The organism is Rhizobium sp. NLR8a (genome assembly GCF_019685235.1).
GTDB lineage: Bacteria > Pseudomonadota > Alphaproteobacteria > Rhizobiales > Rhizobiaceae > Rhizobium.
On the sequence record NZ_JABDWI010000007.1, the window covers coordinates 334636 to 383868 of the forward strand.

The 49233-nt window shown below is 62.2% G+C and carries 51 protein-coding genes and 1 pseudogene (1 of these 52 only partly in view); 24 read left to right on the forward strand and 28 right to left on the reverse strand.

What is annotated here, in order from left to right; translation table 11 throughout:
- Both HJC04_RS15950 and HJC04_RS15955 read right to left on the reverse strand, forming a co-directional pair.
- On the reverse strand, positions 1–256 hold the 5' portion of the coding sequence (locus HJC04_RS15950; protein WP_003539626.1) for a P-II family nitrogen regulator. Its footprint begins 83 nt before the window's first position; the window shows 256 of its 339 coding nt (coding positions 1–256); its start codon is at positions 254–256; its stop codon lies beyond the left edge, outside the window.
- A complete protein-coding gene (locus HJC04_RS15955; RefSeq protein ID WP_221146629.1) occupies positions 231–608 on the reverse strand; it encodes a hypothetical protein in 378 nt (125 codons plus the stop codon). The genes HJC04_RS15950 and HJC04_RS15955 overlap by 26 nt, the downstream gene beginning before the upstream one ends.
- Between HJC04_RS15955 and HJC04_RS15960 the strand changes: the two genes are divergently transcribed.
- On the forward strand, positions 601–2073 hold the full coding sequence (locus HJC04_RS15960) for an NAD(P)H-hydrate dehydratase (protein ID WP_221146606.1): 1473 nt from the start codon (positions 601–603) through the stop codon (positions 2071–2073). The two genes, HJC04_RS15955 and HJC04_RS15960, sit on opposite strands and share 8 nt — an antisense overlap.
- A 21-nt stretch (positions 2074–2094) precedes the next feature.
- Here the strand turns inward: HJC04_RS15960 and HJC04_RS15965 are convergent, their stop codons facing one another.
- From HJC04_RS15965 to uvrA, 3 genes and pseudogenes are all read right to left on the reverse strand, one after another.
- Positions 2095–2901, reverse strand: a complete 807-nt coding sequence (locus HJC04_RS15965; protein ID WP_210631372.1) for a DUF72 domain-containing protein — start codon at positions 2899–2901, stop codon at positions 2095–2097.
- A 23-nt stretch (positions 2902–2924) separates the two neighbouring features.
- Positions 2925–3041 (reverse strand): annotated as a pseudogene (locus HJC04_RS31760) (GNAT family N-acetyltransferase); the annotation flags it as partial.
- 30 nt (positions 3042–3071) lie between these two features.
- A complete protein-coding gene (gene uvrA / locus HJC04_RS15970; RefSeq protein ID WP_221146607.1) occupies positions 3072–5993 on the reverse strand; it encodes an excinuclease ABC subunit UvrA in 2922 nt (973 codons plus the stop codon).
- Between the two features lie 282 nt (positions 5994–6275).
- On the opposite strand from uvrA, the gene HJC04_RS15975 reads away from it, so the two are divergent.
- The gene (locus HJC04_RS15975) at positions 6276–6791 is read left to right on the forward strand and encodes a single-stranded DNA-binding protein (protein WP_210631370.1); all 516 of its coding nucleotides are present in this window, start codon (positions 6276–6278) and stop codon (positions 6789–6791) included.
- Between the two features lie 103 nt (positions 6792–6894).
- Here HJC04_RS15975 and HJC04_RS15980 read toward each other — a convergent pair whose 3' ends face one another.
- Positions 6895–7542 carry a MarC family protein gene (locus HJC04_RS15980; RefSeq protein WP_210631369.1) on the reverse strand — a complete coding sequence of 216 codons (648 nt, stop codon included), beginning with the start codon at positions 7540–7542 and terminating at the stop codon, positions 6895–6897.
- Between the two features lie 236 nt (positions 7543–7778).
- On the opposite strand from HJC04_RS15980, the gene gyrA reads away from it, so the two are divergent.
- On the forward strand, positions 7779–10568 hold the full coding sequence (gene gyrA / locus HJC04_RS15985) for a DNA gyrase subunit A (RefSeq protein WP_221146608.1): 2790 nt from the start codon (positions 7779–7781) through the stop codon (positions 10566–10568).
- A 175-nt stretch (positions 10569–10743) separates the two neighbouring features.
- On the opposite strand, the gene HJC04_RS31765 is transcribed toward gyrA, so the two are convergent.
- From HJC04_RS31765 to HJC04_RS15995, 3 genes are all read right to left on the reverse strand, one after another.
- Positions 10744–10878, reverse strand: coding sequence for a hypothetical protein (locus tag HJC04_RS31765; RefSeq protein ID WP_010056528.1), 135 nt, complete (start codon positions 10876–10878; stop codon positions 10744–10746).
- A gap of 36 nt (positions 10879–10914) precedes the next feature.
- On the reverse strand, positions 10915–11070 hold the full coding sequence (locus HJC04_RS15990) for a hypothetical protein (RefSeq protein ID WP_210631367.1): 156 nt from the start codon (positions 11068–11070) through the stop codon (positions 10915–10917).
- A 143-nt stretch (positions 11071–11213) separates the two neighbouring features.
- Positions 11214–11513 (reverse strand): hypothetical protein, encoded by a 300-nt coding sequence (locus HJC04_RS15995; RefSeq protein ID WP_210631366.1) that lies wholly within the window; start codon positions 11511–11513, stop codon positions 11214–11216.
- 90 nt (positions 11514–11603) lie between these two features.
- On the opposite strand from HJC04_RS15995, the gene coaD reads away from it, so the two are divergent.
- The 5 genes from coaD to tgt all read left to right on the forward strand — a co-directional run bounded on the left by coaD (position 11604) and on the right by tgt (position 15537).
- A complete protein-coding gene (coaD, locus tag HJC04_RS16000) occupies positions 11604–12098 on the forward strand; it encodes a pantetheine-phosphate adenylyltransferase (RefSeq protein WP_210631365.1) in 495 nt (164 codons plus the stop codon).
- Between the two features lie 42 nt (positions 12099–12140).
- Positions 12141–12713 carry a peptidylprolyl isomerase gene (locus HJC04_RS16005; RefSeq protein ID WP_210631364.1) on the forward strand — a complete coding sequence of 191 codons (573 nt, stop codon included), beginning with the start codon at positions 12141–12143 and terminating at the stop codon, positions 12711–12713.
- A 28-nt stretch (positions 12714–12741) separates the two neighbouring features.
- Positions 12742–13251, forward strand: a complete 510-nt coding sequence (locus tag HJC04_RS16010; protein WP_010029525.1) for a peptidylprolyl isomerase — start codon at positions 12742–12744, stop codon at positions 13249–13251.
- Positions 13252–13323: 72 nt separating this feature from the next.
- Positions 13324–14406, forward strand: coding sequence for a tRNA preQ1(34) S-adenosylmethionine ribosyltransferase-isomerase QueA (queA, locus tag HJC04_RS16015; RefSeq protein WP_221146609.1), 1083 nt, complete (start codon positions 13324–13326; stop codon positions 14404–14406).
- The gene (gene tgt, locus HJC04_RS16020; protein ID WP_221146610.1) at positions 14407–15537 is read left to right on the forward strand and encodes a tRNA guanosine(34) transglycosylase Tgt; all 1131 of its coding nucleotides are present in this window, start codon (positions 14407–14409) and stop codon (positions 15535–15537) included. It abuts the gene before it with no gap.
- 2 nt (positions 15538–15539) lie between these two features.
- Here tgt and HJC04_RS16025 read toward each other — a convergent pair whose 3' ends face one another.
- The 6 genes from HJC04_RS16025 to HJC04_RS16050 form a co-directional block, all read right to left on the reverse strand.
- Entirely contained in the window at positions 15540–16610 is a 1071-nt protein-coding gene (locus tag HJC04_RS16025) for an acyltransferase (protein ID WP_210631361.1), read from the reverse strand.
- A 106-nt stretch (positions 16611–16716) separates the two neighbouring features.
- Positions 16717–17145, reverse strand: coding sequence for a DUF4864 domain-containing protein (locus HJC04_RS16030; RefSeq protein ID WP_210631360.1), 429 nt, complete (start codon positions 17143–17145; stop codon positions 16717–16719).
- Positions 17146–17237: 92 nt separating this feature from the next.
- Positions 17238–18503 carry a beta-ketoacyl-ACP synthase II gene (gene fabF, locus HJC04_RS16035; protein WP_221146611.1) on the reverse strand — a complete coding sequence of 422 codons (1266 nt, stop codon included), beginning with the start codon at positions 18501–18503 and terminating at the stop codon, positions 17238–17240.
- A 13-nt stretch (positions 18504–18516) separates the two neighbouring features.
- Positions 18517–19023: a helix-turn-helix domain-containing protein gene (locus HJC04_RS16040; RefSeq protein WP_210631358.1), complete on the reverse strand. Its 507-nt coding sequence runs from the start codon at positions 19021–19023 to the stop codon at positions 18517–18519.
- Positions 19024–19082: 59 nt separating this feature from the next.
- Positions 19083–19376: a hypothetical protein gene (locus HJC04_RS16045; protein WP_210631357.1), complete on the reverse strand. Its 294-nt coding sequence runs from the start codon at positions 19374–19376 to the stop codon at positions 19083–19085.
- Between the two features lie 93 nt (positions 19377–19469).
- On the reverse strand, positions 19470–19658 hold the full coding sequence (locus HJC04_RS16050) for a hypothetical protein (RefSeq protein WP_221146612.1): 189 nt from the start codon (positions 19656–19658) through the stop codon (positions 19470–19472).
- A 207-nt stretch (positions 19659–19865) separates the two neighbouring features.
- Between HJC04_RS16050 and HJC04_RS16055 the strand changes: the two genes are divergently transcribed.
- From HJC04_RS16055 to HJC04_RS16080, 6 genes are all read left to right on the forward strand, one after another.
- Entirely contained in the window at positions 19866–20261 is a 396-nt protein-coding gene (locus tag HJC04_RS16055) for a hypothetical protein (protein WP_210631355.1), read from the forward strand.
- Between the two features lie 192 nt (positions 20262–20453).
- A complete protein-coding gene (locus HJC04_RS16060; RefSeq protein ID WP_221146613.1) occupies positions 20454–21284 on the forward strand; it encodes a metallophosphoesterase in 831 nt (276 codons plus the stop codon).
- Positions 21281–22462: an ABC transporter ATP-binding protein gene (locus HJC04_RS16065; RefSeq protein ID WP_210631353.1), complete on the forward strand. Its 1182-nt coding sequence runs from the start codon at positions 21281–21283 to the stop codon at positions 22460–22462. Before HJC04_RS16060 ends, HJC04_RS16065 begins: the two co-directional genes overlap by 4 nt.
- On the forward strand, positions 22455–23378 hold the full coding sequence (locus HJC04_RS16070; protein WP_210631352.1) for a carbohydrate ABC transporter permease: 924 nt from the start codon (positions 22455–22457) through the stop codon (positions 23376–23378). The genes HJC04_RS16065 and HJC04_RS16070 overlap by 8 nt, the downstream gene beginning before the upstream one ends.
- Positions 23375–24208: a carbohydrate ABC transporter permease gene (locus HJC04_RS16075; protein WP_221146614.1), complete on the forward strand. Its 834-nt coding sequence runs from the start codon at positions 23375–23377 to the stop codon at positions 24206–24208. The genes HJC04_RS16070 and HJC04_RS16075 overlap by 4 nt, the downstream gene beginning before the upstream one ends.
- A 25-nt stretch (positions 24209–24233) precedes the next feature.
- The gene (locus tag HJC04_RS16080; protein ID WP_221146615.1) at positions 24234–25499 is read left to right on the forward strand and encodes an ABC transporter substrate-binding protein; all 1266 of its coding nucleotides are present in this window, start codon (positions 24234–24236) and stop codon (positions 25497–25499) included.
- Between the two features lie 72 nt (positions 25500–25571).
- Here HJC04_RS16080 and HJC04_RS16085 read toward each other — a convergent pair whose 3' ends face one another.
- Positions 25572–26540: a substrate-binding domain-containing protein gene (locus HJC04_RS16085; RefSeq protein ID WP_221146616.1), complete on the reverse strand. Its 969-nt coding sequence runs from the start codon at positions 26538–26540 to the stop codon at positions 25572–25574.
- Positions 26541–26612: 72 nt separating this feature from the next.
- Positions 26613–27815, reverse strand: coding sequence for an MFS transporter (locus HJC04_RS16090; RefSeq protein ID WP_221146617.1), 1203 nt, complete (start codon positions 27813–27815; stop codon positions 26613–26615).
- Between the two features lie 139 nt (positions 27816–27954).
- Between HJC04_RS16090 and HJC04_RS16095 the strand changes: the two genes are divergently transcribed.
- From HJC04_RS16095 to HJC04_RS16135, 9 genes are all read left to right on the forward strand, one after another.
- A complete protein-coding gene (locus HJC04_RS16095) occupies positions 27955–29460 on the forward strand; it encodes a winged helix-turn-helix domain-containing tetratricopeptide repeat protein (RefSeq protein ID WP_221146618.1) in 1506 nt (501 codons plus the stop codon).
- A 156-nt stretch (positions 29461–29616) separates the two neighbouring features.
- A complete protein-coding gene (locus HJC04_RS16100; protein ID WP_221146619.1) occupies positions 29617–29922 on the forward strand; it encodes a hypothetical protein in 306 nt (101 codons plus the stop codon).
- Positions 29923–29942: 20 nt separating this feature from the next.
- On the forward strand, positions 29943–30326 hold the full coding sequence (locus tag HJC04_RS16105) for a hypothetical protein (protein ID WP_221146620.1): 384 nt from the start codon (positions 29943–29945) through the stop codon (positions 30324–30326).
- A 105-nt stretch (positions 30327–30431) separates the two neighbouring features.
- On the forward strand, positions 30432–31913 hold the full coding sequence (locus HJC04_RS16110; RefSeq protein ID WP_210631345.1) for a multicopper oxidase family protein: 1482 nt from the start codon (positions 30432–30434) through the stop codon (positions 31911–31913).
- 55 nt (positions 31914–31968) lie between these two features.
- Entirely contained in the window at positions 31969–32238 is a 270-nt protein-coding gene (locus HJC04_RS16115) for a DUF2933 domain-containing protein (protein ID WP_210631344.1), read from the forward strand.
- Positions 32231–32908, forward strand: a complete 678-nt coding sequence (locus HJC04_RS16120; RefSeq protein ID WP_210631343.1) for an isoprenylcysteine carboxylmethyltransferase family protein — start codon at positions 32231–32233, stop codon at positions 32906–32908. Before HJC04_RS16115 ends, HJC04_RS16120 begins: the two co-directional genes overlap by 8 nt.
- Positions 32901–35129, forward strand: a complete 2229-nt coding sequence (locus HJC04_RS16125; RefSeq protein ID WP_221146621.1) for a copper-translocating P-type ATPase — start codon at positions 32901–32903, stop codon at positions 35127–35129. Before HJC04_RS16120 ends, HJC04_RS16125 begins: the two co-directional genes overlap by 8 nt.
- Before the next feature lie 92 nt (positions 35130–35221).
- Positions 35222–35713 (forward strand): EF-hand domain-containing protein, encoded by a 492-nt coding sequence (locus tag HJC04_RS16130; protein WP_405047655.1) that lies wholly within the window; start codon positions 35222–35224, stop codon positions 35711–35713.
- 80 nt (positions 35714–35793) lie between these two features.
- Positions 35794–36162: a hypothetical protein gene (locus HJC04_RS16135; protein WP_210631341.1), complete on the forward strand. Its 369-nt coding sequence runs from the start codon at positions 35794–35796 to the stop codon at positions 36160–36162.
- A 34-nt stretch (positions 36163–36196) separates the two neighbouring features.
- On the opposite strand, the gene HJC04_RS16140 is transcribed toward HJC04_RS16135, so the two are convergent.
- The 8 genes from HJC04_RS16140 to HJC04_RS16175 all read right to left on the reverse strand — a co-directional run bounded on the left by HJC04_RS16140 (position 36197) and on the right by HJC04_RS16175 (position 41683).
- The gene (locus HJC04_RS16140; protein ID WP_210631340.1) at positions 36197–36658 is read right to left on the reverse strand and encodes a DUF411 domain-containing protein; all 462 of its coding nucleotides are present in this window, start codon (positions 36656–36658) and stop codon (positions 36197–36199) included.
- 56 nt (positions 36659–36714) lie between these two features.
- A complete protein-coding gene (locus HJC04_RS16145; RefSeq protein ID WP_210631339.1) occupies positions 36715–37002 on the reverse strand; it encodes a copper-binding protein in 288 nt (95 codons plus the stop codon).
- Positions 37003–37022: 20 nt separating this feature from the next.
- On the reverse strand, positions 37023–37502 hold the full coding sequence (locus HJC04_RS16150; protein WP_210631338.1) for a plastocyanin/azurin family copper-binding protein: 480 nt from the start codon (positions 37500–37502) through the stop codon (positions 37023–37025).
- 33 nt (positions 37503–37535) lie between these two features.
- Positions 37536–38882 (reverse strand): multicopper oxidase family protein, encoded by a 1347-nt coding sequence (locus HJC04_RS16155; protein ID WP_210631337.1) that lies wholly within the window; start codon positions 38880–38882, stop codon positions 37536–37538.
- Positions 38883–38896: 14 nt separating this feature from the next.
- Positions 38897–40360, reverse strand: coding sequence for a TolC family protein (locus HJC04_RS16160; protein ID WP_221146622.1), 1464 nt, complete (start codon positions 40358–40360; stop codon positions 38897–38899).
- Positions 40357–40584 carry a hypothetical protein gene (locus HJC04_RS16165; RefSeq protein WP_210631335.1) on the reverse strand — a complete coding sequence of 76 codons (228 nt, stop codon included), beginning with the start codon at positions 40582–40584 and terminating at the stop codon, positions 40357–40359. Before HJC04_RS16165 ends, HJC04_RS16160 begins: the two co-directional genes overlap by 4 nt.
- A gap of 91 nt (positions 40585–40675) precedes the next feature.
- Positions 40676–41074, reverse strand: coding sequence for a hypothetical protein (locus tag HJC04_RS31770; RefSeq protein ID WP_247241736.1), 399 nt, complete (start codon positions 41072–41074; stop codon positions 40676–40678).
- A 57-nt stretch (positions 41075–41131) separates the two neighbouring features.
- Positions 41132–41683, reverse strand: a complete 552-nt coding sequence (locus tag HJC04_RS16175) for a cytochrome b (protein ID WP_221146623.1) — start codon at positions 41681–41683, stop codon at positions 41132–41134.
- Between the two features lie 160 nt (positions 41684–41843).
- On the opposite strand from HJC04_RS16175, the gene HJC04_RS16180 reads away from it, so the two are divergent.
- Positions 41844–42398, forward strand: coding sequence for a cytochrome c (locus HJC04_RS16180; RefSeq protein ID WP_221146624.1), 555 nt, complete (start codon positions 41844–41846; stop codon positions 42396–42398).
- Positions 42399–42410: 12 nt separating this feature from the next.
- Here the strand turns inward: HJC04_RS16180 and HJC04_RS16185 are convergent, their stop codons facing one another.
- From HJC04_RS16185 to HJC04_RS16195, 3 genes are all read right to left on the reverse strand, one after another.
- The gene (locus tag HJC04_RS16185) at positions 42411–43091 is read right to left on the reverse strand and encodes a peroxiredoxin-like family protein (protein WP_210631331.1); all 681 of its coding nucleotides are present in this window, start codon (positions 43089–43091) and stop codon (positions 42411–42413) included.
- 67 nt (positions 43092–43158) lie between these two features.
- Positions 43159–46404: an adenylate/guanylate cyclase domain-containing protein gene (locus HJC04_RS16190; protein ID WP_210631628.1), complete on the reverse strand. Its 3246-nt coding sequence runs from the start codon at positions 46402–46404 to the stop codon at positions 43159–43161.
- A gap of 125 nt (positions 46405–46529) precedes the next feature.
- Complete coding sequence (locus HJC04_RS16195) at positions 46530–48785, reverse strand: bifunctional diguanylate cyclase/phosphodiesterase (protein WP_221102537.1); 2256 nt, start codon at positions 48783–48785, stop codon at positions 46530–46532.
- Positions 48786–49233: the final 448 nt, after the last annotated feature.

The window sequence follows — 49233 nt, forward strand, 5'->3', positions numbered from 1 at the left end:
TGCGACCGGTTTGAGCCGCCTTGCGGATCGCGTCGATGACCGCCTCGGCGTTCTCATCGGCTAGCACCACCTCGACTTTCACCTTCGGCAGGAAGTCGACGACGTATTCGGCGCCGCGGTAGAGTTCCGTGTGGCCCTTCTGACGACCGAAGCCCTTGGCTTCCGTGACTGTGATACCCTGCAGGCCGACTTCCTGAAGGGCTTCCTTCACTTCGTCCAGCTTGAAGGGCTTAATGATCGCTTCGATCTTTTTCATGAGAAAATGTCTCTCCGCTTCTCCTGTTATGGCAGGGATGTTCCCGCTCGCGGATATGATGCAGATATCGTGCCAGTTTGAAATCCGTCTTATCGAAAAAAGACGTCGATTTTGCCGAAACCGGCGCGTCTGCGGGGAATTTGATGTCGATTTGGTGAACGGAAAGGTGGAAAAACATCAGCCATCGAAGAAAATTCGTCGCAATATCGAAAAACCCGGCTTTTCCTTCAGTTGCGAAAGCAGGTTGCGAGTCGATTAAATGATAGGCAAATGCATAAATTTCGATCTCCTTCGCGCCAATGCAGACGGTTGTTTTTTGTGCGCTTTTTGAATTGAATAGGCGGATGAGCAACCATCTCCCCCACCTTCTGGTAACGCCTGCCGAAATGAGCGCCATCGATGTGGCCGCGGCTGCTTCGGGAATCGATTCCTTCGGCCTGATGGAAAGAGCAGGGGCTGCCGCCGCGGCCGCCGCGCTCAGGCTTCATCCCGGGGCGTTGCGTTTCGTAGTGCTCTGCGGTCCCGGCAACAATGGGGGTGATGCCTATGTTGCGGCAAGGCATCTGCGAGAGAGCGGAGCGACCGTGGCGCTTTTCCATCTCGGCGATCCCGCAAAGCTGAAGGCTGACGCTGCCCGCGCTCGGGCCGGCAGCGCGTTGAAGGGGCAGGAGCTCGGCCTATACCGGCCGGAAGCCGGCGATGTCGTCATCGACGGTTTGTTCGGAGCAGGGCTCGGGCGCGCGGTGCCGGCCGATGTGGTTGACTTGATCAAGCGCGTCGCCGAGGCCGGTATCGCGGTGCTCGCCATCGATCTGCCCTCCGGCGTGGATGGCCGCACCGGCAAGGTGCTGGGTGCTGCCTTCCAGGCTCGCAACACCATCACCTTCATGACCCGCAAGCCCGGCCATCTTCTGATGCCGGGCAGGGAGCTTTGCGGCGAGTTGGAGGTCTTCGACATCGGCATTCCCGCCCGGATCATCCGGGCTGAGGCGGGCGGCGCTATCGCCGAGAACACACCTGACGCCTGGAAGGGCGTGCTGCCGGCCGAGCAGCTGGAAACCCACAAATACAAGCGCGGTCATATGGTCGTTTTTTCGGGCGAGGCCGACAAGACCGGGGCTGCGCGCATGTCGGCGGTCTCCGGCCTGAAGGCCGGCGCCGGCCTGGTAACGATCGCCGCACCCGGTGCAGCGATAGCCGCCAATGCCGCGCATCTCACAGCCGTCATGCTGCATGCAGTCGACGACGAGGCAGGTCTGGCAGAGTGGCTGTCCGACAAGCGGCTGCAGACCTTCGTCCTCGGCCCCGGCTTCGGTGTCGGCGCGAAAGCCCGCGGCTTCGTCACCGCGCTTGCCGATCGCCGGCTGGTGCTCGATGCCGACGGCATCTCTTCCTTCAAGGACGATCCGCAACAGCTTTTCGACCTGTTCCGCGGCGAGCCGCGTCTGGTGCTGACGCCGCACGAGGGCGAATTTTCGCGGCTTTTTCCGGATATCTGCGGCGACGAAACACTGGGGAAGGTGGACAAGGCGGTGGCGGCTGCCCGCCGCGCCAATGCCGCGATCGTCTATAAGGGCGCCGATACCGTCATCGCCTCGCCGGATGGGCGCGCGCTCATCAACACCAATGCGCCTGTCTGGCTTGCCACCGCAGGTTCCGGCGATGTGCTTGCCGGCATCATCGGCGGACTGCTTGCCCAGGGCCTGCCGACTTTCGAGGCTGCGGCAGCCGGCGTGTGGCTGCACGGAGAGGCTGGCCAGCGCGCCGGCAAGGGGCTGACGGCGGAAGAGCTCGCGGTCGAGGTCTTGCCGCTTTAGCTCGGGCTAAGTCCCAACCGCCTATTTCGCCAGCAACTGCTGCAGGGCGATCGCCCCGTGCGGCGCATTGACCTTGCCCTCGTGGATCATGAAGGCAAAGACGTCGCGCGGCTCCGCCTTCACCTGGCGCTTCCCGTCGATCAGCGGCAGATCGTCCGGGACCTTGCCCTCGGCCCAGGTCTCGAGCCGCTTTGCCCAGGCCTTCAGATCCTTATCGGGGTAGCAGGTCGGGATATCGTCCGATCCCTTCTGCAGCCTGGCATAGACGAAATCGGCCGTCACATCGGCGATCATCGGATATTCGAAATGTTCGGCACAAACCGGCGCCACGCCGTATTTGGCAAGAAGAGCAACGAACTCCGTCACCTTGAAGGAATCATGCCGCACTTCGACCACGTGACGGAGCGCTAGCCCATCCTGTTTCGCCGGCAGCAGCTTCAGGAAAGCCTCGAAATCGTCCGGATCGAATTTCTTCGTCGGCGCGAATTGCCAGAGCAGCGGCCCGAGGTGATCGCCGAGCTCGCTGATTCCGGATGTGAGGAACCGCTCCATCGATTCACCGGCTTCCGCGAGCACCCGCCGATTGGTGACGAAGCGAGTGGCCTTCAGCGAAAAGATGAAACCCTCTGGCACGTCAGCCGCCCATTTGGCAAAGACCGCCGGTTTCTGTGTGCTGTAATAGGTGCCGTTGACCTCGATGACCTTCAACTGACGGCTGGCATAATGCAGCTCGTCCTTCTGTTTCAGGTCGGCGGGAAAGAAATGTCCGCGCCAGGGCTCGAAGGTCCAGCCGCCGATGCCGGTGCGGATAGTGCCGGATTTCGTCATGTCGTCCTCCCAGTTCGCAGCGGTCAGGCCGCATGAATCTCTTTCGTCATGTCGATCAGCGTCCATCCTGGCCGATAAGGGTTCGGTCGGCGACCCGTTTTCCGGAACCCGAAGACACTATAAAGCGCGATAGTCCGTTTGGAGATCGTCGGGCGACGCCAACCTCATCGTCATTCCGCCGCGACCGCCTTCTTCGCCGGCCGCCGCTCCAGCAATTCCTTCAGGAACTGGCCGGTATAGGAGCGCTTTTCCCTCACGATCGCTTCCGGTGTGCCGGTCGCGACGATCTCGCCGCCGCCATCGCCGCCCTCGGGGCCGAAATCGAGCACCCAGTCTGCTGTCTTGATGACTTCGAGATTGTGCTCGATCACCACGACGGAGTTGCCCTGGTTGACGAGCTCGTGCAGCATTTCCAGGAGCTTGGCGACGTCATGGAAATGCAGGCCGGTCGTTGGCTCGTCGAGAATATAGAGCGTGCGTCCGGTCGAGCGTTTCGACAGCTCCTTGGCGAGCTTGACGCGCTGCGCTTCGCCGCCAGAGAGCGTATTGGCCTGTTGGCCGACCTTGATGTAACCGAGGCCGACATCCTTCAGCGATTGCAGCTTGTCGCGCACGGCAGGTACCGCCGCAAAGAAATCGACGCCTTCCTCTACCGTCATGTCGAGCACGTCGGCGATCGACTTCTGCTTGAAGGTGACGTCGAGCGTCTCTCTGTTATAGCGCTTGCCGTGGCAGACGTCGCAGGTGACATAGACATCGGGCAGGAAGTGCATCTCGATCTTGATGACGCCGTCGCCCTGGCAAGCTTCGCAGCGGCCGCCCTTGACGTTGAAGGAGAAGCGGCCCGGCTGGTAGCCGCGCGCCTTGGCTTCCGGCAGGCCGGCGAACCAGTCGCGGATCGGCGTGAAGGCGCCGGTATAGGTCGCCGGATTCGAGCGCGGTGTGCGGCCGATCGGCGACTGGTCGATGTCGATCACCTTGTCGATATGCTCGAAACCGTCGATGCGGTCGTGGTCGGCCGGAATTTCGCGCGCGCCCATGATGCGGCGCGCCGCTGATTTATACAGCGTCTCGATCAGGAAGGTGGACTTGCCGCCGCCGGAAACGCCGGTCACCGCCGTAAAGACGCCGAGCGGGATCGAGGCGGTGACGTTCTTCAGATTGTTGCCGCGCGCGCCGACGACCTTGATCTCGCGACCCTTCTTCGGCTTGCGGCGCTCGTCCGGAACCGGAACGCCGAGTTCGCCCGAGAGATATTTGCCGGTCAGCGACTTCGGATTGTCCATGATATCCCGCGGCGTGCCATGGGCGATGACCTGCCCCCCATGGATACCAGCCGCGGGACCGATGTCGACGACGTCATCGGCCGTCAGGATGGCATCCTCGTCATGCTCGACGACGATCACGGTATTGCCGATATCGCGCAGGTGCTTCAGCGTGTCGAGCAATCGGGCATTGTCGCGCTGATGCAGGCCAATCGACGGCTCGTCGAGCACGTAAAGTACGCCCGTCAAGCCCGAGCCGATCTGCGAGGCGAGGCGGATGCGCTGGCTCTCGCCGCCCGACAGCGTGCCTGAATTGCGCGACAGGCTGAGATATTCCAGGCCGACATCGTTGAGGAATCGCAGCCGGTCGCGGATCTCCTTGAGGATCCGCACGGCAATCTCGTTCTGCTTGGCGTTGAAGGTCGCCGGTAGCGTTTCGAACCAGTCGCGGGCGACGCGGATCGACATCTCGGTCACTTCGCCGATATGCAGCCTGTTGATCTTCACCGCCAGCGCTTCCGGCTTCAGGCGATAGCCGTTGCAGGCCGGGCAGGGGGCGGCCGACATGAAGCGCTCGATATCCTCGCGCGCCCAGGCGGAATCCGTCTCCTTCCAGCGGCGCTCGAGATTGGTGATGATGCCCTCGAAGTTCTTGTGCGTCGTATAGGAACGGGCGCCGTCGGCGTAATGGAATTCGATCTTGTCGTCGGTGCCGTTGAGGATCACATCCTTGGCCTCGTCGGAAAGATCGTTCCAGCGGGTGCCGAGCTTGAAGCCGTAATGTTTGCCGAGCGCCTCCAGCGTCTGGTTGTAATAGGGCGAGGTCGACTTGGCCCAGGGGGCGATCGCCCCGTCGCGCAAGGTGCGCTCCGGTTCGGGCACGATCAGGTCCGGGTCGATCTTCTGCTGCGCGCCGAGACCATCGCAGGTCGGGCAGGCGCCGAAGGGGTTGTTGAACGAGAAGAGGCGGGGCTCGATTTCCGGAATGGTAAAGCCCGAGACCGGGCAGGCGAACTTCTCCGAAAACAACACGCGCTCATGCGTTTCGTTCAGCGACTTGTTGGCCGAGCCGCCGGCCGACGTTTCCTCCGGCGGCAGCGGCTTGTCGGCGAATTCGGCGACTGCCAGCCCGTCGGCGAGCTTCAGGCAGGTCTCCAGGCTGTCGGCCAGGCGCGCCGACACATCGGGGCGCATGACGATGCGGTCGACGACCACGTCGATGTCGTGCTTGTATTTCTTGTCGAGAACAGGCGCCTCGGCGATTTCGTAGAACTGGCCGTCGATCTTGACGCGCTGGAAGCCCTTCTTCATCAGCTCCGCCAGTTCCTTCTTGTATTCGCCCTTGCGGCCGCGCACGAGCGGCGCGAGAATATAAAGACGGGTGCCTTCGCCAAAAGCGAGGATGCGGTCGACCATCTGGCTGACGGTCTGGCTCTCGATCGGCAGGCCGGTCGCCGGCGAATAGGGAACGCCGACGCGGGCAAAGAGCAGGCGCATATAGTCATAGATCTCGGTGACGGTGCCGACCGTCGAGCGCGGGTTACGCGACGTGGTCTTCTGCTCGATCGAGATGGCAGGCGACAGCCCGTCGATCTGGTCGACATCGGGCTTCTGCATCATTTCGAGGAACTGCCGGGCATAGGCCGACAGGCTTTCGACATAGCGCCGCTGGCCCTCGGCGTAAATAGTGTCGAAGGCGAGCGAGGATTTGCCCGAGCCCGACAGACCGGTCATGACGATCAGCTTGTTGCGCGGCAGATCGAGATCGATGCTCTTCAGATTATGCTCGCGCGCGCCGCGGATGGAGATCGTCTTCAGTTCGCTCATCGTCTCTGCTTTGGTTTTCTGGATAACAGCCCTTATTTAGTGATGCCGGCGGGCGAGTCGAGGCTGAATATCCGGGAAGCTTCAAGGTTTTCGATTCTGTTGACAGGATCATACGGATAAACTAGAACAAATAAAGAACAAAATTCCTGATGAATGCATGCGGCTTTCTGATGGATAAACATGTGGATGAACGACCGTTTACGCGCATTGGCGGTCCGCGATGGTTTAAGGTGCGCTGATCGATTAACGCCGCCGGGCAGGGCGGCAGGCAGGGTGAGAAGCATGGCTGGTAGCGTGAACAAGGTAATTCTGGTTGGAAACGTGGGTGCAGATCCCGAAATCCGCCGCACTCAGGATGGCCGGCCGATCGCCAATCTCCGTATCGCGACCTCGGAGACCTGGCGCGACCGCAATTCCGGCGAACGCCGCGAAAAGACCGAATGGCACACTGTCGTCGTTTTCAACGAAGGCCTCTGCAAGGTCGTCGAGCAATATGTGAAGAAGGGCGCCAAGCTCTATATCGAAGGCCAGCTGCAGACCCGCAAATGGCAGGACCAGCAGGGCCAGGACCGTTATTCGACGGAAGTGGTGCTGCAGGGCTTCAATTCGACGCTGACCATGCTGGATGGACGCGGCGAGGGCGGCGGTGCGAGCTCCGGCTTCGGCGGCGGCCGCGGCGGCAGCAGCAACAATGATTACGGCGACGATTACGGAGCCCCGGCGTCGTCCTCATCGTCGAACCGCGGCGGTGGCGGAGGCAACTTCTCGCGCGATCTCGACGACGACATCCCGTTCTGATCGATCGCGGTTCCTGACTTTATAAGCAGCTGAGAGCATGGTGTCCTGAGCGGCACCATGCTCTCTCTGCTTTCCGACTGCAATTGCTTCAGTCGGCGCCTTGTCAGTGCGGCGTCGCGCTGATCAGATTGAGCGCCGATTTTGCCCCGTCGACGACGAATTGCGCCGCAAGCGCGGCGAGGATGACGCCGAGCAGCCGTGTCAGGATTGCCCGGCCGGTGACGCCAAGGAAACGGTCGAGCCGTTCGGCGACGAGCAGCATGACGAAGGTCAGCAGCAGATTGGCGGCAAGGACGCCGATCAGCTGCAACTTTCCGATCGAGGTCGCGAGCGTCCCGGCAAGCAGGATCGTCGCCGAGATCGCCCCAGGGCCGGCGATCAGCGGCAAGGCGAGGGGAAAGACGGCGACATTTTCGATATGATCCTTGGTGATCGCCACCTCGGTCGCCTTCTCCTTGCGGTCCTGCCGCTTCTCGAAGACCATTTCGAAGGCAATCCAGAAGAGCAGCAGCCCGCCGGCGATGCGGAAGGCGCCGATCGAGATGCCGAGCACGCCGAGCACGCCGGCGCCGAACAGCGCAAAGACCGCGAGGATGATGAAGGCGATCGTCGAACCGCGCAGCGCCACCTGCGTGCGCTGGGCTCTGCTCATGCCGGTTGTCAACCCCAAGAACAGCGGCGCCAGCCCTGGGGGATCGATGGTAACGAGAAGCGTCGTGAAGGCGTTGATCAATTGGTCGGCGCTTGCCATCGTCTCTCCCAAAGCCCATATGGGTGTGTGATTTACTGCGATTGTGAAGCTGGGATTTGGATTTGGCAAATGTGCCGCGGCGGCCTCGGCGGATTTGTCCGGTCCGGCCGCACAACTCCGGTGCTTTACCCTTTTTCGGCCGCAAAAGCCTGTTCAAAACGCGCTCAGAAATTGGCGCGGGAACAGGCTTTCCGCTATAAATCTTCAAGTGATTCTAGAAGAGATCGTGATCTGTTTTGACTGAGCAAACACCCCCCGGCGGCGGGAAGCTCCCGCCAGGCATCGAGCCCATCTCCATCATGGAGGAAATGCAGCGGTCGTATCTCGATTACGCCATGAGCGTCATCGTCAGCCGCGCGTTGCCCGACGTGCGCGACGGCCTGAAGCCCGTGCACCGGCGCATCCTCTACGGCATGTCCGAGCTCGGCATCGACTGGAACAAGAAATACGTCAAATGCGCCCGCGTTACCGGCGACGTGATGGGTAAATACCATCCGCACGGCAACGCTGCGATCTATGATGCGCTCGCCCGCATGGCGCAGCCCTGGTCGCTCAGGCTGCCGCTGATCGACGGTCAGGGCAATTTCGGCTCCGTCGACGGCGATCCGCCGGCGGCCGAACGATACACCGAGTGCCGCCTGGAAAAGGCTGCTCATTCGCTGCTCGACGATCTCGACAAGGAAACCGTCGATTTCCGCGACAACTATGACGGCACGCTCTCTGAGCCGGTCGTGGTTCCCGCCAAGTTCCCGAACCTGCTCGTCAACGGCGCCGGCGGCATCGCCGTCGGCATGGCCACCAATATTCCGCCGCACAACCTCTCCGAAGTGATCGACGGCTGCATCGCGCTGATCAACGATCCGGCGATCGAGCTGCCGGAACTGATGCAGATCATTCCCGGCCCTGACTTCCCCACGGGCGCCAAGATCCTCGGCCGTGCCGGTATCCGCTCGGCCTACGAGACCGGCCGTGGCTCCGTCATCATGCGTGGCGTCGCCACCATCGAGCCGATGCGCGGCGACCGCGAGCAGATCATCATCACCGAAATTCCCTACCAGGTGAACAAGGCGACGATGATCGAGAAGATGGCCGAGTTGGTGCGTGAAAAGCGCATCGAGGGCATCTCCGACCTGCGCGACGAATCCGACCGCCAAGGCTATCGCGTCGTCATCGAATTGAAGCGCGACGCCAATGCCGAGGTCATCCTCAATCAGCTTTATCGCTACACGCCGCTGCAGACCTCCTTCGGCTGCAACATGGTGGCGCTGAACGGCGGCAAGCCGGAGCAGCTGACCCTGCTCGACATGCTGCGCGCCTTCGTCTCTTTCCGCGAGGAAGTCGTTAGCCGGAGAACGAAGTTCCTGCTGCGCAAGGCGCGCGAGCGCGCGCACGTCTTGGTTGGCCTCGCGATCGCCGTCGCCAATATCGACGAAGTCATCCGCGTCATTCGCCAGGCGCCCGATCCGCAGTCGGCCCGCGAAGAGCTGATGACGCGCCGCTGGCCGGCCGAAGATGTCGAAAGCCTGATCCGTCTGATCGACGATCCGCGCCACCGCATCAACGACGACCTCACCTACAACCTCTCCGAGGAGCAGGCGCGCGCCATTCTCGAGCTGCGCCTTGCCCGCCTGACTGCACTCGGCCGTGACGAAATCGGTGATGAACTCAATAAGATAGGCGAGGAAATCCGGGATTACCTCGATATTCTTTCCTCGCGTGTGCGCATCCAGACCATCGTCAAGGACGAACTGTCAGCCGTCCGCGACGAGTTCGGCACGCCACGCCGCACCGAGATCGTCGATGGCGGCCTCGAAATGGACGACGAGGATCTGATCGCCCGCGAGGATATGGTCGTCACCGTCTCGCATCTTGGTTACATCAAGCGCGTGCCGCTGACCACCTACCGTGCCCAGCGCCGCGGCGGCAAGGGCCGCTCCGGCATGACCACCCGCGACGAAGATTTCGTTAGCCGGCTATTCGTGGTCAACACCCATACGCCAGTCCTGTTCTTCTCCTCACGCGGCATCGTCTATAAGGAGAAGGTCTGGCGACTGCCGATCGGCACGCCGACCTCGCGCGGCAAGGCGCTGATCAACATGCTGCCGCTCGAACCCGGCGAGCGCATCACCACCATCCTGCCCTTGCCCGAGGACGAGGCGAGCTGGGATAATCTCGACGTCATGTTCTCGACGACGCGCGGTACGGTTCGCCGCAACAAGCTGTCGGACTTCGTTCAGGTCAACCGCAACGGCAAGATCGCCATGAAGCTGGAAGAGGAGGGCGATGAAATCCTCTCCGTCGAGACTTGCACCGAGCGGGACGACGTTCTTTTGACCACGGCGCTCGGCCAGTGCATTCGCTTCTCGGTCGACGATGTCCGCGTCTTTGCCGGCCGCAACTCGATCGGGGTGCGCGGCATCAATCTCGGCGAGGGCGACCGCATCATCTCGATGACGATCGTCGGCCATGTCGATGCCGAGCCATGGGAACGGGCCGCCTACCTCAAGCGCTCTGCCGCCGAACGCCGGGCGATAGGCGTTGATGAAGAGGATATCGCTCTCGTCGGAGAGGAGGTCACCGAGGAGGGACAGCTCTCCGACGAACGCTACGAGGAGCTGAAGGCACGCGAACAGTTCGTGCTCACCGTCTCCGAAAAGGGCTTCGGCAAGCGTTCGTCCTCTTACGATTTCCGTATCTCCGGCCGCGGCGGTAAGGGCATCCGCGCTACCGATACGTCGAAAACCGGCGAGATCGGCGAACTGGTTGCAGCCTTCCCGGTCGATGACGGCGATCAGATCATGCTCGTCTCTGATGGCGGTCAGCTCATCCGTGTGCCGGTCGGCGGCATCCGCATCGCCAGCCGCGCCACCAAGGGCGTCACCATCTTCTCGACGGCCAAGGACGAGAAGGTCGTCTCGGTCGAGCGCATCAGTGAGCCGGAGGAGGATGAGACGGAAGGGGCCGTCGAAGGCGCCGATGAGACGCCGGTCGCCGATGGTGATCCGGGCGGTGCTGCCGAAGAATAATCGAATGAACGGGGCGGCTTCGAGCCGCCCTTTTCTGTTAGAGCCCGGCTTTCAGGCTGAAGCATTCAGTTGGCTCACTCACTGGCCAAGAAAAAAAGCCGGACGCTGGGTGCATCCGGCTTTGAAAGCCCCAGGAGCGGAACGGTGCCGCTCATGGGAGGGAAAGAGAGGAATGTCAGAACGCGCTATGCTTTTCGTTCAGCGCCTTCACCTCTTCGCCTTCACGCCGCAGCGCAGATATCGTCGAGGCCACAGACACGATGAACATGACGCTGATGAGGGCGGTGAGCACTGTCAAGATCGTGAACATAGGCATTCCTTTCCTGGGGAGTTGCGTACTCGCTCCTCAGTACTGGCCCAGTACGGCCGTGCGAGCCGAAGCATAAGGGCCATAAACTTTGGAGGCATCGACCTTCTGGTCATAAAGAGCGACAGTTGCGGTGAGCATGCCCGTGACCATGACCATCCAGAGCACGTTAATCATCGTAATCTTGCCGGGCATTATTAGTCCTTCCTGCCGCGCTTTGACGCATTTCTGTGTCGGTTGAGTGAACGCATCCGTTTAAAAATGGTTCCGCCGGATGTTGAGCGGGTGTTTACCAATGGCGATCTGAAGCATCCTTGAATGTCTCGTTCATCTGGCGTTCAGATTCGAAATCCGATTTTTTCTCGCAGCCGACCCTCATTTCCGCGCAGGCGGCCTTGGGCGCGTACAATCGCCGCATGTTCGGCAAGCTCCGGCCGCACCCAGTTCACCTCGTAGCGATCGGCGAAGTAGCCATACGCCATCTCGGCGGCGAGGGAGAAAACAATGGCAAGCGCAACGAGCACGATCAGCATGGATTTCGATCTTTTGGGAGCGCCGGCTGCCGGAATGGCATCGGCTTTGTTGATGATCCGAGTTAAACAGATCCCGCCTGAAACGGCCTTGAATGGCATGTTCATCCGTTGTTCAGCCGAGCGGCGCGGCCGGGTAAATCACTTGCGACAAGTCCGCATCCGTGACAAAAGGCGTCAAACCAATGGCCGGGCCAGATGACGACAGCTTTTTATCCTGGGTCCTTCGACCCGATCACCAACGGACATGTGGATGTTCTGGTCCAGGCGCTGAACGTCGCCGAAAAAGTCATCGTCGCGATCGGCATCCATCCCGGCAAGGCGCCGCTCTTTTCTTTCGAAGAGCGAGCCGAGCTGATCCGCCTGTCGCTGGCCGAAGCCTTGCCCGGCAAGACCGGCGACATCACCGTCGTCGCCTTCGACAATCTGGTCGTCCATGCCGCCCGCGCCCATGGCGCCACACTTCTGATCCGCGGCCTTCGCGATGGCACGGATCTCGACTACGAAATGCAGATGGCCGGCATGAACAGAACGATGGCGCCAGATATCCAGACCATCTTTTTGCCGGCCGGCACGGCGTCGCGGCCCATTACCGCCACATTGGTCCGCCAGATCGCCGCCATGGGCGGCGATGTCAGCGCTTTCGTCCCGGCCGCGGTCTTGCAAGCCCTCACATCCAAGCGCCCAAACTAGCAAGCGCAAAGCCTAGGCGGATAACGCCGCAACGGAGCTCACATGAAACTCTTTTATCTCGCATTTGCCGGCGTGCTATATCTTGCCTCCTTCGCGGGGGATGCCTTGGCCCAGTCGGCCGATCATTATCTCACCATTCAGCTGAAGAACGGCCCGGTGGTGATCCAGCTGATGCCGGATGTGGCGCCGAAGCATGTCGACCAGATCGAGGCGCTCGCCAAGAAGGGCGAATATGACAACGTCGCCTTCCACCGCGTCATCGACGGCTTCATGGCCCAGACCGGCGACGTCAAATACGGCAACATGGAAAAGGGCTTCGATGCCAGCCTTGCCGGCACCGGCTCCTCCGACATGCCCGACATCCCGGCTGAATTCTCTAAGACCCCGTTCGTGCGCGGCACTGTCGGCATGGCTCGTTCGCAGGATCCGAATTCCGCCAATTCGCAGTTCTTCATCATGTTTGCCGACGGTTCTTTCCTGAACGGCCAGTATACCGTCGTCGGCAAGGTCGTTTCCGGCATGGAAAATGTCGACAAGATCAAGCGTGGCGAAGGCCAGAACGGCGAAGTCAAAAATCCCGACCGGATGATCAAGGTCACCCTGGGCAAGAAGTAAGTTACAAGAGAAACAAGAGGAGAAGACAATGGCCGAGATCAAGGATCCCGAAAACACCATCATTCTGGAAACCACCAAGGGCAAGGTTGTCATTCAGCTGCTGCCGCAGGTCGCTCCGGAGCACGTTGCCCGCATCAAGGAACTCGCCCGCGAGAAGGCCTATGACGGCGTCGTTTTCCACCGCGTCATTCAGGATTTCATGGCCCAGACTGGCGACGTCGAATATGGCAAGAAGGGTTCTGAAACCTTCAATCCCGGCCGGGCCGGCATGGGCGGCTCCTCCAAGCCGGACCTGAAGGCTGAATTCTCCGCGACCTCGCATGTTCGCGGCACCTGCTCGATGGCCCGTTCGCAGAACCCGAACTCGGCCAACTCGCAGTTCTTCATCTGCTTCACCGACGCGCCGTGGCTGAACAAGCAGTATTCCGTCTGGGGCCAAGTGATCGAAGGCATGGACAATGTCGACAAGATCAAGCGCGGCGAACCGGTCTCCGATCCGGACTCGATCGTCTCGATGCGGGTTGCCGCCGACGTCTGATTGTGATGTTTGCTGAAACCCGCCCTTGCGCGAGAGCGCGGGGCGGGTTTCGCTTTGCCTGAAAGTACACTTATGCGCGTTGACCTTTTCGATTTCGATCTGCCCGAGGAGCGCATCGCCCTGCGGCCCGCCGAGCCGCGTGACAGCGCACGGCTGCTCGTCGTGAATGCAAATGCGGCAAGCGCACTATCGGATCATCGTGTTTCCGATCTGCCGTCATTTCTGCGCGCCGGGGACGCGCTTGTCTTCAACGACACGAAGGTCATTCCCGCCCAGCTCGAGGGCATCCGTCATCGCGACGGCGCTGGCGGGCAGCAGGTCTCAGCGACGCTGCACATGCGCGTCGGTCCCAGCCGCTGGAAGGCCTTCGCCAAGCCGGGCAAGCGCATCAGGGAGGGCGATCGCATCGCCTTTGGCCACAGTGGCGAAAGCTGCATGATCGGCTCGCTCGATGCGACGGTGGAGGAAAAGGGCGAAGCCGGCGAAGTGACCCTCGCCTTCGATCTTTCCGGTCCGGCGCTCGACGAGGCGATTGGCGCCGTCGGCCATATTCCGCTGCCGCCCTATATCGCCGCCAAACGCCCCGAGGACGGGCGCGACCGCATCGACTACCAGACGATCTATGCCCGCGAGGAGGGCGCCGTTGCAGCCCCCACCGCCGGCCTGCACTTCACGCCTGGCCTGTTTGAGACCCTCGACAAGGCCGGTATCGAACGCCATTTCGTCACTCTGCATGTCGGCGCCGGAACTTTCCTGCCTGTGAAGGCTGACGATACCGCCGATCACAAGATGCATCTCGAAAGCGGTTACGTCAGCGCAGAAACTGCTGCCCGGCTGAACGCGGTAAAGCAAAGAGGCGGGCGTATCGTCTGTGTCGGCACCACCTCGCTGCGGCTGATCGAGAGCGCCGCCGAGGAAAGTGGAGAGATCAAGCCCTGGGCCGGCGCCACCGGGATCTTCATCACGCCCGGCTACCGTTTCAAGGCGGTCGACATGCTGATGACCAATTTCCACCTGCCGCGCTCGACCCTGTTCATGCTGGTCTCGGCCTTCGCCGGCTTCGAAACCATGCATGCGGCCTATGAACACGCTATTTCCATGGGCTACCGCTTCTACTCCTACGGCGACGCGAGCCTTCTTTTCCGGAAAGACTAGATGACAGAGAACTTCCAATTCACGCTCGAGAAGACCGATGCCGGCGCCCGTCTCGGTGAGATTTCCATGCCGCGCGGCGAAATCCGCACACCGGCCTTCATGCCGGTCGGGACGGTCGGAACCGTCAAGGCCATGTATCTCGACCAGGTGCGCGAGACCGGCGCTGACATCATTCTCGGCAATACCTATCACCTGATGCTGCGCCCGACAGCGGAGCGCGTCGCCCGCCTCGGCGGCCTGCACAAGCTGATCCGCTGGGAACATCCTATCCTGACGGATTCGGGCGGCTTCCAGGTCATGTCGCTGTCCGGCCTGCGCAAGCTCGACGAGCAGGGTGTCACCTTCAAGTCGCATGTCGACGGCAGCCTGCACCACATGTCGCCGGAGCGCTCGATCGAAATCCAGGGCCTGCTCGGCTCCGACATCCAGATGCAGCTCGACGAATGCGTGGCGCTGCCGGCCGAGCCGAAGGAGATCGAGCGCGCCATGGAAATGTCGCTGCGCTGGGCCGAGCGCTGCAAGGTGGCCTTCGGCGAGCAGCCCGGCAAGGCCATGTTCGGCATCGTCCAGGGCGGCGACATCCCGGCGCTGCGCGTCCGTTCGGCCGAGGAGCTGACCAAGCTCGACCTCAAGGGATACGCTGTCGGCGGTCTTGCCGTCGGCGAGCCGCAGGATGTCATGCTGCGGATGCTGGAAACGACGTTGCCCGTGCTTCCGGGTGAGAAGCCCCGTTACCTCATGGGCGTCGGCACGCCTGACGATATCCTCAAATCTGTCGCCCGTGGCATCGACATGTTCGACTGCGTCATGCCGACCCGCTCCGGCCGCCATGGCCTGGCCTTCACCCGCCGCGGCAAGGTCAATATCCGCAACGCCCGTCATGCCGAGGACATGCGTCCGCTCGACGAACAGTCGAACTGCCCGGCCTCGCGCGATTATTCCCGCGCCTATCTGCACCATCTCGTCCGCGCCAATGAGGCGCTCGGCGGCATGCTGCTCTCCTGGCACAATCTCGCCTATTACCAGGAACTGATGCAGGGCATCCGCAAGGCGATCGCCGAAGGCCGCTTCGCCGACTTCATGGCGGAGACCATGGAGGAATGGGCAAGGGGCGATCTCGACCCGGTTTGAGGCTAGCTCGCCCCCGCGGGAAGCTCAGATGCTGGTCTTGGCGCAGTCATTGTCTTGAGCTTTTTGCGCACTGGCTCGTCGAAGTGAATGGCGACGATGCCCGCCATGATGATAATCGCTATCACGACGACCATCCCAGCTGCCGGAGAGGCCGGGAGGTCAAAGCCCTTTTGCCGCAGTAAATGCAGCAACTCGAAGATGGGGGCGTGCAGTATATAAATCGGATAGGAAACGATCCCCAGCCAACGGAATGCCAGCCCGATTAGGCCGGTCTGCCTCGTGCGCATTGCGACCCAGACAATGGCCGGGAAAATCACGAAGCATACGAAAAGATCAAAATAGGGAAAACCGTAGAATGTGCTCGCGGGTATATTCGTGATCACAATCAGCAAACCACAGAGGAAAATGCCGATGGTATTGCCTCTATTGACCGCATTCGGCCTCCGAAGTTCGTGCAACCTGCGAAGGCAGATCCCGAGCGAGAACGAGAACAAAATTCTCGAGAAGCCAAATCCGAAATACCCCGCCTGATGGCCAATGTCGAAATTGCCCCCAAGGGCACCGTACAAGGTGATAGCCGCTGTTGCGAGGGCGATGGCGAGCAAGATTCTGGACGATAGTCGCACCAGAAGAACGGAAAACAGCACTCCGGCCCAGAATTCGAAGAAGAGCGACCAACTGGGCCCGTTCAGAGGAAAGGCGCCGCCCGTGCCTGCGTTTGGAATGAACAGAACCGCCTTCAGAAGAAGTCCGGCCAGGGTGAGGCAATCGAAGCCGAATTGAATTCCATAGCTGACAAGGCCAACAGGCAGAGAAAGCAGATATACAGGATAAAGCCGAATGATACGCTGCAGCAGAAATCCTGCAGGCGAAATCTGTCCCGTTGCCAGTTGCCATTCGTATGAATTCGCAAGCACGACGCCGCTCAAAAGAAAGAAAAGGTCAACGGCAAGGTAGCTGATGTTGACAGGTATCGGACCAAGCGTGCCGCCAGTGTGTAGGAACATGACCACGATGGCCGCGATTCCTCGCAACGCTTCAAGTGCCGTGAAAAACTGCTTGCCTGTATTCAACCCGCCAATCCCCCGCTGACGGATTTTTACTCCAGCACGATTTCAAAATGGTTAGTGCAACGAATCCAAGTGCCGGGCAGTGTTTCATCCAGCCAAGAACAGCGCTTCAAATGCCTTTGCTGTCGGCATCCGGCATCATCTGCACGCCGTTGATCCGGTAGCTGCCGTCCGGCTGTCGGGTCATCTGATAGATGGCCGTCCAATCCCTGCCGTCGCGGCCCGATATCAGCACCTCGTGGTAGATCAGAGCGCCGTTATCGATCGAGCGGCTGCGGCCAAAGGCGTAATTGCCGGGATGATAGACCGGCTCGTAGCTCTTCTTCACCATGGCGAAGAACAGGTTCTTGTCGGGATACATCGCCTTAATGGCAGGAGCGGCGAAGGAATAGGCGGTCTCGGCATCCTCGTTGAGGAAGGCTTTGATCTGCTCCTCGATCATCGTCCGTGTCGTGTCGATCGGGTCTTCGGCGCGGGTTGAGACGGTGGAGACGAGGGACGCGGCACACAGGATGAGAACTGCGAAGAAGGCGCGCATGGATGATCTCCGGCTCTGTCGGAGAAAGATCCCCGACAGTGCGGAAGTGTAGGCGATTTCCGGCGCAATTCCAGCAAAACTGCGCAGCCGTGTTACGACCAGCGCCGGAACAGGGCGCTGGCATTGACGCCGCCGAAACCGAAGCCGTTGGTGATGGCATAGCCCATCGCCAGCGGCCGCGCCGTCTTGCCGACGATATCGATGCCGTCGGCGGCCGGATCGACTTCATTGAGGTTGCGGGTCGGCGGCGCGAGTTGATCGCGCAGCGCAAGAATGGTGAAGATTGCTTCCAACCCGCCGGCCGCGCCGAGCAGATGGCCGGTCGCCGACTTCGTCGCGCTGACGGCAATGGCGCCGTTGCGGCCGAAGACCGTGCCGATCGCAGCGATTTCGCCTTTGTCTCCGACCGGTGTCGACGTCGCGTGCGCATTGAGGTGCCGGACCTCCGAGGCCGGAATCTTCGCCTGCCTGAGTGCTGCCTCCATCGCCCGGCGCGCGCCATTGCCATCTTCTGGGCCTGCGGTCATGTGGTAGGCATCCGCCGCCGTGCCGTAGCCGACGAGTTCTGCAAGCGGTGTGGCCCCGCGGGCCAGCGCATGGTTCAGCGTTTCGATCACCAGGATGCCGGCGCCTTCGCCCATGACGAAACCGTCGCGCGCTGTGTCGAAGGGCCGCGAGGCCAGTTCCGGCGTCTCGTTGAAGCCGGTGGAAAGCGCACGCGCGGCGGCAAAGCCGCCGAGGCTTACCTTGTCGATGCAGGCCTCGGCACCGCCGCAGATCGCCACATCGGCTTCGCCGGAGCGGATCAACCGCGCCGCATCACCAATAGCCTGGACGCTGGCGGCACAGGCTGTCACCGGCGCGCCGAGCGGACCCTTGAACCCATAGCGGATGCTGACCTGGCCGGCGGCGAGGTTGACGAGGAAGGAGGGCACGGTGAAGGGCGATAGCCGCCGCACGCCTCGCGTCTCGCCGATCCGCACTGCTTCGGCGATCGCAGGAAAGCCGCCGACGCCCGAAGCGATGATCGTTGCGGTGCGTTCACGGCTGCCTTCATCGGTCGGCATCCAGCCTGCCTGCTTCACCGCCTCCTCCGTCGCCGCCATGGCGAACTGGATGAAGCGATCCATTTTTTTCTGGTCCTTCGGCGTGATGGAGCGGTCGGGGTCGAAACCAGCCTCGACATCCTCGATGAGGCCGGGGACGACACCGCCAACCTTGGCCGAAAGCTCGCCGACGACATCGGCCGGCAGCACCCTCAGACCGGAGGCGCCGTCGACGAGACGTTTCCAGGCAGGCTCGACGCCGGTGCCGAGGGGCGAGACAAGTCCCATGCCGGTGACAACGATGCGATCCATGGTATTTTCCTCTCTATGCGTCGATGCCGAGATACCAGGCGCGCATGCGGGCGATCCGCGCACGCACCTCGTCGTCGGCGGCTGGTCCAGCGAGCAGGCTGGTGTTTTGGGGCGTTACTTCTTCGCCGGTTCGTGCGTCCACAAGGACCGTCTCGCGCGCTTTGCCGGAGGCGGCGTCGCTGAGTAGAAAGGCGAGATCCTCTTCCGGAATGTGCCGACTTCCCCAGGAAAACAGCGCCATCAGCACCGGAAAGAAATCGCGCCCCTTTTCTGTCAGCAGATATTCGTAGCGGGCAGGGCGCTGCTGGTAGAGCCGTCGTTCGAACAGCCCTTCATCCGTCAGGTGTTTCAGCCGTCGCGTCAGGATGTTCGGGGCCACGCCGAGGCTTTTTTGGAAGTCGTCGAAGCGCGACAGCCCCTGGAAGGCGTCGCGCAGGATCAGGATGCTCCACCAGTCGCCGACGCTGTCCAGCGCGCGCGCCGCCGGGCATTTGAATTGGCTGAAACTTGTCCGCTGCATGGCAGATGTCAGTACAGGAGTGACTATCATCATGCAAGTAACATATGCGTAGGAAAGCTCTAGATGCCGTCACCTCCGAAGAAGCGGGCGAGCAGGATGCCGGTGACGAGCATGCCAGCCGCGGCGAAGATCGTATCGCCCGGAGTGCCGATATAGAGCGGCCCGATATTGGCAAAGAGCAGGAAGGCGATGAGGAAGTTCGCCCAGCCCCATATGACATTCACCGTCGGCGAACTTGGATTGGCGAACGGGGTGCGGAAGCGCCGGCCGCTGGCGCCGTTGACGAAATGCGGGATGCCGTTGACCAGAAAGGCCGCGGCGATGAAATGGGCGATGTAGGCGATCCAGGGCAAAGGGTTCTCCTGACCTGCGCGAGTGGCGTCACAGGAGAATGTGGCCGGGATCATCCGGCCGGCAAGAGGAGGTTATGGCCTTCCGCAGGCTGCTTAGACGAAGCCGAGCGGCAGTTTTTCCAGTTTTCTGTCGGCGCCGTAATCGCGTTCATGTGGGGAACGACGGCGGCCGTCACCGCGCGACGAAAGGTCGATGCGGTTTTCGGCGAAGATCCCGTCGGAATAGGTGCCGGTATCATGGCAATCGGCGTCGATCTTGGGAGCAAGGATTTTCAGGATCATCGAGGTTCCTCCACGGCGCAGCAACAACATGCGGAAAGGCCGCCTGGTTCCAATATAAACTCCGAATTATTAATAAATTAACCATAAAAGCCAGCCGAGTTTCAGCGGATCTGACCCTCGGCGCAGCATGCACAGCATGGAAATGGCGTCGTTGTGGAACTCCTGCTGCTGATCGCCGTTGGTTTGGCATGAACACAGGAGGCTCCCATGCAGTTGATCGATACGCGCGTGACACAGTCCGGCAACTTCTTCATTGTGGAATTCCTGGGCGAGGGAGGAGAGTCGATTGCCGTCAAAATCAACAATTCCCATGGCGAGCTCGACAGTTCGACGGCGCTCGACCACGCCAAGGTGATGATGGTTCAGCTGACCGCCTTTCCGGGCCGCAACGCGGACGGCAGCATCAACCGGTACGACGCCCTGAGCAACGGCAATTTTGACGAAGGCAGCAAGGGCCTCGTCGGCCAGCCGAGCGCGCGTTCCACCCACGATAGCGAAACGCTGGAAGAGGAGCTTAACGAAGGTCTCGAGGACACCTTTCCGGCAAGCGACCCCGTTTCGGCGACGGTATCGTCCATTCCCGCCAACGCGCCGCGGCATTGATCTCCATCCGATCCCGCAGGTTAGCCGGCTCCCGATGCGGGAGCGGCCTGCGCCTGTGTGACGGATTGACGTCAAAACTGAAAAACAGCTGAAAACCGCAGCTGTCTGATTGACATGGGAGCCCTCTAGAGAGGGGCCGAGAAGGGAGCGTCCAGGAGACGCTTCCGAGGTTCTCGGAGACGCGCGCGCCCCATGAAAATCATTCAGATCACCGACACGCATTTCAGCCCCGGCAAGCCGCATTTCAACGGCAACTGGGCACCACTTTTAAGCTGGATCGAAGAGACCGGCGCCGATCTGATCGTCCATACCGGTGATCTCACCGTCGACGGCGCCGACAAGGACGAGGACATCGTCTTCTCGATGGATCTCATGCGCCAGGTATCGATCCCGATGCTAATCGTTCCCGGCAATCACGATGTCGGCCACCTCAAGGGTTCGGACCAGCCCGTCAATGCCGAGCGGCTGGCCCGCTGGCGCAGCGTCGCCGGCCCCGATCGCTGGCTGGAAGATGGAGCCGGCTGGCGCTTCATCGGCTTGAACGCGCTGCTTCTCGGTCATGAGGACGATGAGGAGCAGGCGCAGTTCGAATGGCTCGAGCGGGCGCTTGCCGACAGGGCCGGGCGGCGCGTGGCCCTGTTCGCGCATAAGCCGCTGTTCGTGGATGCACCCGACGAAGGCGATACCGGCTATTGGAGCGTCCGGCCGGCTCAGCGCCAGCAGCTCTACGAGCTGATCGCCGCCCATGACGTGGCTCTTTTCGCCAGCGGCCACCTCCATTGGGCCTGGCAGGGCGGCTTCGGCAACACCCAGCTGACATGGGGGCCGTCGGCGGCCTTCATCATCGATAAGATGGAGCGGGAAATGCCGGGCGAGCGCCTGATCGGCGCCGTCGTCCACGAGTTCGATACGTCGGTCGCAAGCGCGATCGTCGCCGTGCCCGGCATGACCGCGCATGTGCTCGATGACGTCGTTCACGAGGTCTATCCCCAGGCGGTCAAGCAGCGGGAACCGGTGGAATGAGCGCGCTCTCGCTTCGCGGCATCACCAAGTCCTTCGCCGGTAACCAGATCCTGAATGGCGTCAGCCTCGATGTCGGCGGCGGCGAATTCATCGCGCTGGTGGGTCCCTCCGGCTGCGGCAAGAGCACGCTCCTGCGCGTGCTTGCCGGCCTCGACCACGCCAACGGGGGCGAGATCCTGATCGGCGGGAAAGATATGTCGGGCGTGGCAGCCGCCGACCGCAACATCGCCATGGTCTTTCAGTCCTACGCCCTCTATCCGCATCTGACGGCGTCGCAGAATATCGCCGTGCCGTTGGCGATGCGCCGGCTGTCGAACATGCAACGGCTGCCCTTCATCGGTTCGTTGATGCCGAGCCAGCGCGCCATCCGCGCGGCGATCGCCCGCGACGTCAGGGAAATGGCGACATCACTCAAGATCGAACACCTGCTCGACCGCAAGCCCGGCCAGATGTCCGGCGGTCAGCGCCAGCGCGTGGCGCTCGCCCGCGCCATGGTGCGCCGGCCGAGCATCTTCCTGATGGACGAGCCGCTGTCCAACCTCGACGCCAACCTGCGCGTCCACGCCCGGGGCGAGATCGTCGACCTGCATCGCCGCGCCGGCGTGCCGACGCTCTACGTCACCCATGATCAGGCGGAAGCGCTGTCGATGGCGGATCGCGTCGCCGTGATGATGGGCGGCCGGTTGCTGCAGATCGCAAGCCCCGAGGTCATCTATGACGATCCCGCCCATGTCGAGGTCGCCCGTTTCATCGGCCAGCCGCGCATCAATCAACTGCCGGCGGAAGCCGAAGACGGTGTGGTTGCCTTTGGCGACCTGCGCCTGACGCTGGAAAACTCGCCCGCCGGCAAGATGCCGGTCACGCTCGCCATTCGCCCCGAGTTCGTCTCTCTCGACCGGAACCGCCAGGACGGGCTTGCCGCCCGGATCGAGCGCGTCGAGTTCCTGGGATCGGAGGTCATCCTCCATTGCCGTCTCGATGCGATCGGCGAGACCGTGATCGCCAAGGTTCAGCCGCCGGAGGCTGCAGGCCTCGCCGCCGGCGATCCGGTCGGGCTGCGGCTTGCCACAGGTCGGACGATGGCTTTCGCCAAGGATGGCAGCCGGCTGGCCGCTCGCGCGGAGGCCGGCAATGAGCTCGCCGCAGGCGATATCGCGCGGGAGAGGGCGCATGGCTAACGTCGTTTCCATGGGCGTAGTTGGCAATCCCGCCGTTGCACATCGGAGCAGCGAGGCCCGCATCGCCTGGATGCTGGTGCTGCCGGCGATCGTGCTGCTGTTCCTCTTCGTGCTTTTGCCGGTCGCGGCTGTCATCTTCCTCGGCTTTACCGATTTCGAACTCGGCTACGGCAAGTTCCGCTTCGTCGGCTTCGAGAATTACGCGCATCTGATCACCGACCGCACGTTCCGCAAGTCGCTCTGGAATACGACGGTCTATACGGCGATCGTCGCGCCCGTCTCGATCCTTCTCGGCCTCGGTATCGCCATGCTGATCGAGAGCGAGACGGCGGCGCGCAGCTTCTTCCGCACCGCTTATTTCCTGCCGGTCGCCTCACTGATCGTCGCTATGGCGACCGTCTGGCAATATATGTTTCATCCGACCATCGGACCCATCAACGCGCTTCTGGCATTGGCGGGATTGCCAGGGCCGAACTGGCTGGGCAGTTCCGGCACGGTGCTCTACAGCCTCTCGATCATCGGCGTCTGGCAGTCGGCCGGCTTCAACATGGTGTTGTTCCTGGCCGGGCTGACGGCGATCCCGCGCGAACTTTACGCGGCAGCCGAAGTGGACGGCGCCAAATCCGCCCTCGATCGCTTCCTGCTCGTCACCTGGCCAATGCTCGGGCCGACGACGCTCTTCGTCATCACGATCAGCATCACCAACGCGGTGAAGGTCTTCGAGACGGTCAAGACGCTGACGGAAGGCGGGCCGAACAAGGCGTCGGAGGTGCTGCTCTTTACCATCTACCAGGAAGGTTTCGTCTACCTGCGCGTCGGCTACGCCTCGGCGATGACCGTTGTCTTTCTCCTGATCCTCGTGGTGCTGATGTTCCTGCAGTTCCGCATCCTCGATCGGCGGGTGCATTACACATGACGCGCGCTTTTTCCCTCGGCCGGATCATCCGCCTGACGCTGCTTTCCCTGGGCGCGATCATCTTCCTTTCGCCCTACGTCTTCATGATTTCGGCGGCAGGCAAGGCGCAGAGCGATATTTTTACCTCGTCGCTGTCGTTGATCCCGGCGCACCTCACCTATGCGGAGAATTTTGCCAGGGCCCTGAGCCGGGTGCCGATGGCGCGGCTCCTGTGGAACGGCGTCGTCGTCTGTGGGCTGATCTTCTTCTTCCAGGTGCTGGTGGCGATCCCTTGCGCCTATGCGATGGCGAAACTGCGCTTTGGGGCCGCACGTGCCATGATAGTGCTGGTCATGCTCGGCCTGCTGGTGCCGATCCATGCGACCGCCTTGCCGCTCTATGTCGCCTTCGACCACGCCTCGCTGCTCAACGGCTACGCCGCCCTCGTTGCGCCCTTCACCATTTCGGTCTTCGCGATCTTCATGTTTCTGCAGTTCTTTCGCGCCATGCCGGATGATCTCATCCATGCTGCGCGTCTCGACGGCATGTCCGAGCTCGGCATCGTCGCTCGCGTCATCGTGCCGAATGCCTGGCCTGCAGTCACTGCCTTCGCCATCTTCTCGGTCGTCGCGCACTGGAATGACCTCTACTGGCCGCTGGTCGTCATCAGCAGGCAGGACTACGCCACGCCGCCGCTCGGGCTGATGTATTTTCGCGCCGCCGAAGCCGGCGACGACTACGGCGCGCTAATGGCCGCCACCCTCATGATTACCCTTCCCCTCGTCATCGCCTTCCTGCTTGCGCAGAAGCGTTTCGTCGAGGGCATCACCATGACCGGTCTCAAAGGCTGATCGGTTCAACTCAGGAGAACGAGCGATGAAACATATCACCCAGCTTCTCGCCGCAGCGGCCGTATCCCTGGCAATCGCGCTTCCGGCGCATGCCGAGACGACGCTGACGGTTCATTACCCGATGCCGGGCTTCTTCAAGGACGTGATGGACACGATCTCGAAGAAATTCATGGCTGAGAACCCCGACATCAAGATTCAGTTCGCCAGCCCGTCCGCGACCTATGAGGAAGGCATCCAGACGATCCTTCGTCAGGCCGGCACCAGCGAAATGCCCGACATCACCTTTATCGGCCTGAACCGCCTGCGCATGCTCGACGAGCGCGACGTCGCCATCGATCTCGGCCCGCTCGTCCAGAAGGACGGCAACATGGCCGAGCAGGGCTTCTCTGACACGATCCTCAAGCTCGCCCAGGTCAAGGGCAAGCAGGTCGGTCTCGCTTTCGCCACTTCCAACCCGATCATGTATTACAACGCCGATCTCGTGAAGGCGGCCGGCGGCAATCCCGATAATCCGCCGAAGACCTGGGACGAGGTCATCGCGCTCGGTGGTAAGATCAAAGCGCTCGGCAACGGCGTCGACGGCATCGATTTCCGCTGGCAGGGCGATGACTGGATGTTTTCCGCGCTCCTCTTCGGCGCCGGCGGCAAGATGCTGAGCGACGACGAAAGCAAGGTCGCCTTCAACGGTCCGGAGGGCAAGAAGGCCGTCGAAGTCCTGCATCGCCTCGTCACCGAAGGCGGCATGCCGGTTTTCACCAAGCCCGCCGGCGAACAGGCTTTCGCGGCCGGCAAGGTCGGTTTCGAATTCCAGACGACGGGCGCCTTGCGCAATACGATCAAGAACGTTGGTAACAAGTTCGATCTGCGCACCGCCAAGATGCCGCTGATCAATCCGCTAAGCGGCCGCTTGCCGACGGGCGGTAACGCCGTCGTCATCGTAACGCATGACGCCGCCAAGCAGGACGCCGCCTGGAAGTTCGCCAAATTCGCTGCCGGCCCTTACGGCGCCTCGGTCGTCGTGCCCGGCACCGGTTATGTCCCGAACAACGAGCTCGCCGCCAAGTCGCCCGAATATCTCGGCGATTTCTACAAGCAGAACCCGCTGTTCCAGGCTGGCCTCAGCCAGATGCCGGTGATGATCCCCTGGTATGCCTTCCCCGGCTCGAACGGCGTCAAGGTCACCCAGACGATCGTCGACAACCTCTCGCGCATCGTCGACCAGTCGGCCGAGCCGAAGGAAGCGCTCGACGACGCGGCCGCTGATGTCGAGGGCATGCTGCCGCGCAGCTGATCGCTTTTCCGATAAGGAAAGAGTTGGGCCGCTACGCCGAGCGCAGGGCGGCCCTTCTTGTTTTCAAGCGTCTCAGATGGGCCGCACCGTGCCGCCGCGGCGCAGCGTAAAGGCGACATCGAGATGGCGGGCAGGGGCGGCATTCTCCGCCATGTCGAGAAGCAGCGAGGCCGCCGTCGCCCCCATGCTGGCATCCGGCATTTCAATGGTCGTCAGCGGCGGATCGATCAGCCGGCCGATGGCGATGCCGTCGAAGCCGGCGACCGAAATATCCCCAGGCACCGAAAGCCCCTCACGCTTCAGCGCGCCAATGACGCCGAGCGCCAGAAGATCGTTGGAGGCGATGATCGCCGTCGGCGCAAGCGCGGTCATGATGGTGCTGAGATCGAGCTGGTCGTAACTGCCGACGAAGGGGATCTGCACGGCATCGAGTGGTGCCAGCCCGGCCTCGGCCAGCGCGTCGAGATAACCCTGGTAGCGAAGCCGCGCCCGGTCGGAGGCGGCGAAATTGCCGGAGAGGAAGAGAATGCGGCGATGGCCCCTGCCGATCAGGAAGGTGGCGATCTCCCGGCCGGCGCCGCGATTGTCGGCGGTGACCGCCGCCGGAAACTGTGCCGTCGGCCGGTTGTGGAGCAGCACGGTCGGCGGCAGCCTGGCAAGCAGCGCCTCGCTGGTCGACGGATCGCAAACAGTCAGGATCAGCCCTGTCGGTCGGTCGTTCAGCAGCGCCGCGACGGCATCGGCCTCGCGTGCCGGATCGTAATTCGACTGGGCGATCAACACGCCATGGCCGGCGACCAGCATGCGGTTCTGGATGCTTGACAGCGACGAGGCAAAGACCGGATTGGTGATGCTTGGAATTAAGACGCCGACCACCGGCCTGCGGCCGAGCCGTCCGGCCGCATGATAGCCGAGTTCCGCGGCGGCGCGGCGCACCCTGCGCACCATCAGATCGCTGGCTGGTCCGTTGCGGCTGAGAACTCTGCTTGCGGTCGCCAGCGAACATCCTGCCCGGAACGCGACCTGCTGCAATGTCGCCATCAAAAGCACCTCGCATCAATCCAATTCATTGCGGGGCGCTTTAAAGGGTTTCGATGACATTGATCTGACACTTCACTGCGGCGATCGGGGAGGGCGCCGGTCAGAGGCGGCGCCGCGCCGTTTCTCACCCCAAAGAAGCAATGCCAGGACACCGCTGAGCAGACCGAGAGATAGTGGCAGACCCTGAGGCCCGATCAGCTGCATCGCCAGTCCGGCCGCCGGCGAGCCCGCCATGCCGCCGATGCCCCATGCGAAGGCGAAGGCTGCATTGCCGGCGAGCAGGGTCCGGCCGTTGAAACGCTCGCCGAGCTCGATCAGCGATGTGGTGTAGAGCCCGAAGGAGACACCGCCCCAGACAAAAACCAGCGGCCAGACGAGCCAGGTGTTGAAGATGAACGCCAGCAGCAGGCAGCCGGTGAGGCAAGCCAGCACACAGAACAACATGGTCCGCGGCGCGCCGAACCGCTCGGCCGCCCGCCCGAGCAGGATCTGCAGTATGGCATTGCCGGCGACGAAACAAGTGATGAGCGAAGCGATACGCTCCTCGGCGCTGCCGAGTACCGTTCCATAAACGGTGAACAGGGAAAGCAGGATCTGCTCGAAGGCGGCGGCGGTGAAAACCGCAAACAGCAGCAGCGGCGCCAGCGCGAAGAAGCCGCCGACCGACGTTGCCTTGCCTTCGTCGGGCATGTCAGGCAGGTGTGGGGCAACGGCAAGCACGATCAGGCCGCAGGCAAGGAAGGCCGTGATGCCGATCGTGAAGGGGGGCCAGCCTTCCGTGCCGGCGAGGCCCAGGGATAGTGGGCCGATGCCGAAACCAGCCGAAACGATCGATGAATAGAGGCCGAGGATTCGGCCGCGGCGCGGTGCCGGCGTGATCGTGATCAGCCAGGTTTCGCTGATCACGTAGAGCGGATTGGCAAAGAAGCCGAGCAGGAAACGCAGCGGCATCCAGGCCCAGACCTGCTGGGTCCCGGCAATCGCGACCAGGGTAAGGGCAGCCAGGATCGAACAGAGGATGGCCAGCCGCGCCCCGCCTACGCCTCGCGAAAGCGCCGGAATGAGGGGCGCCGATATGATGAAACCCAGTGGCGTCATCGCTGCCGAGAGGCCGATCAGGCCTGATGTTATTCCCTGTCGCTCCAGGATGAAACTCAGCAGCGGGTAGGTCAGTCCCTGCGCCGCGGCAAACACCGTCACCGTCGCGATAATGCCGGCCATCGCAGTCCATGGAATCCGATCCTCCCTCTGTGATGTCGTGCTTGCGGTGGTCATGCAGATCTCCTCCTTGATCAATGGTGGGTCGAGCCCATGAGTTGAAAGAGGATGGAATTCTGCAGGATAGGGGGAGCGGCGTAATTAAGCCTCGCCAAAACGTTCTCAAAAACTTCCAAACGGACTATAGATCCGCTTTATGCAGGGATCGCGCTTTGCCTTTGGTCCGTTCGTGCTTGATCCGGATGCGGGAACGCTGCTTCGGAACGATGATCCCGTTGCCATCAGCCACCGCGGGCTGAAGCTGCTTGCGGCGCTCGTCGGGCGAACGGGAGAAATCCTCGCGAAGACCGATCTGATGGACGCGGCCTGGCAAGGCATGGCGGTCGAGGAAGGCAACCTCACCGTCCAGATCGCGCGGCTGCGCAAGCTGCTCGGCTCGTCCGCCGGCGGCGGTGAATGGATTGCAACGGTTCCGCGCGTCGGTTACCGCTTCACGGGAGCCGTGCATCGGCTGAGCGGCATGAGGCGAAAAACCTTGCCGCTGCCTGATAAACCGTCGATCGCCGTGCTGCCCTTCCTGAATATCGGCAACGATCCCGAACAGGAATCCTTCGCGGACGGGCTGACGGAAGACCTTATCACCGACCTCTCCAGGATGCCCGGGCTGTTCGTCATCGCCCGCAACTCGGTCTTCGCCTACAAGGGCCGAGCCACGCACGTGCGAGAAATCGCCGAGGAGCTCGGTGTGCGCTACCTGCTCGAGGGCAGCGCAAGGCGTGCCGCCGGGCGCGTGCGCATCAACGCCAAGCTGATCGACGCGGCGAGCGGCGATCATCTCTGGGCGGATCGCATCGATCGCAGCCTGGACGATATCTTCGCGGTTCAGGACGAGGTGACGGCCAGGATCGTCGAAGCGCTGCTCGGTCGGCTGCGCGCGCCGCCGCCGCGAAATCGGCCGAAGAACCTCGATGCCTACGACCTCTGCGTGCGGGCGCGCAAGCTGATGGACGATTCCCCGCAGGCAGCCGAGGAAGCGCATCTGATGCTGACGCGCGCTGTCAGCCTCGACCCGGACTATGCCGAGGCCTATCGCTGGCTTGCCATGAACCACTGGATGGGATGGGTCCATAGCGGCAGGCCGACGGAATCGAACCGCGACGCTGCTCTGGAACTGGCGCGCAAGGCTATTGCGATCGATCCGAACGATGCCGGCTGCCGTTGGGTTCTCGCCTATCTGCTTGCTTATGCACGCGATTTCGTCGAGGCGGATGCTCAATTCGCCAAGGCAATCGAACTCGATCCGAATGAGGCGGACACCTTTGCCGCATTATCCGATATCTCGGTCCTCGCCGGACGGATCGACGAGGGGCTGGAGCATATCGGCAAGGCATTCCGGCTGAACCCCTTTCCGGCAAGCTGGTATTATCTGGCGCTCGGCCAAGCGCAGTATGCGGCGGGGAAATACGAGGCCGCTATCGAGACGCTGCGGCGGGATGAGACCTATCGCACAAGCTCACGCCGGTTCCTGGCGGCCAGCCTGGCCCAGCTCGGCCGGCTCGACGAGGCGCGTGCCGAAGCCGAACTGTTCCTCGTCGCCAACCCCCATTTTTCAACCAGTCACTGGGCGACGATGGAGCCTTTCCGCGAGGCGGCTACGCTTGAGCATTTCGTCGATGGTTACCGCAAAGCTGGGCTCCCCTGACCGCATCTCGCGTACAAGCGGCATTCGAAGGCGCCGGGCGAGCCTTAGCGTCGGGCGGCTTCCGTATTTGATTTGAATCAAGGAAGTTTGCGACGAGCGGGCAGATGATTGCGCTGTCGTCACGGCTGCAACCGCGGCCGGTCGGAGGATCGTTCGATGGCAAACACTGTTCTTCATGCTCAACCTGCAAGTTCCCCGGCGATGCCGGGGCATGTCTCCGTGCCGGTGCTCGGCGCGACGCTCGCCGCCTTCGCCACCATCTCATTCCTGCTGTGCATGCTGCTCGGTTTCATCTCCCCGGAATGGGGTCTGCATAGGCCATGGCTGCAGTTCTACCTGGGGCTGACCGGTTTCGATGTTCGAAGCTTGGTGCTCGGCATCGTTCAAAGCCTTATCTTCGGCGGCTATGCGGGTGCGCTGATTGCCACTATCTTCAATTTCATCAGCCGACGTTTCGGCTGAGGGGGAACGGAGCCGGACAGATGGCCGCCGACCGCTGCTGTTTCGATTGGATGAGCGCATTGCAGGCCGTCCTGATCGCGCTGGCGCTTCTTTTCGTTCCGGCGTCCGGCTTGCAAGCGATGCAATGCCATGACGGTTCGGTTCATGACCCTTCGGTCCAAGAGCAGTTCGAACGCTCCCCCCTCCACAGCGATGCCCATACCTGGCGTCATACCGGCTCTCAAGCACCCGACCATACAGCCTGCTGCTCCGCGCCATGCGGTTTTTGCATTGCCGCGGTCTTGATCGACCGTCTCGAAGCTCCGGCAGCCCAAAGTTCTTTTCTTCCTTTTGCGTGGCGCAATCAGACCGGCAGCGGCCTGGCGTCTCCTCCCACGCTAGGCCCTCCTCGTTTCCCAGTCTGAGGATGCCGGATTGCGCCTCGGCGCTATCCGGTCGTTCCGCGGGCCTCCTTGCGGACACCCAGACCAATGGTCGGCACCGCCGATCCGGATAAAGGACCAACTGCAATGAATCGCCGTAATTTCTTGAATGGTCTGATGGCCGGCGCTGCAGCGCTCGGCACATCGACCGGCCTTCGACCCCTCTGCGCCTTCGCGCAGCAGGCCGGACCCTCATCCGCACCACAGATGACACCTCATGCACTCTCGATCGGCTATCGAACCATTGAGGTGAAGGGCAAGTCCGCCCGCGTCTTCGGCCTCGTCCGACCGGACGGAACGCCGGGACTCGCGTTGGACGCCGGAACGGAATTCGACGTCGTGCTGTCGAGCGCCATCGACCAGCCGACGCTGATCCACTGGCACGGTCTGACCCCGCCCTGGGCTGCAGATGGCGTCCCAGACAATCCGGCCGCACTGCTGAAGCCATCGGAAAGTCGCCACTACACCTTCCCGGTTGGCGCGGGCGGTACGCACTGGATGCACGCCCATACGCTACAGGAGCAGAACCTGCTCGCGGCTCCGCTGATCGTGCAGGCGGCAGATGACAAGCTGCGCGACGAACAGGAGGTGATCGTGCTGCTCCACGATTTCTCGTTTCTGTCGGCGGAGGAATTGCTGGCAAAGCTGAAAGGGAACGGCGCCTCCGGCGGCATGCCGGCTCACCTCGGCTCGATGCAAGGTATGGCCGGCATGCAGCATATGATGTCCGGCGACAACATGGCGGGCATGGCGACGCCGGCAATGGCCATGGATGTCAACGACATCGACTATGACGCCTATCTCGCCAACGACCAAACGCTCGACGATCCCGAGATCGTAAAGGTCGAGAAAGGCGGCCGAATCCGCCTGCGCATCATCAACGGCGCCACCGCCACCGCATTCACCATCGACACGGGGAGCCTCTCCGGGGAACTGTTTGCCGTCGACGGGCAGGGCGTGCAGCCGGTCGCCGGGACGTCCTTCCCGGTGTCGATGGGACAGCGCCTCGACATTCGCCTCAGCATTCCGAAGGATGGCGGCGCGTTTCCCGTCCTTGCTCTGCGCGAAGGAGCATTGGAACGCACAGGCGTGATCCTTGCCACGGCTGGCGCGGACGTTCGTAGGGTCGCGGACGCGGGTGACGCCAAGGGGCCAGTCCTCGGGCTCGGTCTGGAACAGCGACTACTTTCCCTGAGACCGCTGGCTGCTCGCGCCACAGACCGCCTCTTCAAGCTGTCGCTGGGCGGCGACATGGCCTCCTACGCCTGGGGCATCGACGGCGCGGACGGTCTGGTGGTCAAACGCGGCGAGCGGATCGAGATCGCCATCACCAATTCCTCGATGATGGCGCATCCGATGCACCTGCACGGGCATCATTTCCAGGTGGTCGGCATCAACGGAACCCCCGTCGCCGGCGCGGTCAGGGACACGGTTCTGCTGCCGCCGATGGCGAGCGTCGTCCTGGCGTTCGACGCCGACAATCCCGGCCGCTGGCCGCTGCACTGCCATCACCTCTACCACATGGCGTCGGGCATGATGGCCTTCGTCACCTACGACGGCATCGGTTGACGCGGCTCCGAGAACCGCGAAGCCTCCTGCGAATTCATTAGAACGAGGCATCCTCATGAACGACAATCATCCTCCGTCGGCCTGGAGCAGCTACAGCCGAACCGTCTTCATCGCCTTCGCCGCGATCGCGCTGGCCCTCATCGCATACGAACACCGTGTGCATGTCCTCGGCATCCTGCCATGGCTCCTCATCCTGGCCTGCCCGCTGATGCATCTCTTCATGCATCACGGCCACGGCGGTCATGGCGGCCATTCCGGCCAGGACCATGCCAACTATCGGGCTGGCATGAGCAAGCAGGACCGGAAGGAGGCCGACGATGTCTGACACCCCTGCCTACGGGCTCTGGAGCCTGGTGATCATCAATTCCGTGGTGTTCATCGTCTTTGCCGCGAGCTTCACGAAGCTCGGGACGAATCGGGACTGGCGGTCGCTCGGTCCTTTCTCCGCCTTCGTCGTCGCGCTCTTCACGGAGATGTACGGCTTCCCCCTGACGATCTACCTGCTGTCCGGCTGGCTCGGGCGCCAGTTCCCGGGCGTCGACTTCTGGTCGCACGACGCCGGCCACCTTCTCGAGATGATGTTCGGCTGGCGGGTCAATCCGCATTTCGGGCCGTTTCACCTCGCCAGCAATGTGCTGATCATCGCCGGCTTCTGGCTGCTCGCCTCGAGCTGGCACGTGCTCTATGCCGCTCAGCGCGAGAATCGCCTGGCGACCACAGGTCCGTACGCTCGCGTCCGGCATCCGCAATACGACGCTTTCGTTGTGATCATGATTGGATTCCTGCTGCAGTGGCCGACGCTCGTGACGCTCGCGATGTTCCCGGTGCTGGTGTGGGTGTACGTGCGACTTGCGAGGCGGGAGGAGGAGGCCTCCAGAGCGGAGTTTGGAGCTGCGTGGGACGCGTATGCCAGAACCGTTCCGCCATTTATTCCGAGGCTTGGTCATGGCGCGGATGCAGCCGGAAGCAGTCGAGGAGGAGCGGTCCATGACTGACCATCACTCGCATGAAGCCCACGCGCACGCCCATAACGATCATTATCGTCATCAGGAAGACAAGAAGCCTGTCGTGCAGGTGGGCACTGCTCCGAGGCCTCTGGAAGGCGTTATCTATACCTGCCCGATGCATCCGCAGATCCGGCAGGTCGGACCCGGCACCTGCCCGATCTGCGGCATGACGCTGGAGCCCGAGGTCGCGACCGAAGCGGCAGGACCGAGCGCCGAGCTCGTCGACATGACCTGGCGGTTCTGGATCGGTCTCGTGCTGACCTTACCGGTCCTAGCCCTGGAGATGGGAGGTCATCTCACCAACCTGCACATGCTGCTCGGCGCGCAGCTTTCCAACTGGATCCAGCTCGTGCTGGCAACGCCGGTCGTGCTCTGGGCGGGATCGCCGTTCTTCAAGCGGGCCTGGGCCTCGCTCGTCAACCGCAGCCTCAACATGTTCACGCTGATCGCGATGGGAACGGGCGTCGCGTGGGTCTACAGCGTCGTCGCAACGGCGGCACCGGACATCTTTCCTGCCACGTTCCGCGCCGCCGACGGTTCGGTTGCTATCTATTTCGAGGCGGCCGCAGTCATCACCGTGCTGGTGTTGCTGGGCCAGGTGCTTGAGCTCAGGGCGCGGGAGCAGACCGGCGGCGCGATCCGGGCGCTGCTTGATCTTGCCCCGAAGACCGCCCGCCGCATTCGGGACGATGGTGCGGACGAGGACGTCGTGCTCGATGTTGTCGCAGTTGGCGACCGCCTGCGCGTCCGTCCGGGCGAGAAGGTCCCGGTCGACGGGGAGCTGCTAGAGGGGCGTAGCTCCGTAGACGAATCCATGATCACCGGCGAATCCATGCCGGTCACGAAGGAGGTAGGCGCCAGGCTGATCGGCGGCACGATGAACCAGAGCGGTGGTTTTGTCATGAAGGCGGGCAAAGTTGGACGCGACACGATGCTCTCGCAGATCGTCCGCATGGTAGCCGAGGCCCAGCGCTCCCGCGCGCCGATCCAGCGGCTCGCCGACCAGGTGTCGGGCTGGTTCGTCCCAGCGGTGATTTTGGTCGCAGTCGCTGCCTTCGTGGCCTGGGGCGTCTGGGGGCCGGAGCCGCGCTTCGCCCACGGCCTCGTCGCCGCCGTCGCCGTGCTGATCATCGCCTGTCCGTGCGCGCTGGGGCTGGCGACGCCGATGTCGATCATGGTCGGGGTCGGACGTGGCGCGAGGATGGGTGTGCTGATCAAGAACGCCGAGGCGCTGGAACGCTTCGAGAAGATCGATACGCTCGTCGTCGACAAGACCGGCACGCTGACGGAAGGCAGGCCGAAGGCGACTGCATTGAAGGCCGTCCAAGGATTCGACGAATCCGAACTCCTGCGGCTGGCCGCAACGCTCGAACGTGCCAGCGAACACCCACTCGCCGCGGCCATCGTCGCCGCGGCGCAGGAGAGGAGCCTTGCCCTGGGCGAGGCCCGCGAGTTCGACAGTCCCGTCGGCAAGGGCGTCACCGGTACGGTCGACGGGCGGAATCTCGTCATCGGCAGCCATTGGATCATGGCCGAGGCCGGCGTCGACTTGTCGTCGCTCGCGGCCGAGGCCGAGACGCTGCGCGGCGAGGGTGCGACGGTGATCTACGTAGCCATTGACGGCAAGGTGGGCGGTCTCATCGCCATTGCCGATCCAGTCAAGACGACCACGCCCGCCGCGCTGCGTTCGCTGAAGGAGGAGAACATCCGCGTCGTCATGCTGACCGGAGACAACAGGACGACGGCGCAGGCCGTGGCGAGAAAGCTCGGCATCGACGAGGTCGAGGCCGAGATCCTGCCGGAGGACAAGGGCAAGGTGGTCGCGCGGCTCCGAAGCGAAGGACGCGTCGTCGCCATGGCAGGAGACGGGGTCAATGACGCCCCTGCACTTGCCGCCGCCGACGTGGGCATCGCCATGGGAACGGGGACCGACGTGGCGATCGAGAGCGCGGGCGTCACGCTGCTGAAGGGCGACTTGCAGGGGATCGCAAAGGCCCGCAAGCTCAGCCATGCGACCATGAGCAACATTCGCCAGAACCTGTTCTTCGCCTTCATCTACAACGCGGCGGGCGTGCCCATCGCTGCAGGCGTACTCTATCCCGCCTTCGGGCTGCTGCTCTCGCCGATCATCGCGGCCGCGGCCATGGCGCTGTCATCGGTCAGCGTCATCGGCAACTCGCTCAGGCTGCGCCGTTCGGCCATTGACTAGGTGACCTGCGGCTCGCCCGCTGGACACGGCATTCGCATCCATCCTGTTCCCGGCAAGCGGGCGCGGATAGAACCAGCCAAAGGAGAAACGACATGGGAATGACAATGCCAAATGTTATCCTGCTGGCCGCGGCGATTGCCGTCGGCAGTGCAGAGCTCGCCCTTGCGCAGACGAGCGGGGCGGATCCCCATCATCCTGCGGACCCGGCGCAGGCGACTCAGCCGTCGGGAATGGAGGACACGACCGTGCAAGGCCAGGGCGCGATGCCGGGCGGATCAGGCATGATGCAGTCCGGCATGATGGGACAAGGCAAAGGCAATACGATGCCAATGCAGTGCATGATGATGCAGCCTGGCGCGGCCGGGGGCATGCCGATGCAGCCCGGCATGATGGGGGCGATGCCAACGATGGCTATGCGCGGACCCATGATGAAGATCATGTTCGCGATCGCCGACACCGACGGGGATGGCGCGCTGTCCTTCGAGGAGGTGACGGCGATCCACAAGCGGATCTTCGGTAGCGTAGACGCCAACAAGGACGGCAAGGTCACACCCGAAGAGATGCAGACGTTCTGGAGGCCATAGCGGAGGCGACCCCGAAGGCCCTGTCGCGAAGCCTCCAAGGATATGATAGGATCGAAATGCATTCACCACGGGAGGGGTAAATGCGCCGTGTCCTTCTGACTTTGCTCCTTTGCGCGCAGTCCGCATCGATGTCGGCGGCGGCCGAGCTTGCCGTATTCCACACCGCTTCGTTCGGCGGCAGCCGGTCGGTCAGCCTCAGTCTAGCGGAGGGAACTGCGTCCCGCGATCACGCCTTCGACTTCGACGTCGTCATCACGCTGTCGGAATTCGACGGTGGCGGGGCTGTGCTCTATCAAGACGGAGGAAGACACAAGGCGAGGGTGCGATGCGTTTCGCCCGCCATGGTCCGGATCAATTCCGCCGACTATGCGGTTGACGTTTCGGCGCGGCCGGGAACCGACTGGAAACACGATCTCTGGTCAGCGCTCTGCAACGCCCCGCTCTCCTGATCGGCATTGCGGCATGCTTTGTTCAATCGACGCGTTAACCCTTCGGCGGGCGGATTTCCATGAACACGTATGAGGCACCGATCCCCGACGGGATCGCATAAACGTCGTAGGACGCCTGCGGGTCGTCGCCCATTCCCAACGAACCGGACGGCATGCCCGGCACGGCCAGTCCCCGGAGCGGCGGCCGCTCCCGCAGCAGTCGCTGGACGGCCTCGAGTGGCACGTGTCCCTCGAGGTAGTATTCCTCGACGACGGCGGTGTGGCATCCCACCAAGTCGGCGGGAACGCCCAGCCGAGCCTTTACCGCGGCGAGGTCGTCGGTGTTGTGGGCATCGACGGAATATCCCGCCGCAGCCATAGCCTTCAACCATTCGTGACAGCAACCGCAGTTCGGATCCTTGTAGACCGTCATTCTCGCCGTTGTGGCGGCGAAGGCCCCTCCGCCACGAAGCGCAAGGGCGGACGCCGCCATTGCGATGAAGCTTCTCCTGTGCATCGTCTCCACTCCTCGATGCCCTGTCGCCCGGATGTATCCGAGCGACAGGGAGTGCGTTATTTTACTTCGGTGACGGTCAGCTTGCCATTCACGCGTTCGGCAACGAACTCGATGCTCGATCCTTCCTTCAGCTTTTCGAGCAGAGCCGGGTCCTCGACGCGGAAGACCATCGTCATCGCCGGCATGTCGAGGTTCTTCAGGTCCTCGTGCTTGATGGTGACCTTCTTCGCCTTGGCGTCGACCTTGTTGACCACGCCCTTGGTGAACTCCGCAGCAAACGCACCGAAGGCTGCACTGAAAGAGAGCAGGGCGGCTAGGCTGATTTTGATCATTGCAGTTTTCATTTCATGGCTCCTTTTGCGCGTTACTTCCCGGCGACGGTGACGTCGCCGTGCATGCCGGCTTCGTAGTGGCCGGGAATCAGGCAGGCGAACTTGAACTCGCCGTCGGTGGTGAACTTCCAGACGATCTCGCCGGATTGACCGGCCGGAAGGCGGATGGAGTTGGCGTCGGCATGTTCCATTTCCGGGAACTTTTCCATCACCTTCTTGTGCTCCAGGATCTTTTCCTCCTGATCGAGCACGAATTCGTGGTCGACGGTGCCGGCGTTCTTGATCGCGATCTTGATGGTCTGTCCCTTGCGAACGTTGAAGACCGCGGGCGTGAACAACATCCTGCCGTCGTGGGTTTCCTTCATCGTGACGCGGATCGTCTGTGTCGCCTTGGCCTTGTCGCCAGGCTCTCCGACAGCCATTTTCTCGCCGTGACCGCCGGCGTGATTGCCGGAGGCGAGGGCAGGGGTTGCAAGCGCGGCGAGTGCCAGTGCCATTACATAATTCTTCATGCGTAGATCCTTTTTGATGTGGGATACTGAATCTCAGCCGTTCGTCGGCTTCGGCGTGATTTGCGTCTTCGCGTCTTTGGCCCTGGCGGCGTCCGGCAGCTCGCCAGTCCACTCCCAGGCCTGCGTTCCGGGCGGGTTCTCGTACCAGCCCGGATCGGAGTAATCGTCCGCCGAGATGCCCTCGCGGACCTTCACGACCGAGAACATGCCGCCCATCTCGATCGGGCCATGCGGCCCCCAGCCGGTCATCATCGGAACAGTGTTCTCGGGAATGGGCATTTCCATTTCGCCCATATCGGCCATGCCCTTGGTGCCCATTGGCATGTAATCCGGTTGCAGCTTCCTGATCTTCTCGGCGAGCTTCGACTTATCCGCGCCGATGAAGGTCGGGATGTCGTGGCCCATCGCGTTCATCGTGTGATGCGACTTGTGGCAGTGGATCGCCCAGTCGCCGAGGTATTTGGCGTCGAACTCATAGGCGCGCATGGCGCCGACGGGGATATCGATGCTCACCTCCGGCCATCGAGCCTCGGGCCGCACCCATCCGCCATCCGTGCATGTCACCTCGAAGTCATAACCATGCATGTGAACCGGGTGGTTCGTCATCGTAAGGTTGCCGACCCGCACTCGCACGCGGTCGTTCCTGGAAACGACCAGCGGGCTGATGTCCGGAAACACGCGGCTGTTCCAGCACCACATGTTGAAGTCGGTCATCTCCATGACCCTCGGCACATACGAGCCGGGATCGATGTCATAGGCGTTGAGCAGGAAGACGAAGTCGCGGTCGACGCGCATGAACGCGGGGTCCTTGGGATGGACAACGAAGAAGCCCATCATGCCCATGGCCATCTGCACCATCTCGTCGGAATGCGGGTGGTACATGAAGGTGCCCGACTTCACGAGATCGAACTCGTAGACATAGGTCTTGCCGACCGGAATGTGCGGCTGCGTCAACCCGCCGACGCCATCCATGCCTGACGGCAGAATCATGCCGTGCCAGTGAATCGTCGTGTGTTCCGGCAGCTTGTTGGTGACGAAGATGCGCACCCGGTCGCCTTCGACCGCCTCGATGGTCGGACCCGGAGACTGGCCGTTATAGCCCCAGAGATATGCGGTCATGCCGTCGGCCATCTCGCGTTCGACCGGCTCTGCGACGAGGTGGAACTCCTTGACGCCGTTGTTCGTCCGGTGGGGCAGGGTCCAGCCGTTGAGGGTGACGACCGGCTGGTAATCCGGGCCGGAAGTCGGATGGAGCGGCGGCTGCATGTCCGCCGACTCCATTGTCGCGGCGTCGGGCAGACCCATCGCCGAGGTTTTCGTCCAGGCGCCGGCCGCCAACAGGGATGCGCTCGCACCGAACAGTTGTCGTCTGTTGAACATGGTGGGTTCCTTTCTCAATGGCCGCCGCCGCTGCTGCCGGAAGCAGCGGCGACTTCGGTCTCTGCCGGCGCGCTGGTCGCGCCGCCGCCGTAAATCGCAGGCGCAAGGTTGGCTTCGGCGAGCCAGAAATCGCGCTTGGCGTTGACGGAGAGCAGGATGGAGTTGATCTTGTCGCGCGTGTCGGTGAGCAGCTCGAAGGTGTTGGAGATCATGCCGTTGTAGGTCAGGAGGGATTCCTCCTCGACCTTGGTGCGCAGCGGCACGACATTGTTGCTGTAGTGCCGCGCGATGTCGTAGTTCGAGCGATAGGCCTCGTATGCCGAGCGTGCTTCCGAGCGGACGTTGACGGCCTTCTCCGCGAGCTGGTTTGCCGCCCGCATATAGGCCAGCTCGGCCTTGCGCATCCGCGCCTTGCCGGTGTCGAAGATCGGGATCGCGAACTCCAGCTCGACCTGGCCGGTGGTTCTGGTGATCTTCTCCTCGTCCTCGATTTCCCGTTCCGTTTCGAAGCCAGTCAGGATCTCGAGATCGGTGACATAACGCGTCGCTTTGGTGAGCCCGTACGACCTTGCGGTTGCCTCCAGCTCAAGCTTCGCCACCTGAAGATCGATGCGGTTCCTCAGAGCCTCGGCCTCGATCGTATCGCGTCGGGCGACGGCCTTGGGCAGCGGCGGCAGGCTGTTCGGAATCTGGTAGTCCAGGTCGGCCCCCCAGAGACCCATCAGCCGTGTCAGTTCCTCCTTGGCGAGACGAGCTGCGAGGCGCGCCTTCGCGGTCTCGCCGGCGAGCTCGGCGACGAACACATGTTCGCGCGCCTGGGCGCCCTTGGTCATCGCGCCAGTCTCGCCAAGTTTCTCCGCAAGTTCGGAAGCAGCGTCCGCCGTCGCCTGGGCGCGTTGCAGCTGCCCGACATTCTCCCAGGCGGCCACCGCCCCGATCCAGGCGCCCCGCGTCTCGGCGGCGACCTGTAGCGTTCTTACGGCAGCGGTCAGTTGCGCCTGGCGGAAGCGGGTGTCGGCGATCGCCACGTCACGGTTCCTCGTCGCAAGCGCCAGGATGTTCGTCGTGATCATCCCCTCGATGGTCTTGAAGGCCTCCAATCCAGGTGTGCCGAAGCCTGTCGTGCCGATGGAGACTGTCGGGTTGATGAGCATGGTCGACTGCCAGGCATCGGCCGCACTGTCGCCGAGATCGGCGTAGGCAGCCTGAAGGCCCTTATTGTTGAGCAGGGCGATCTGAACCGCCGTCTCGACGTCGAGGATTCTCCGTCGCGCGAGCAGATTTTTGACCTCTGCGGCGACAGAGCGCGCCTGAACCTGGTTCTGGATCCAAACCGTTTGCTTTGCCGTCGCTATTGCGGTCTTGTCGGCAACGGAAGCGAACCCTGCTTGCTTGCTGGAATATTCGGCGCCCGTGACGCAACCGCTCAGCACCAGCGGGACCGCCAGCACGGACGTTAATTTTCTGAGGCCGATCATGAGGCGTCTCCTTTCGCGGGAGACTGCAGATCGTTCTGTCTACGCCACGGCTTGGGATCGACGGGCTGCCTGCCAACATAGCCCGAAACCGGCGACCGATATGCGATAGGGCGCGGCGAGGGCTGTTCGATCGCGGCGGAAGATGCCACCACGTCGGGAGGAAGCGTGGATGCGCAGCCGCCGATGACAAGCGGCAGCCCCACCACGAAAAACGAGCGTTTCATTATGAAATTTCCGAATAAGAGATAACCTACGGGCGCTCGCCCGAAGCCAGGCGGCGACCGAATGGACCCGATCGAGCGGGCGCGTCTCTATTCAGATATTCGGAGGGCGGTGGAGCGGCGGCTGTTCGCCGAAGGTCGTGCGGTCGTCCAGGAACTGCCGGATCGAGGTTACAACTGGCCCACCGACGTAGGGGCTTTCACAAATGATGCCGAGGCCGCCGCAGAAATCCTTGCAGCATTCCTGCTTGACGAGCTTCGATGGACCTCCATCGTCATCGGGCATATCGATGCGCGAATGGTCGTGGTGGCCCGCTTCCGCCAAGTCGTGGCCTTCATGGGACGGCATCATCTCTGCGGCGGCGACGCGCAGTTCCGGGAATGCTGAGCCATGCATCGCCGCACTGGCGTTCGCCAACGAGTACCCGGCCAGTGATACAACGATCACCAGCCGCATCATAACGAGCAACATGCTCACTGTGATTCGGTACATCTTTGCCATTCCCGAAGAGCTACAGGTAATGCAGCCCGTTTTCAATCGCGGACCTAGCTATTGCCGACATGAGTCCTTAATATGACGCATCCCGCGGGGTTGAGGCTGGCCACTTAGACGTTTTTTTGCTGGCCGCGGCAGCAGCATCCGGTCCACTGTCTCGTCACGGGCGACCAGCGTGTGCCAGGCCGCTGCGGCAAGATGCAATGCCACCATCGCCAGGATGATCTTCGAGCCCACGACATGGTAGTGTGCGATTCCGAACCAGAAATAGCTGGCGACGCCCCCCATGCAGGCCTGTCCGATGATTGCGGCGTAGAAGACGTGATGAAGCGCCGTGGCGATCCGTCCGGTCCATGTGCCGGGCGCGGCAGGCTCGGGCGGCTGAAATATGCGGAGAACGAGCCGCACGCCCATCAGCAGGCCAATGCCGATCCCCGCGTAGTTGTGGAGCTGATGCTGGACGACGTCCCACGCAGACGGCGTCATCCCCATGTGGACTGCATGATGAATTCTCTCGATGCTGCCGCCAGTCAGATACTGCACCGGCACCATGAAGGCGACCAGCCAGTGAAGCCCTATCTGAACGAGCGAATAGCCGCCTCTCATTAATCCACTCCGAGCCAGAGCCGCAGATTATTCGGCGGCGGTTAACGCTTCGTCATCGGCCCATTGCCGAGAACATCGGGGAGGGTATCCGCCCTCTTGCTGCCCAGATGAGAAGGGATATGCGTGGAAGCGGGATCACGTCGGCTTGGGAAATAACTCTATGAGACGGACCTTTTTCGTGACGACTTTTGGACTGCTCCTTGCCATGGGAGCCGCTCTCTTGACGGCAGTCCCGTCGCCGGCCGCCGAGGATGTCGTGGCGCTTCGGCAGGCGGACATGAAGGCCATGGCCGCCGCGGCAAAGACAATTTCCGGCATGTTTAAGGATCCGGCGAGCTACAAGGCAGCCGAGTTCCGATGGGCAGCAGACACCATCCGCGACAGATCCGGCGTCGTTCTTTCCGAACACTTCGTATCCGAGGCGACCAGCCCGCAATCAAAGGCCAGGCCGAACATTCTTGAGGAGCGCGAGCGGTTCGACCGCATCGCAAACGACCTGCGCGACTACGCCATCGCGCTCGACGCCGCTGCGCAGAATAATCCGGGACCGATGCCTGCCGACATGCGCATGAAGCCTGGAGAGGCCATGGGCAGCGGCCCGCTCGGCACTCACGTCCGAAGCGAGCAGGAGCTGTCGGCAATGCCGGCGGAGCACGCCTTTCACCTCATGCTGCAGACCTGCACGACGTGCCACGCCCGCTTCAGGGCGCAATAAGCACAACTGGTGTCAAGCAGCCATATTCGAAGCCGCCGACATCACATCCCGAGGCGCGGGACCGCCGAACAAGTTGCGCCCACCTTCCTCGACTTCCGTGAAACACCAGCGCACGACGCCATCGCGGTCGAGCAGGAATTCGCCGACAAGCTGGCCATGGCCGGTGGCGATCATCCGCGTATCGTCCTCCGTGAATTCGTAGCCGTCGGCCTTGTCGAGATAGTCGATCGCCGCCATCACATCCATGGGCTCCGGCAGCTCGCCCGGCATGTCGATCCGCATTGAGGACATCGTGCTCATGCTGACCTTGTGCGGCCATTCGTTCTCGGATTCGGTGAACTCGATATTCGGCAGGCCGAAGGCTCTGTGCGATACCCGTTCGGGGTCGGAGGCGGCCAGTAAATTGGGAAGCGGGTGGTAGCGGAAATAGAGGCGCGCTCGCTCGATTGGCGTATTGACGACTGTCAGGCTGTCGATGCCTTTCTCCTGCAACGCACCGGTGAGTTCGGCCATGGCGGCGATCTGCCGGCGGCAGAAGGGGCAGTGTAGGCCACGAAACAAGCCGACGAGCACCGGCTTCTGACCGCGGAAATCATCGATGGCGATCTTGCCATGGCGGGTGATCGCATCCAGCACCACGTTGGGCGCGCGATCTCCAGGCTGTAATGGTTTATCGGCGTGGTTCTCCTGCATTGTTAGTTCCTCCCTGTATGTTTCTGAATTATCTGGTCTAATTGATGCAGAGCTAGATACGAAGCCCTCAGTCGAGAAACGGCAAGACGACGAATGTGCCGGGGTCGAGCTTGTGGCGGATGCACACATCCTGCGCCAGCGCGAAATACCGTTCCGCTTCATCCATGTCGTCGTGTTCAAGGCTCAGTGTCGCCAAGCCATCATAACACGGAAAGAGCAGTTGCGGCTCGTCAATTTCCTTCGCAACCTCAAGGGCTTCCTCGTAATACTTACGAGCTAGCTTCGGCTGCCCATGACATTGGTGTATCTGACCGAGCACGATCAGCGGTACGGAGAGATGGTCGCGCTGATCGAGCGCCCGGTCGATCTCCACCGCCTTTTCCGCCGCCGGCACGCCCTCCGCTCCGCAGCGATCTGTGAAGGTGCAGCAGGAGACCGCGAGATTGGCGAGAAGACGCGCCTGGAAGCCGAGATCGCCGATACGAGTGGCGACCTCCAACCCGCGCCGGCAGATTCTGATGGCGTTGGCCGGATCGACGATTGTGTAGAGAACGCCGAGGTTGGAATAGGCGCGGCAGGCGGCACTTTGCAGATCGGCCTTTTCGGCGACCGAAAGGCTGCGCTCCACTTCCTGCACGGCATCACGGCGGCGTCCGAGCCGCGCCAGCGCTGCACCCTTGGTGTTCAGCGCCTCTGCCATCGCCCGCGCCGCCTCCCGTCCGGCCTCCGTCGTTCCATCGATCGGCAGCGTTTGCAGGCATTGCAGCGCCTGTGTCGCCCATTCGGCGGCAGCAGCCTGGTCGCCGGTGCGGAAGGCGAGGTGGCCGCGTTCCTGCAGGAGATGCGCATGTTCGACCGGCGCATCGATCGGCGCGATCATCGCTTCGGCTTCGGCGCAATGGGCCTCCGCCTGATCGCGACGTCCCGCATCGAGATGCAGGCGGCTGATCTTGCGCAAGATTCTCGCCACGGAGATCCGATCATCTTTCACGCGGTGGGTCGCAAGTGCTCGCTGATAATGGTTCAGGGCGGCCTCACGCCGGCCGGCAGGACCGCAGAGATCGCCAAGGCGCTCCAGCAGCGCCGATTGCTCCGGCGTCACCTCCGGCTCGTCGGCAAAGGCAGCAAGAGCCTGACGGTAGAGACGCATGGCATCGTCATTGGCGTAAATCTTGCGGGCCATATCGCCCGCCGCCATGAGATAGCTGGCGCCCTTGGCCTTTTCGGTGGTCAGGCTAAAATGATGGCCGAGCTGCGCCAGATGCTCCGCCCGATCCGGCGCCACGCCATATTGGCGTTCCAGCGCCCGGCCGATCCGTCGGTGAAGCTCCATGCGCCGTTGCAGCAGCAGATTGTGGTAGATGACATCGTGCATCAGCGTCTGGCTGAAGCGATAGCCCGGCGCTATCTCGGCGTCCGGCCCGCGCAATTCCTCGATGATATTGGCATCGCAGAGATAATCCAGCGCCGCATCGATGCCGCCCGGGTCGGTCGCGACGGTGCGGAGCAGGGCGGTATCGAACTTCGGGCCGACGACCGCCGCCTCTTGCGCCAGACGCCTGATCTCCTGCGGCAGCCGGTCGACGCGGGCAAGCAACAGGGCCTGCAGATTGACCGGTATATCGACATCCGCGTCTTCGGCCGCGACATGCCAGCGCTGGCCGTCATTGTGCAGCGTGCCCATGTCGATCAGCCCGCGCAGGATTTCTTCGATGAACAGCGGATTGCCGCCGGCGCGATCGAGGATGCGCTTGCGCATCGGCGCCGGCAGCTTGCCGTGACCCTCGCCAAAAAAGGCGGCAAGCAGCGTCTGCCCATCGGCAGCGAGGAGGGGGCCGAGACGCTGGACGGTGACGCTGACGCGATTGGAGTCCAGCGGGTCCGTCTGCGACGTCGGCCGATAGATCGCGAGCAGCATCAGCCGGCTGCGCTCCAGCCGGTCCATCATGAAGCGCAGCACCTCCAGCGAGGCCGCATCCGCCCAGTGGAGATCCTCGATGACAAGAAGGAGAGGGCCTTGCGCCAGCCGCCGCTCGAAAACGGTGCGGACCGCATAGAAGATCTGCCGCCGCAATTGTTCCGGCTCGATGTGCCGGAGCGCGCCATCGGGATCGCCGAAGCCGAGAACATGCAGAAAGAGCGGCAAAAGCGCCTCGATGTCGTCAGGCCTGAGATCGAGGGCGCGGAACCCTGTTGTCAGCAGTTGCCGTGTCTTGTCGGGATCGTCGCGCTCGCCGATTCCGTAGGCGCTCCGCACGACCGCGGCGAGCGTGCCGTAGGATTGTTCGCCGAGGGGAGAACAGCTGGCTCTGCGGATGGCAAGGCCGGGGAAACGATCCGCATCGGCGGCGGCCCCGACGAATTCGCTGGCCAGACGCGATTTGCCGATTCCTGCTTCGCCGATCAGGCGGACAAGCTGCGCGGCGCCGCCACAGGCAAGGTCGAGGCCGGTCAGCAGGCGCGACAATTCCGCGTCCCGTCCTACCATCGGCGCCTGAAGGCCGAAACTTTCGAGCCCGCGCGCCCTATGCGGCGCTTCCAGCAGCCCGGTCAGCCGATGCACGAGCACGTTTCCACTCTTGCCGCGCAAGGCCTGCGCGCCGAGGCTGTCGAAGGCAAAGGCGTGGCGGGTGAGGCGATAGGTCAGCGGACCGACGAGAATATCGTTTTCGCCGGCCATGGATTGCAGCCGTTGCGCGGTGTTCACCGTGTCGCCGGTCACGGAATAGGATTTCGCACTGGCGGCGCCGAAACCGCCGGTGACGACAGGGCCGCTGTTGATGCCGATATGCAGACGCAGCGGCACGCCGGCGCGCGATTGCCAGCGTTTGCCGACTGTAGCGGCACGGTCGATCATATCAAGTGCGGCGCCAAGCGCCCGCACCGGGTCGTCCTCATGGGCGGCTGGCGCACCGAACAGCGCCAGAAGCGCATCGCCGACAAATTTGTCGACGAAGCCGCCATAGGCTTCCACCGCCCGGGTCATCTCTTCGAACAATTCGTTCTGCAGCGCCCGCATGACTTCAGGATCGATCTGCTCGCTTAGCGAAGTGAACCCGCAGAGATCGGCAAAGAGCACCGTCACCGGCCGCCGGTCGGCATCGCTATCGGCTTCACCCGGTGCTGTCTCGATGGCCGGTTTCGCGGCGGGCTGGGTCTTGCTTGAGATCGATGCGCCGCATCTCGGGCAGAAGGCAAAATCCGGCTGACATGGATAGCCGCAGGCCGCGCAAGAGAGAGGTTGCTTTGAGCCGCATCGCGGACAGAAAGCAAAACCGCTCTGAATATCGAAACCGCAGCCGGCGCATTCCATCGCAGGCATCTCACAAAAACCCGATATGCGACAGCGATATCGGCCGCTGCCGGCGGGCTTCTCAACGGCGATAAGAATGAACCTGCTGACGAAGACCCGCAAGCACAAACAGCCGCCGGCCAACCTTATCGGCCTGCTGCGGTTCCCTTATCCGTCCGACGGCAAAATTCGATCAGTTGCTCCGAGGTCATTGGCCTTGCCAGAGCGTAACCTTGCAGCAGATGGCAGCCGAGATCTTTCAGGATCTTCGCGTGCTCCATTGTCTCCACTCCTTCGGCAACGATGTCGATGTTCTGTGACCGGCCGATTTCGATAATCGAGGAGACCAGACGGCGTTGAGAAGGCGAGGCGATGATCGGCTTGACAATCTCTCGATCGATCTTGAGCCTTCGGGGTTCAAATCGAAGCAAGCTGACGATACTGGCATGTTCCGTGCCGAAATCGTCAATTTCAATTTCTATGCCGAGCGCCTTGATTGCTGGAATCACCTCATTGAGAGCGGGCTGAAGCTCGTCGAAGGAGATTGTTTCAAGCAGCTCGAAACACAGGCGCCCCCTCGCTGCGGGAAGCGCCGAAAGCTCGGCAAGGAGATTCGCCTGCGCCAGTCGGCGCGCCGAGATATTCACTGAGACCCGTGGGATTTGGAGTCCCAAACCGTCCCATCTCGTCAGCTCGAAGAGTGCCTTTTGCAGGATCAGCTTATCCATGTCGCCACTACGGCCGAGCCTTTCCGCAGCATCAAGAAACTCGGTCGGGCCGAGCAGACCTCTTCGCGGATGGTCCCAGCGGGCGAGGGCTTCGACGCCTGCGACTGCCAATGTGGATGCGTCGAACTGCGGCTGGAAGAACGCTACAAACTCGTCGCGTTCGAGCGCTTGATTGAATTCATCCGCCAGTTCTTTCGAATGAATTGCGGCGCTGCGAAGCTCTTCCGTGAAAATGGCCGCGCGACCGCGACCCGCCTTCTTCGCCTCGTAGAGAGCCAGATCGGCATTCAGAAGCAATTGGCTGAGGTCCCGACGAGAAGGTTCAGCCTCCCAGGCGACACCGACGCTTGCTCCGACCACATATGCTGCTCCATCGATAAAGATGTTGCGCTGAAGCGCGTCGACAATCTGCCTGGCCAATTCGGCTGCTTTAGGCTCCGGATTGGCGCTCCAGCTGGCGAAAATGAACTCGTCTCCACCGATGCGGGCCGCGACGTCGTTCGGGCCGGCCAAATCGGCGAGCCGCAAAGCCGTGGTCTGGAGGACGATGTCACCGCCAGCATGGCCTTTCGTGTCGTTGATCTCCTTAAACCGGTCAAGATCGATATGAATGAGGATCAGGCAATCTTCCGGAGCGGGCCGCGGCGGCTGCGAGATCATCTGGTCGACGAACCGCCGATTGGGAAGTCCCGTCAGTGCGTCGTGCAGTGAGAGGTATTCCAGGCGCTGACGGGCGCGAACGAGCTTCTTCTTGTGCAGGCGAAGTTTTTCGATGGTCCTTTGGCGCGACCTGGTCAGAAAGCCGACCCAGACGATGGGGGCAACGACACAGAAGGCCAATAAACTTGCATAGAACTCGAAGGCGCCGATCCCGTTATTTCTACCCCATCCATGCTTCGGACGCGCGGCGAGGGTCCATCGGCCGTAGGTCATATCCACATTTGCCACGACCGGTTGCCTTTGAAAGGTCTCCAGGCTGCCGAGAAAAACCTGTTTGGGCGATTCCGGCTCCGGTTCGGTGCTGATGGCAACCTCAAGGTCGGTCGAACGAAGACCGCTATCGCCGTAAAGCCTTGGAATATCGATGATTCCGGAAAGAAGGCCCCAAAAGATCTGGCTATTTCCATCGGTGACATAGACAGGGCACCTGACCACGAAGGCCATTCCGCCTTGGACAAGCTCCACCGGGCCGGTCAAGACGATATTGTGGGTGTTGCGCGCCAGCATCGCGGCAGCCCGTTGCTTCTCATTCTTCCGGTAGTCGAGCCCGATGGCTCTTTCATTTTCCATTTCCGGATAAACCCATCTGACGACCATGTCCGGCGCCGCGGCGAAGCTTCGCAATTGTGAATCGGGCTGCAGGATCCGTGCTGCAAGTTTGGAGAACCCGTTCTGACCCATTGCGGGATCGACGGAGATACCCGCCGCCAGCCCTTGCAACAGTTTCACATTGCTGTTCAGGTTCGTCTGCAGCCGAGATGATATCGTGGCAAGCTCGCCGGCAACGACCGAGCGTTCATCGGCCAAAGAGCGCTCCAGCCGCCAATTCGTTGCCACCCAGACGACGATGACTGCAATAATGGCCGCAAATACCGCTGGCGCGAACGCGCTCACGTGGCCGGTTAGGCAGCCCGCGCGGCTGCGCGCTATCTCTGGGTCTTTTCGAAACGTCATCAGCTCGCCGGTGTGGTGGTAAGAGCGTATCCTTGCACAGCTTCTTTAAGGCAACGCTAAACCGACCAATACGGTTCGAATGTCGTCAGTCCGGCATGCACGAATGGCTAGATTTTTGCAGGGCCGGGGACACACCGCGCGGCGCTATCAGTCCCATCCGCCTATCTCCCAGGTCATCAAACCCGGGGAGAGTGACATTCTTACTTTGCAGATACAGGACACTTTAACTTTGCGGCTACAGGTGATTGTCAAAGCTGATTAGAGATGCGGCGCCGCTGGCCAGTTAGAAATGCGACGCTCTGGCTGTCCCGGCCCTGCCGGTCAGCCCCCGATCCGACCGGCTGGGCCGGATTGCAGGGAGGAGCGGGGGCGGGTAGGACGCACCCCTTCGGCTTTAGCTTTGAGACTATGTCCCTCACCATTCATTCCGCAGCCTCCATCCGCGCCA

Coding starts and splice junctions, on each gene's coding strand:
- HJC04_RS15960 (WP_221146606.1), top strand. CDS start 601: ATGAGCAACCATCTCCCCCACCTTCTGGTAACGCCTGCCGAAATGAGC.
- HJC04_RS15965 (WP_210631372.1), bottom strand. CDS start 2,901: ATGACGAAATCCGGCACTATCCGCACCGGCATCGGCGGCTGGACCTTC.
- uvrA (WP_221146607.1), bottom strand. CDS start 5,993: ATGAGCGAACTGAAGACGATCTCCATCCGCGGCGCGCGCGAGCATAAT.
- HJC04_RS15975 (WP_210631370.1), top strand. CDS start 6,276: ATGGCTGGTAGCGTGAACAAGGTAATTCTGGTTGGAAACGTGGGTGCA.
- HJC04_RS15980 (WP_210631369.1), bottom strand. CDS start 7,542: ATGGCAAGCGCCGACCAATTGATCAACGCCTTCACGACGCTTCTCGTT.
- HJC04_RS31765 (WP_010056528.1), bottom strand. CDS start 10,878: ATGTTCACGATCTTGACAGTGCTCACCGCCCTCATCAGCGTCATGTTC.
- HJC04_RS15990 (WP_210631367.1), bottom strand. CDS start 11,070: ATGCCCGGCAAGATTACGATGATTAACGTGCTCTGGATGGTCATGGTC.
- HJC04_RS15995 (WP_210631366.1), bottom strand. CDS start 11,513: ATGAACATGCCATTCAAGGCCGTTTCAGGCGGGATCTGTTTAACTCGG.
- coaD (WP_210631365.1), top strand. CDS start 11,604: ATGACGACAGCTTTTTATCCTGGGTCCTTCGACCCGATCACCAACGGA.
- HJC04_RS16005 (WP_210631364.1), top strand. CDS start 12,141: ATGAAACTCTTTTATCTCGCATTTGCCGGCGTGCTATATCTTGCCTCC.
- HJC04_RS16010 (WP_010029525.1), top strand. CDS start 12,742: ATGGCCGAGATCAAGGATCCCGAAAACACCATCATTCTGGAAACCACC.
- queA (WP_221146609.1), top strand. CDS start 13,324: ATGCGCGTTGACCTTTTCGATTTCGATCTGCCCGAGGAGCGCATCGCC.
- tgt (WP_221146610.1), top strand. CDS start 14,407: ATGACAGAGAACTTCCAATTCACGCTCGAGAAGACCGATGCCGGCGCC.
- HJC04_RS16030 (WP_210631360.1), bottom strand. CDS start 17,145: ATGCGCGCCTTCTTCGCAGTTCTCATCCTGTGTGCCGCGTCCCTCGTC.
- fabF (WP_221146611.1), bottom strand. CDS start 18,503: ATGGATCGCATCGTTGTCACCGGCATGGGACTTGTCTCGCCCCTCGGC.
- HJC04_RS16040 (WP_210631358.1), bottom strand. CDS start 19,023: ATGCAGCGGACAAGTTTCAGCCAATTCAAATGCCCGGCGGCGCGCGCG.
- HJC04_RS16050 (WP_221146612.1), bottom strand. CDS start 19,658: ATGATCCTGAAAATCCTTGCTCCCAAGATCGACGCCGATTGCCATGAT.
- HJC04_RS16055 (WP_210631355.1), top strand. CDS start 19,866: ATGCAGTTGATCGATACGCGCGTGACACAGTCCGGCAACTTCTTCATT.
- HJC04_RS16060 (WP_221146613.1), top strand. CDS start 20,454: ATGAAAATCATTCAGATCACCGACACGCATTTCAGCCCCGGCAAGCCG.
- HJC04_RS16065 (WP_210631353.1), top strand. CDS start 21,281: ATGAGCGCGCTCTCGCTTCGCGGCATCACCAAGTCCTTCGCCGGTAAC.
- HJC04_RS16070 (WP_210631352.1), top strand. CDS start 22,455: ATGGCTAACGTCGTTTCCATGGGCGTAGTTGGCAATCCCGCCGTTGCA.
- HJC04_RS16075 (WP_221146614.1), top strand. CDS start 23,375: ATGACGCGCGCTTTTTCCCTCGGCCGGATCATCCGCCTGACGCTGCTT.
- HJC04_RS16080 (WP_221146615.1), top strand. CDS start 24,234: ATGAAACATATCACCCAGCTTCTCGCCGCAGCGGCCGTATCCCTGGCA.
- HJC04_RS16085 (WP_221146616.1), bottom strand. CDS start 26,540: ATGGCGACATTGCAGCAGGTCGCGTTCCGGGCAGGATGTTCGCTGGCG.
- HJC04_RS16090 (WP_221146617.1), bottom strand. CDS start 27,815: ATGACCACCGCAAGCACGACATCACAGAGGGAGGATCGGATTCCATGG.
- HJC04_RS16095 (WP_221146618.1), top strand. CDS start 27,955: ATGCAGGGATCGCGCTTTGCCTTTGGTCCGTTCGTGCTTGATCCGGAT.
- HJC04_RS16100 (WP_221146619.1), top strand. CDS start 29,617: ATGGCAAACACTGTTCTTCATGCTCAACCTGCAAGTTCCCCGGCGATG.
- HJC04_RS16105 (WP_221146620.1), top strand. CDS start 29,943: ATGGCCGCCGACCGCTGCTGTTTCGATTGGATGAGCGCATTGCAGGCC.
- HJC04_RS16110 (WP_210631345.1), top strand. CDS start 30,432: ATGAATCGCCGTAATTTCTTGAATGGTCTGATGGCCGGCGCTGCAGCG.
- HJC04_RS16115 (WP_210631344.1), top strand. CDS start 31,969: ATGAACGACAATCATCCTCCGTCGGCCTGGAGCAGCTACAGCCGAACC.
- HJC04_RS16120 (WP_210631343.1), top strand. CDS start 32,231: ATGTCTGACACCCCTGCCTACGGGCTCTGGAGCCTGGTGATCATCAAT.
- HJC04_RS16125 (WP_221146621.1), top strand. CDS start 32,901: ATGACTGACCATCACTCGCATGAAGCCCACGCGCACGCCCATAACGAT.
- HJC04_RS16130 (WP_405047655.1), top strand. CDS start 35,222: ATGGGAATGACAATGCCAAATGTTATCCTGCTGGCCGCGGCGATTGCC.
- HJC04_RS16135 (WP_210631341.1), top strand. CDS start 35,794: ATGCGCCGTGTCCTTCTGACTTTGCTCCTTTGCGCGCAGTCCGCATCG.
- HJC04_RS16140 (WP_210631340.1), bottom strand. CDS start 36,658: ATGCACAGGAGAAGCTTCATCGCAATGGCGGCGTCCGCCCTTGCGCTT.
- HJC04_RS16145 (WP_210631339.1), bottom strand. CDS start 37,002: ATGAAAACTGCAATGATCAAAATCAGCCTAGCCGCCCTGCTCTCTTTC.
- HJC04_RS16150 (WP_210631338.1), bottom strand. CDS start 37,502: ATGAAGAATTATGTAATGGCACTGGCACTCGCCGCGCTTGCAACCCCT.
- HJC04_RS16155 (WP_210631337.1), bottom strand. CDS start 38,882: ATGTTCAACAGACGACAACTGTTCGGTGCGAGCGCATCCCTGTTGGCG.
- HJC04_RS16160 (WP_221146622.1), bottom strand. CDS start 40,360: ATGATCGGCCTCAGAAAATTAACGTCCGTGCTGGCGGTCCCGCTGGTG.
- HJC04_RS16165 (WP_210631335.1), bottom strand. CDS start 40,584: ATGAAACGCTCGTTTTTCGTGGTGGGGCTGCCGCTTGTCATCGGCGGC.
- HJC04_RS31770 (WP_247241736.1), bottom strand. CDS start 41,074: ATGTACCGAATCACAGTGAGCATGTTGCTCGTTATGATGCGGCTGGTG.
- HJC04_RS16175 (WP_221146623.1), bottom strand. CDS start 41,683: ATGAGAGGCGGCTATTCGCTCGTTCAGATAGGGCTTCACTGGCTGGTC.
- HJC04_RS16180 (WP_221146624.1), top strand. CDS start 41,844: ATGAGACGGACCTTTTTCGTGACGACTTTTGGACTGCTCCTTGCCATG.
- HJC04_RS16185 (WP_210631331.1), bottom strand. CDS start 43,091: ATGCAGGAGAACCACGCCGATAAACCATTACAGCCTGGAGATCGCGCG.
- HJC04_RS16190 (WP_210631628.1), bottom strand. CDS start 46,404: ATGGAATGCGCCGGCTGCGGTTTCGATATTCAGAGCGGTTTTGCTTTC.
- HJC04_RS16195 (WP_221102537.1), bottom strand. CDS start 48,785: ATGACGTTTCGAAAAGACCCAGAGATAGCGCGCAGCCGCGCGGGCTGC.